Here is a 57,671-nt window from a genome sequence, read left to right as displayed (position 1 = left end):
GGAACTGGATACGGAGGCTATTTAAGTCGGATGAAGTAGCACATCATACTGACGTCCAAAGGTTGGGTAACCAACATGTGCTTAGATGGTAGATCCAGTGGATATTGAGGGAAGGAATATGCTCTTACCTGGGGAGATCTCTGGCTGTCGTGAACATCTAAGAGAAGTCAGCAGAAGTCATAGTAGCTATGAGGAACGAGTCCCGATGCATCGGGAAGGTCTCACAAAAGTAGTGAAGGACTGAACATTGGATTACGTCCAAATTCGATAGGGAGTACTGTTTTGGTATAGCCTTATCTTAAGCGGACAGGGTTAACAAGTAAATGATGATAGAAAAAGTACTCAACCGTAAGAACCTTTATAAAGCCTACCGACAGGTGGTGCAGAACAAGGGTTCGGCAGGTGTGGACGGCATGAATGTGACTGAACTACTTTCCTACTTGGAAGGCAACAGGGGCGGGATTGCCACATCCATTCTGAACCATGCGTATGTACCGAAACCTATCAAAGGGGTGGAAATCCCCAAGAGTAACGGAAAGACCAGATTATTAGGTGTTCCCACAGTAGTAGACAGGTGGCTTCAACAAGCAGTAAGCCAAGTGCTGATGACCAAATACGAACTCACGTTCGAGGAACACAGTTATGGATTCCGCCCTGAAAAGAACATCCATAAGGCGGTAACACAAGCCCTGAAACACATCAATGATGGCTATCAGGACATCGTGGATATTGATCTGAAGGGGTTCTTTGATGAGGTTGACCATTCGACGCTACTCCAACTGATCTACCAACGGGTAAAATGTCCGACAACTCTCCGCCTCCTGCGAAAGTGGCTGCGTGCACCCATCCAGATCAACGGAAAACTGCACAGGCGTAGGAAAGGCGTTCCACAGGGATCTCCTATCAGTCCGCTTCTATCCAACATCCTTCTGGATTTATTGGATAAGGAGCTTGAAAGGAGAAACCTTAAGTATGTCCGATATGCTGATGACTTCAGCATCTACACTAAGTCAAAGAAGGAAGCCAGAAAGGTGGGTAACGAGATTTATCTTTTTCTAAAAGACAAGCTCAGACTGGCTATTAACAAAGAGAAAAGCGGCATCCGCAGACCCTCTAACTTCGAAATGTTGGGACATGCATTTGTTCCGATATACCAGAAAGGGGTGAAAGGAAAATACCAATTGGTAGTGAAAAAGAAAAGTTGGGAATCACTCAAACGAAAACTCAAGCAGATCACCAAGAAAACAATACCATACGGCTTTGAGGAACGGTTGAAAAAGCTGGATGAAGTCTGGCGCGGATGGGTAAACAATTATCGTCTCGCCAGTATCACAGCCAAACTGAAATCACTCGATGAGTGGTTGAGAAACCGTCTCCGATATTGCATCTGGTCCCGAAAGCTTTCGGGAGAAGAAGCCTGAGCGGAAACGTAAAAACCTAATCAGATTGGGAGTAGATCAAGATCATGCTTACGCATGGAAGGACCGAGCGTAAAAAATATCCCTTTGGATATTTTTAGCGAAGGAGCCGGGATGCAGGGGAGGCAGAAAAGGAGGATGGGCAGTAGCCCAGAGTCCGATTTTGATTACAAAAATCACTCTGCCACGCTTAAGAAGAAAAGGCTACGAATCGATGCTTTCCTATTACCTCAAAACGCAACCTACAATCCAGTGAACCGCTCCCGATGCATCGGGAAGACCCGTACGTACGGTGGTGTGAGAGGCGTACCGTGGGCTTATGGCTCACGGCCGTCTACTCGATTGTGTGTAGTTTTTTTTTATTTCATATTCAAATTCAAGAACTTTCAAATTCCACAAAGTCAAAGTCTGTGTCGCGGTAATTTTATCATTTATGCTTTTTACGACCAATTTGTCTTTGAAGGACTTGATAAAATTACTCCATAATTGTCCTTTGGAATCCCTAAGCAAAAAGTAAAACCCACTATCTCCAATTCTTTGACCCGAAGAATCTAAAATGAGTTCTCCATTTTTGCCAACATTAGGAGTCAATATCACCGTTGCGTTTCCATTTGGTAAAGGAAAAATAGCCTTTATACAAATCTGTTTGTTTGGTAGAGAGCAGGTCTCATAAACTCCTGAGTATACAACTTGACCTGTTGATTTGAAAGACCTTAGCCAAATTGTCCTTTTAACTTCATTTGACTTTAGATCGACTAGTTTAATTATTTCATTCGTTAGTCCTGATGCATCTTCTAAGTTTTCAATAGGAACATTCAGTTGTTCAATTCTCCTACTGAAGACACTTTTTATTAAAGTTCCGAAAATTTTGAAAAATGGGTTCCATTTTGCCTTTAGAAGCAGGTCATAATTTGATGTGTTTTCATAGAAGTCAATTACGTTTGGAGATAGCCTTTTTAGTTCAGTTTCTGGCAGTCCTAGATTCAGAATTGAATCAAGTAGTCCTTTGTTTTTTCTTTGCCTATCAATTACTAATCTCTCATCTTTAGCTAACTGCTCAACGAATTTTATCCCGATTCCTTTTGTTCCGCCAAATGGTCCTAAAAGCCATTGATAATTTTTATTGTCAATTCGCTGTCCAAACAGTATGACCCATTGTTGAGTAATCCAATCCTGAATGCTTTGATTTTTTCTAGCTATTCCCATCTCCACAAACAAGGTTTAATTAATGGGAATAAAATTCGATTGACCTTTCCATTTTCCGAACTCCTCTAAAGGCTTAAATCGAAGTGTGGTAAACTCAAAATGAAAGTCTTTTCTTTCCCTCTCTTTCATTGCGTTTGAATGCCTTTTCGGTTTTTCCACTTTACTATGACCATGCACCATATCGGTCATTTCTTTTTCAGATTTCCAAATTGAAAAGGTTGAAACTGTGTTTGGGAATTTTACTGAGGCTAACGAGAGAATTGTTCCTGGGTGGTCTCTAACAAGTTTTTCAACTGGTCTGCCCCAATGTATAAACCTAGGAACTGCCAAAGGTTTCATTCTTGCTATGGTAACAGCAACAACAGGAGAATTTGAGCTTTCTAATTGGGCTTTATCATTTGGTATTTTAAACCCGCTAAACTTTCCCCATTCTCTGATAAAAGACAAACGCACATACCAACCTTTTGAAAGAACTTTACCAAAATGGTCTTCTTCCAAGTAGTTTTCAAGTGCAGATTCATTTTCCCATTGCATAAAAACAGCTACTTGACCAATTAAAACCCTAGAAGTCGAAAAGATGGGAGACCCCAAAGTCATTGCAGTCATAAATTCCGAATGAACAAGTCCTTTAGTGTCTTTGGAAATTGGACTTGAGAATATTCTCCTTACTGCTTCAAAAAATGGAAGTTCGATTAAATGATAAGAGAATATGCTCACCTTTTCTTTGATTGAATTGCTAGTTGTTTAGGTTTCTTCAAATTACACACAATATTCTACTTGTGACAATAGTAGAATGGATAGAATTCTGTTTTCATGGAAACTGGCGAAAACCGGGGCACTAAAAAAGGCCTCCGAAGAGGCCTGAAAAAATAGGTACGAACCAACCGGACTAGCGTACTATATTTTCTAAAGTAGCGAGATATACCCACTTTTGATCTCTTGAATTGAGCCCTTCATTTACGGCTTCCCGTTGAGAGGCGGTCTGATTCATGTCTTCGTATGCCTGGGCATTGAAGAACTGCATGTAATCCTTATACATATTCATGGTCAAATGGGTGGAATTGGCCTCTGAGCCTAGCGGCAAAGCTGTTCTCAGGAAGCTCCAATGTCCCATTAACCCTTGGTCAATGTACTTTTGGTGGATAGGCTTGAATACTTCAGATTCAGCTGTTTCATACTTTTCAAACTGGCCCTCATTGGCTTTCATCAGGTCAAAGGATGCCAGAACTCCGGGTTTCATTTGGAAGTTGTCTTTAGTTTCAGCTACCTCCCGCATGTACAGCCGCATCCTGGTATCTCTGATCGAAAGGGATTCTTGGAATATCTTACTCACTTGGGCGCTGTTTAGGTGTGGGTAGGCGATTTTGGTATATTCCATCATAGTGGGTTCATCCAGACCGTTCATCATTTTGACTGGATCATTGTAGTGAGTCACCATAATGTATTGAAAATCTGAATGGTCTGCGCCAGACTGTAGGGACCAAAAGTCCCAACCAGTGATTTGCTTATCGTTCAAAGCCTGCCTGTACACTTTTTCCATTAGATCTTTAAATTCGATGTAATCAAAGAGCTGATCATTTTCAACTTTGATAAATTCGAATACCATGTACTGCGTTTGTTGAGCCTTGAGACTACTTACCCAAAGCATCCCACAAATCAGGAAAAATAGTAGCTTTTTCATGTGTATTTGGGTTTAGGGTTTATTGCGCTTTTGATTAATTTAAAAATAAATTCTGTGTAATCGTATATTGGAAACAGAATATTTTCTTTTGATGTGAATATTAGTTAAAAACTTATTTTTAATAAAGTGTGGTAGAATATGAAAAAATGATAAAAGCGACTCGGATTGCTTATCGTTTTTATAACTAAAGCTCCAAATCTTAATACTTTCTGTAAGAATGAAAAATCTCAATTCTTAGAAAATTATCCATTGCATACCCTTCTTCTCATTTTTATCGCTCAGACCTCAGGCAATTTTCGGTGATTTCAACCTCTGCTTTTGGAAAATTAGATACTGGCATTCCGGGGATTACTCTATAATTTTAGACTAGAAATAAAGCATTCTATGATATGTACACCCAAAATCTAATTCTTGAAAATGACCGCTTGCAGATGCGTCCACTCTCCAAGTCTGACTTTCCCAGCTTGAAAATGCTAGCCAAAGATGCTGGTCTTTGGTATTATTTCACCTATGATCTGAGTGTGGAAAGTGAATTTGAAGCCTGGGCCAAACCTGCCCTGGATGGGGAAAGGTTACAGTTTGTAGTAGTTGACAAAAAGGCACAGCAAGTGGTGGGCAGTACAGGGTTTGGAAATTATTCTTCCAGAGATTTGAGGATAGAAATTGGATGGACTTGGTTAGGCAAGGAATTTCAGGGTACAGGCGTGAATCAAGCTATGAAATTGCTGATGCTGGATTTTTGCTTCGAGACATTATTAGTGAAAAGGGTGGAAATGAAAACCGATGTACTCAATCTACCTGCACGGAAAGCCCTACTTAAATTGGGGGCCGTAGAAGAAGGGATTCTGCGTAGTCACACCCTGCTGACCAATAATCGGCGCAGGGATACCATATACTACAGCGTGCTGGACAGGGAGTGGAAGCGGATAAAAGATGCTAATTCTTAAAAAATAAAGCCCCTTCCTTGATAGCTTTGGGCTATTTAAACGAGTGAAAATTAAGTTTTCCTAGCTAAGACAGGACTTAGTCTTCATTCAATTCATAGGATGGAAGTAATTCCCTATACCATTCATGGAGAGTTCCATTTACAAAAACAAATTGATAGAATTCATCCGTATAGGGGTAGTTCCTATAGGACAAAACCTCAATATCATCCTGGCCTTCCCTTCGTCTTTCAGGAATGGTATAATTGTTTCCAAGGATTTCGGTCATCTCCTCTTTTGACATGCCTAACTCAAGTTGGCCCATGGTTTTTGAATTGAGCCGGGACAGTACCATAGGGGAGCAGGATACAAGAAATAGCCCAATAAATAGTACTAAAATTATTTTCCTCATGATTATTTTTTAGGCTGTAAACGTAAATCTCAGGAGGTAAAGTTGTGGTTTTACACCATAATCTTTAAAAACATTCCTTCTAGAAATTGCCGAGTACAGTCAGGATGCTTTTTAGCCCTAGTGCCAATGTGATCAGCCAAATCAGCGCCGCTAGCAAGCTTTGCCATAGCCTGTTTCTATACCTTCCCAAAACACTAGGCTTCGCGGCAATCCATATAATCCATCCACTGATCAGCGGAAGTAGTACACCATTGGCTAACTGCGCTAAAGTGATCAATTGCACAGGTTTTAATCCTAGAGAGGAAAAAATAATGCCCAGCCCCACTATGCTGCCCATTGCCAGTCGCATCGCTTTGGATCTGATGTCCTGAGATTTGCCCAAAATGCCGCAGATCACTAATCCTGCAGCAAGGGGAGCTGTAATACTTGAAGTCAGACCCGCAGCGAGAAGCCCAAATCCCATCATGTATTTGGCGAAGCTGCCAAAAACAGATTCCAGGCCTCTGGATACGTCCAGTGCATTGCTAATGGAGTCACTTTCACTACTGGCCCCAACACTCAAAATAGCCATGGACACTAGCCCGCCAAGCATAATGGATATTGCAATGTCCCTTCTCATCCAAGGGATGTCTTTGGGGCCGGACCATTTGTTTTTGGCCAGGCTAGCATACAGGAATAAATTATAGGGAACCACCGTGGTTCCTATTAATGCGACTATGGTGGTAAATTGTCCCGAGTCAGGGGAAGGAATCAACCCTCCCAATAAACTATTCCAATCTGGCTGAGTCAGAAAAGCAGTAAGCACAAATGCCAGGGACATGAAAATTACTAAGGCAACCAATACCCGTTCAAGTTTTTGATAGCTTCCCAGCCAGAGCATACCAAAAGCCAGGAAACCCAAAATTAGATTGCCCAAGTGAAACTCTAAACTGCCCGTCTGGAAGATAGGAGCTTCCCAAAACACCTGTAATCCTAGATTGGTACCGGAGATATTTCCGGATTCATAAGCTGCATTTCCCAAACCAATAGCAAGCAACACCAAGCTCATAGCCACGTATCTGAAAACGGGATTTCCATCTTGCTCTCTGATCAGCTGGCTGAGGTCCTGTCCAGTGACCAGGCCTATTCTCCCGGTGATTTCCTGAAGGATCACCGTAGCTCCAATAGATAGTACTAGTGCCCATAGTAGAGCATAGCCGAAATTTACACCAGCCAAGGTGCAAACGGTGACCGTGCCTGGTCCTATAAATGCTGCGGCGATCAGGGGACCTGGTCCTATATTTTTGAATGGAGAGGGCAAGGGCAAGCTGTATCTATTGGGGATGGACTAGAGAAAAGAGCAGAAATTTTGTACTTTTTGCCTTTTGGCAGCATAAAACACATTTTCAAAAAAGCCGAATTTATGAATTGGATCAAACGATTGTTGAAAGTTTTGGGAGTAATAAGTTTGGCTTGTCTATTCTTTTTGCTTTTAGTTTATAAAAATAACATTCCTTATGAAGCTATAGAGCAGAAATATAGCACCCCGGAGTCACATTTTGTGGAGGTAGATGGAATCAATGTACATGTGAGAATCAAAGGAAGGGGAGAACCTATTATCCTTTTGCACGGTAGTTTCTCCTCCCTGCATACTTGGAATGACTGGCAAAATGAGCTGAGTCCATTTTTTTTGACGGTATCGCTTGACTTTCCTGGGCATGGACTTACCGGCCCGGATCTGGAAAAGAGATACAGTGTGAGGGATTATGCGATTTTGGTGACCCGGTTGGCAGAAAAGCTGAATCTGGATAAGTTTCACTTGGCGGGTAATTCCATGGGGGGAGCAGTGGCACTTCAGATTGCTTCCAATAGACCTGATCAGGTATTGAGCCTGAATCTAATCGATGCGGCAGGTACACCACTGGAGGCTTCCGCACTGCCCAAAGGAAGTAGTTCGCCCAAGAAACGCTGGATGAATAGAATGGCAGATAACCCCTTTTTTACCCAGATTCTATTAAAATGTACTCCGAAATTCCTTTTTTCCATGAATATGAAAGAGGTATATGCTGAACCTGACAAACTAACCAAAGAGCAGGTAGATCGCTACTATGAGCTGATGCTTCGGGCTGGTAATAGGCAGGCAACTCTAGAGCGATTGGCTACTCCGGCTGACGCAAAAATTGACTTTGGCAGGCTGGATATGCCTACGCTGATACTTTGGGGTGAGGAGGATACCTGGATTCCCGTCTCCCGGGCCTATCTACTGGAAAAGCTGATTCCCGGTTCGAAATTGAAGATTTTGAAGAATGCGGGGCATTTACCCATGGAAGAAATCCCGACGGAATCTGTCGCGGAATACCTTAATTTTTTGGGTGTGGAAGTACGAAAAGACTACTTTGAGCCTCCAAAACTGATTTCTTATGTCGATTGAATTTATTCTGCTTCTGGTAGTTTTTCTTCAGCTCGTATTGCTGATTTTATTTTTTATCAAAAGTAATCAAGGCAAAGATCAGGCTCAGCTGCAGGAAGAAATGGATAAACTGAGCCGGGAGCTTGAGCGGGCTTTGGCACAAAGCCGGAAAGAGTCCAATGAAAATATGATCCATCAGTTTCAATTGGTTTTTAACAGTTTACGGGCTAGTTCGAAGGATCAAAATGAAGCATTAAAATCATTTGGAGAGCTTTTTCGGGATAATGTAAAAGAGTTTAATGCCCTGCAAAAAGAGAAGTTTGAAGACCTCAATCGCAGGCAGGAGGATCTGATGAAGACTACAGAGCTCCGATTGGAGAGAATCAGGGAGACCGTAGATGAGAAGCTTCAGAAGACTTTGGAAACCCGACTTGGGCAATCTTTTGAAATGGTAAGTAATCAGCTCCAGGCTGTTCAAAAGGGGCTTGGGGAGATGAAGAACCTGGCCAATGGGGTAGGGGATCTCAAGCGGGTACTGACCAATGTGAAAAGCCGGGGAGTACTAGGTGAATATCAATTGCAGGCGATTTTGGAGAATATGCTCGCACCGGACCAATATATCCTGAATGCTGATGTGGGGAAAGGAGGCCGGGAACGGGTGGAGTTTGCAGTGAAAATGCCGGGACAAAGTGAGCCAGTGCTTTTGCCTATAGATTCTAAATTTCCTCAGGAATCGTATTTGAGGTTAGTGGAGGCCTATGATAATGCCTCCAAACCGGAAATAGAGCTCTATCGTACAGCGCTTTTCAAAGCAGTGAAAAAAGCTGCTGCAGATATTCAGAATAAATACATTCACCCTCCGCATACCACTGATTTTGCTATTCTTTTTCTTCCGGTGGAAAGTCTATATGCGGAGATTTTGCGGGAGCCAGGCCTTTCGCAGCAGATCCAGCAGGATTTTAAGGTGATGGTCACCGGCCCGACCACACTTTCGGCTATTCTGAATAGTTTACAGATGGGATTCCGTACGCTGGCCATCCAAAAAAGGAGTTCAGAAGTATGGCAAATTTTAGGGGCGATCAAGACCGAATTTGGGAAGTTTGGAGACCTGATAGAAAAGACGCAGAAGAAGCTCACAGAGGCAAATTCTGAACTGGATAAACTGGTGGGTACTCGTACCAGAGTGATTCAGCGAAAGCTAAAAGATGTTCACGAGCTACCGGAAGCAGAAAGTAGTAAGCTTTTGGAGGAGTGATTTATGTAGGGTTGAGCCCGAATTAATCTCTTAATAATTGAATTTTTAGCCCTTAGCTTTGTTACTTTGAGCGGTCAGGCAGAAAAGAAATTCCTTATTCTCTGATTACCATTGAGAAAGGTATTAATTTTGTCAATTCTAAAATCACCTGAATTACCTCTATGGGGATGAACATTGTAATTGCCGGCGCCGGAGATATGGGATATCACCTAGCCGAGCAATTGAGCTACGATAACAAAGACATCACGCTGATCGATACGGACAGGGAAGTTCTGGATTATGTTGCGTCCAAACTCGATGTATTGACCGTACAGGGTGATGCCACCTCTTTCGAAATTCTTAAGCGAGCCAATGTCAACCGGGCGAGTATGGTTTTGGCAGTGACTACTTCTGAGAAGACCAATATAGTCACTGCGGTACTGGCCAAGCAGCTTGGAGCCAAACGGGTAATGGCCAGGGTGAGAAATCACTCTTACTTAGAGGCTGAAAATGTGGCTTATTTTCAAAACATGGGAATAGATAACTTAATATCTCCCACCATGCTTTGTAGCAAGCATATTTTTAATATGATAGAAAACTCCAGTTTTACAGAGGTTTTTGATTTCGAAGGAGGTAAACTGAACATTGTAGGGGTGACCCTGGACCAAAGTAATCCGCTGGTAAATCAGCGGATCATGGATACCAAGACCAATCCGATTTTTGAAGACATTCGCATCATTGCGATTTTGAGGGATCAAAAGACCATTATTCCAAGAGGAAGCACCATTATCCGGAATAATGATCACGTATTCTTCATTTCCAATAAAAAGAATACGCAGAGTATACTGGAAGTTTTGGGGCAGGAGAAAGTGACGATTAAAAATGTCATGATCATAGGGGGTGATGATATGGCATTGACTACTGCCTTGCGTCTGGAGGACCACTTCAGAGTTACTTTGATCAATAAGGATAAGGAGCGATGCAAATGGCTAGCCGAGAATCTAAAGGATTCACTGGTGATCAATGGAGATTACAAGAATGTAGATTTACTGATCGAGGAGGGGCTGGAGCAGATGGACGCTTTTTTGGCACTTACAGATTCATCCGAGACCAATATTATCGCGAGTTTGACCGCAAAAAATCATGGCGTGTACAAAACTATTGCGCATGTGGATACCCGGGAATACATTCACATTTCGCACAGTATAGGAGTAGATTCACTGATCAATAAGAAACTGGTGGCGGCAAATGAAATTTCCAGGTTCCTGAAAAAGGGGACCGTGGAGGCTGTTTCTGGGATTTACGGAGTAGATGCGGAGTTTATTCAATATTCTGTTTGTAAAAATAACAGGCTGGTCAAAAATCCATTAAGAGGACTTCATTTCCCGGATTCTGCGATAGTCGCGGGGGTGATTAGAGGGGAAGAAGTATTCATCCCGGATGGAGATTTTCAGCTCGACCTGAATGATAAAGCTATTGTATTGGCATTGCCAGAGGCAAAAACCGCACTTGAAAAACTGTTTCATTAAAGCATGATTCATTTCAAAGAAATTGGGAAAATCATGGGGGCACTCTTAGTGTTGATTGCACTGCTGATGCTTCCAGGGGTTGGTTTTTCACTTTATTTTGAAGAAGATCCATGGCCGATTTTGAGTGCGGCTGTCATCACCATGATACTTGGAATGGTGCTGTTTTTTTCCTTTTCCAAGCAAGATCAGAATATCCGTAAGCGTGAGGGTTATTTGATAGTAGCTTTGAGTTGGGTTTTTATGGCTGGTTTTGGGATGCTTCCCTACATTTTGAGCCATGAAATCAACGGGTTTTCAGATGCACTCTTTGAGACCTTATCTGGTCTGACTACCACCGGGGCGTCGATTTTGACGGACATTGAAGCCATGCCGAAAGGCTTGTTGTTTTGGCGAAGCATGACGCAGTGGATAGGAGGATTGGGAATTATTGTACTTACGGTGGCTATTTTCCCATTATTAGGCATAGGGGGAATTGAGCTTTTCGTGGCAGAATCCCCAGGGCCTACTTCAGATAAAGTACATCCCAGAATCTCTGAAACAGCTAAGCGTCTCTGGTATGTCTACGTGGGGCTCACCACCTTGAATATGCTGCTGTACTGGGTGGGCGGTATGAGCTTTTATGACGCCATCAATCATGCGCTGACTACCTTGGCCACAGGTGGTTTTTCTACTAAAAATGCGAGCATGGCTCATTTTGAGTCGCCTTTTATTCAATATGTGGCTATAGTTTTTATGTTTCTGGCCGGAACCAACTTTACCGTGATTTACTTTGGCCTATTGGGAAAAGTGAAAAGAGTGCTGCAAAGTGATGAATTCAAAACTTATGGTTTGGCACTTCTGGCACTTTCGGTCATCCTTTATTTTCCTATTTCGGCTGTGGTTCCTGACCCCGAACTGGCTTTTCGAAAGTCCCTTTTTCAAGTGGTATCTCTGGTCACTACTACAGGTTATGTGACAGATAATTACACACAATATGGACAGGGCGTGACTTACATTTGCTTTATGCTACTTTTTGTGGGAGGTTGTGCAGGGTCTACAGCAGGAGGAATTAAGTTTGTTCGTCACCTGACTTTTATTAAAAATTCATGGTTGGAATTCAAGCGTTTAGTGCATCCACGTGCAATCGTTCCTTTAATGATAAATGGGGATAGGGTGACCGGGAGAATCATCACGCACATCATGAATTTTCTTTTGCTTTACCTGTTGATTTTCGTTTTCGGAGCTTTGACCCTTTCCATTATGGGCTACGATTTGCCCACCTCACTAGGAGCTGTGGCTACTTGCCTGGCAAATGTGGGGCCTGGGATAGGCAGCGTCGGCCCGGTGGATAATTTTGCGTTTTTCTCACCAGCGGCAAAAATCTTCCTTTCATTTATCATGCTTTTGGGAAGACTTGAGCTGTTTACCATATTGATTTTGTTTACGCCTTTCTTCTGGCGCGCTAATTAATCCTGTACGGTAAACTGTGCTTGGATCTTAGCCACTCGGTCTTCTATGGACTCCGAACTGATGGAGGTGCGACTGAGTCGGTCTACCATGATGGGAAAGGAAAAAGGCGTGAACTGAACCGGATGCTTCACGATGATTTGCTGTGAATTTATTTTTTGGAGCGCATGGATCATTTTATCCTCTTCCATTTGCTGATCTATGGCTTCTCCATGCGCTTGACGCAGCAGTAAATTGTCGGGGTCATATTGCTCGAACACTTGAAAAAGCAGGCTTGAATTGGCCTGCACATGCTTGAAACTTGTGGGTTTACCCGGGTAACCTTGAAACACCAATCCCGCAATACTGGCAATCTCCCGGAATTTTCTCCGAGTCATTTCAGTCTCATTGACACAGCGTAAAATATCCTCCCTCAGGTTCTTTAGGCTAAAAACATCCTCTTCCAAGATCTCTTCTATATTTAAAACGCTATCGCAAAGCAGTTCAAATCCATAGTCATTCATCGCCATGCTGAAAGTTACCGGATAGCTCACGCTGATTCTATAGGCTATCAGCGCACTCATCAGTTCATGTATGGCTCTTCCTTCAAAGGGATAGAAAAACAAATGGTACCCTTGCTGGCTTTGATGAGCTTCGATCAGAAATGTGTCCCGGTTGGGTACTATGGATAGTTTGTTTTGCAAAGCTAAAATAGGGGAGATCTGATGGATTTCGGTAGAGAGGTAGATGCCTTGGTTGTAGCTTTCTAAAATCTCTCTGATTTTATCTGCCAGTCTGGAGGAAAGAGACATTCTAGCGCCCATCCAGCTCACTACATTTTTGGTTTTCTTTTCACTGAGTTTGACAAAGGCCGTCAGTCCTTTTACCTGGAGCAGTTCCAGGTGTCTTCCAGTGAAAAAGAAGCGATCCCCATTTTTCATTTTGGAAATAAAGGATTCCTCCACTGTGCCCAGATAGGCTCCGTTTTTGAATTTCACCTTGATCATTGCTTCTGACACAATGGTTCCCATGGAAAGTCTATGTTTCATGGCTATGCGGCGATTGGTCACTTTGTAAATTCCACTCTCTGTCTGGACTACCTTTAAAAAATCCTCATAGCTTCCCAGAGAATTGCCGCCTTTGGTAATAAAGTCCATGATCCAGGACAGTTGTGCTTCAGTCATTGAACGGTATGACCAGCACTTTTTCACTACCTGATAAACCCATTTTTCATCAAATCCCTCGCCCACAGCTAGGGTTACCAGAAATTGTATCAGCACATCAAAAGCCAAAACCGGTGGGTATTGGGATTCAATTTCTTCATGCTGTATGGCGTTTCTGAGTGCTGCAGCCTCTATCAGTTCGAGGGAATTGGTAGGTACAAAAAATATTTCAGAGGGTAATCCGGGCTGGTGTGAAGCCCTTCCGGCCCGCTGCATAAAACGCGCTACTCCCTTTGGACTACCCACCTGGATCACCCGGTCCACCGGCCTGAAATCAACGCCCAGATCCAGGCTGGAAGTGCAGACTACTAATTTTAACTGTGCACTATGAAGAGCATTTTCCACCCATGCTCTCACAGACATATCCAAAGAACCATGGTGCATGGCAATCCATCCTGCCCAATCTGGACGGGCCTCTAGTATTTTCTGGTACCAAAGCTCCGTTTGCGAACGGGTATTCGTGAATAGCAAGACGGTTTTTCCGGCTTCAATGACGGGGATTACCTGTTCCAACATGCGTAATCCTAGGTGACCATGCCAGGGGTATTTCTCTATTTCATCTGGGATCAGAGAATGCAAAATGATCTGCTTCTTGATTTTGGCCTTCACAAAATGAATCTCGTTTTGCTCTCCTAGCAACACCCTTGCTGCCAGATCCAAATTTCCGATGGTGGCAGATATCGCCCAACGCCGGAACTGTCCGGGACAAATGGCCTGCATGTATTCCAAGGCTAACTGTACCTGAACGCCTCGCTTATTTCCTACTAATTCATGCCATTCATCCACCACTACGGCTTGGATGTTTTTGAAGAGCTTTTGATGTTCTTTTTGAGAAATCAAAATGTGCAGGGTCTCCGGTGTGGTGATCAGGCATTCGGGAGGATTTCTTTTGAGTTGAGCACGGGTTTTAGCATCAGTATCCCCATTTCTGACCGCCACCTGCCACGGCAGGCCTATCACCTCGCACACCTCTTGCATGGCTTTCTGAATGTCCTGAGCCAAAGCTCGTAGCGGGGTGACCCAAATCACTTGAATACCGTTTTTCTTTGGGGTTTTCCAGGTGTCAGGATTTCTTTGGATGTATTCCAAAATCACCGGAAACCATAGCGCAAAGGTCTTCCCTGATCCTGTGGGAGCATTTAGCAGTCCTGACTTGCCGTCCAGGTAATCGTTCCAGGTTTGGCGCTGAAAATCAAAAAGCGTCCAGCCTTTTTTTTCAAAGTAATCTAATCCAATTGCCAGACGCGTATCTTTCATTATGCTAGATGGAAAATTAGGGATGCTGCTTCCTAGTTGTTGCCTTTGTATTCAGGTAAAAGTAAGCTTGTTGATCAAATATTTATAAATTCACTCCAACGCATCCGCTGTAGGTTGCGTTATAGATTGGAAATCCTGCCTTATGAAAAAAGCCTTATTCTACCTATTTTGTTTCAACGTACTGATCTCCTGCGTGGAACCAGATCCCTTTACCGGCCAAAAATTAGAATATACACTGCACCAGGCCAGCGAATTTGACTATACAGGGACACTTACTGTCCGGGAAAAAACTGACGGTAGCCTACAGTTTGATATCAACTTGATAGGCCAGACCAATGAATCAGGAGTTTCATTTCCAGCACATCTTCACTATGGTGATTACACTGATCCAGAGGCACCCATGGCGGCCATGCTCAATCCTGTGAGCGGAGCTAATCTGAGTAGTATGACAGAGGTGAGTTCATTAATGGATGGGACTTCTTTTACTTTTGAGCATATGAAGAACTTTGATGGACATGTGAAGGTTCATCTGGCGAGCGAGGGGCCTGACTATGAGGTGATCTTGGTCGCCGGGAATGTGGGCTCAAACCCGGTTTCATCCCTGGACTTTGACCCAACGCAAATGACGCTCTGTTTACCTAATTAGTTCAATATTGTTAAAATGCCTTATAACTAAAAAAAGCAGCCCTTGAGCTGCCTTTTTAATTGGATGCAATAAGTACTTACTCGATAATCACCGGAAAGGTAATGTCCAAATCAGATTCTCCGCCTGCCTGGGCATAGTCCGTGAAATTCGGGTTGTCTGCACCAGGATAGTTTTTGTCCAAATCATGGCGAAGTAGGACTTGCATAGTTGCATTATTAGTGCTAGGGTCAGCTACTACGCTTACTATACCATTCAGGCCAAGGTTGATTCCACCCTCATCATCATATTGGTAAGTCAGAACAGGCGTTCCTACAAAAGCAGATCCCAGGAAGTAAAACTGATGCTCGTCAGCTTCTTCACTGATCTCCTCTGTGATGTCCTCACCGGCTATGGAATTGAATACCTCTACGGACATTTGGTAGGTTTTACCAGCAGTTAACATTACGGTTTCAATTTCCGGAGTACCGCCGATTTCTATTCCCTCCGAGTCTGATGCCGTAAATTCCATCGCATCGCCTACCGGGTTATTTGAGTCGTCCAGTTCCTGGAAAGTCAGCGTAACGTCTGTGATTACTTCTCCGTCATTTTCTGGCTCAGGATCTTCGCTGGTACAGCTTGCAAAGGTGAATGAAACAAGGGCGATGGCAAGTAGATAGAGTTTGTGTGGTGTTTTCATAAGTAATTGGTTAAAATTCATAGTTTAGTTTAAGTAATATATTTCTTCCTAGATCGTCCGTGAAATAGCGAAATCGGTTCATGTATTCTTTATAGGAGGTGTTGAATAGGTTTTGTACCTGTACACCTACATTCAATTTGGCTTCCTTGAGCTGAAATTGTTTTTGGTAACCCAAGTTGAACAATGCATAAGCGGGTGGGGCAGGAGCCAGGTCAAAGTCTGGTTCACGTTTTTGCTTTGCCACCAGTTGATTGCTCAGGGTTAGTTTATTGGTTTTGCTGTCGCTGGCTGAAGCAAAACTGTAGGCAACTCCCCAGTCCATTCGATCTGACGGGATAAATGGAAAGTAATTGTCTGCATCGGTGTTCCTTGCCCGGATAATGGATCCTTTTGCATAGGCACTCAGCTTATCGGTAAGCTCATAGCTACCGGCAAAGTCAAAACCGTAGAAAAATGCATTGGCCTGTAGGTATTCGTACACATTGAAAGTACCCCTAAGACTTACATAGGTTTCCCCGGTTGGATTGAGGTAGATGTAATCCTTGATCGGGTTCAAATAGGCAGTCAGCTCTATATGCGATTTTTTTCCGTCGAATTCTAGTTCATTGATCCACTTCAGGGATTTTTCGGTTTCCAGATTGGCATCTCCTATTTCCACAGCAGCAGCTCCATGATGCAATCCTTGGCTAAAAAGCTCATTTACATTGGGTGGGCGCCAGGCAGAACCGATGTTTGTATTAAAAGTCAAATCAGGGGTGATATGGTATAGTCCACCTAGGAATGCAGACAGGTTGTTATAGTCCAAATCGGCAGTTTCCAGCTCATTATCTATGTACCTCGCAGTGCTGATATTTCTAAAGTCATACCTCAGTCCTACTTCCAGTTCCAAAGGTCCTTTGGAGTACTTTTCCATGGCATAAATTCCCGTATTGAGCATGTCATAGTTCGGGATCAAAGGAGTGACCCCAGTGCCGGGAATGTTGCTATTAGCCTGCTGGATGAAGTTTACGCCCCAGGTTCCGCTGAATTCGTTTTCGTGGGTGTGATTCACAAAAACATCGAAGGTATTGGTAAACAGCTCCAAGTCTAAACTTGGCTTTTCATTCAATTCTCCGCGTCTTTTGTCAAATTCCTGACGATTGTTTTTCTGAAAGCCATATTGGAAATTGAGTTTCCAGTTTTCTGAAATATGATAGTGGGACTTTAGCTTGGCGAGCTGATGCTTTACTTTTTGTCTGGGATTGAGGATTTCATAGCTGAATTCCCCGTCTGTAAATGGGCGTCCGTTTTCTATGATATCTTCTAAATCGGACAGGTTGCCGGTATGTGAGTCGGTCAATATTCCCAAATTCGTATTGAAATAGGAATAATATGCCTCTACACCCAATTTTGAAGTGCTATAGCCCAAGGAGCCGGAGAAGTTGTATTCACTCAGGCCGGTGTTCCTCTGGAAATAGTCGGGGGACTGTACATTACCTGCCCGTTTGGCCGAGCCTTGAATCCTATATCCTAATCCTTTGATTTTTTCGGATCCGCCTACATGGGCCATGGCCAGATTTCCCATTCTACCGTTGGTACCACCGATCAGGTGTAAACTGGTTTTACTTTCCTTTTTGGTTGGGAGTGGTGCAGGATTGACCAAAATCACTCCACCCATAGCTTCAGGTCCATACCGCACGGTTTCTGCTCCCTTCACCACAGTGATTTCATCGGCCAGAAATGGATCGATTTCCGGGGCATGTTCTGAACCCCATTGCTGCCCTTCTAGTCGAATGCCATTGTTCATGATCATGATCCTATTGCTGTGCATCCCATGGATTACCGGCTTGGCTATACTATTGCCTGTAGAAAAGGTGGTAATCCCGGAGACCTTTTTCAGGCTTTCTCCCAGATTTTCACCTCTGGTTTGTAGGAGTTCTTCACCATAAAGTGCCGATACTGAGGTGGTAGTTTGCACAGCATCCCTATGTCCATGAATCTCCACTCCGGCAAGGTTTACAGATTCATCTTCCAATCTATACGTTTTGCTGAAAGTGTTTGAATTCAATTCAACGGTATCTTTGATGGTCTTATGCCCGAGAAACTGAATGCTGATAGTATAAGTGCCTTTGCATAGATTTTTGACTAAAAAGTTGCCATTTGCGTCGGAAATGGCTCCATGCTTAGCTTCTGCGATCCAAATGTAGGCAGCTTCTATAGGTTCGTTGTTTTCCAGGTGTATGATTTTACCTCGAATCGAAAGTTTACAATCCTGTGCCGTACCCCATAAAGGAAGCAATACGATTAATAGGAGTAGCGCTAGTGCTTTATTCATATTCACCATGCAAAAATAGATGGGCTTGAATTCATAAACCAGAATAAATGAAACAAAGTTGCATAAAATGGATAAATGGTAAAAATCTCTTGGGAATGAACAATTTTCCCTTCCGGCAACTTAATTTATAGCTAAGGGAGAGCTTAGATGATTACCTGTACAATCCTGTCAATCCCTGTCAGTACACAGGATAATAAGATTAGTTTACATACTTTTGAGTGATGGAGTTTGCCATAGTAGATATAGAAACCACAGGGGGAGGACCTCAAACCGGAGGCATAACAGAGGTAGCAGTGCTGATCCATGATGGAGAAAATATCATTGAGGAGTATCAGACGCTGATCAACCCTCTACAGGCTATCCCGACCTATATCACCGGTTTGACCGGAATTGACAATGCCATGGTGCGGGATGAGCCAACCTTTCAGCAGGTGAGTGAAAAGCTCTGGGAATTGCTTGATGGGAGGATTTTTGTGGCGCATAATGTCAATTTTGATTACAGTTTTCTCCGGGAGGCCTTTTTAAATCATGGGCTGTATTTTAAAGCCCAAAAGCTTTGTACCGTCAGGCTGAGCAGAAAAGCCTTTCCGGGTTTGAGGTCATACAGCTTAGGAAGGCTTTGCGAAAGCCAAAGAATCCCGATAGAAGCCAGACACCGTGCTATGGGAGATGCTAGAGCTACCGCCATTCTTTTTGACCGGATCATCAAGCAGGATTTTCAAGTGGTGAATCAGGCACTTAAGAAGAATAAGGGTCAGGCATTTTTACCACCCAATTTCCCCATATACAGATTTAAAGAAATCCCGGAAAGCTGCGGCGTGTATTATATGCTGGATGAAAACGGTAAGACCATTTATGTAGGCAAAGCAATCAATATCCGCGAGAGGTTCAAAAATCACTTTTCTGGAGAGCTCCTGCCACATCTCAAGCAAAAACTCAAGGCAGAAGTGGTAGACCTGAAATGGGCGTTAACCGGAACTGAATTTATGGCCTTGCTATTTGAGGCATTGGAAATCAAAAGATTATGGCCGAAATATAACTCCGCCTTAAAAATCCCGAAACGGATGTTCGGCTTGTACCATTACGAGGATAATTCCGGGTATGGAAGGTTGCAGGTATCCAAGCCCAATAAGTTTTTTAAGCCGCTAGAATCATTTTTCTCCATGGAAGAAGCGACTGCTTTTATTAAGGAAGGAATTCAGGCTTATGGACTTTGTCCCAAACTGTGTGGATTGAGAAAGGTGAATTGTGGGGAAAATGATCCTATGGGATGTGATGGTGCCTGTCATTATTCGGAAGCGCCCAAGTCGTATAATCAGCGACTGAACGCGTTTTTGATCAAAATAAAGGAGAGTCAGAAGGAGATTTTGATTCGATTGAATGGCAGAAAAGAGGGAGAGCTTGCATGCTGCGTTTTTGAGAGAGGAATGCTGAGTAAGTTTGGTTACGTGTCCGCATCCTTGTCTGATGAAGAAGCACTGAGCGAATTGGCGGTAGTCAACTTGCTACCTGAGACCTATTACATTTTAAGGCAATTTATCCATAGGCTAAGTCCTGAACAAATCATGGTTTTAGATGGACAAAGGGCTTAAAGTGTACTTGCATTGAAGGTATCGCCTTGACTTAAATCTCCGGAATCAAACCCTTTTTTGAACCACTTCATGCGTTGTGCAGAAGTTCCATGGGTAAATGAATCTGGCATTACTCTTCCCGTTGCCTGCTTTTGCAGCCTGTCATCCCCTATGGCGTTAGCGGCATTTAATGCTTCTTCCAGGTCACCTCTTTCCATCCAGCCTTTGGATTGCTGGCTATGATGGGCCCAAACTCCCGCTAAAAAGTCCGCTTGAAGCTCTAGGCGTACCGAATATTGATTGTATTCCTTTTCACTTACTTCTCGTCGTAGTTGCTCCATTTGGGAAGTAATCCCCATGATCTTTTGTATATGATGCCCCACTTCGTGTGCGATTACATAAGCTTGCGCAAAATCCCCCGGAGCGTTCAGTTTTACTTCCATTTCTTTAAAGAAACTCAGGTCTATGTATAGCTTTTCGTCACCAGGGCAGTAAAATGGCCCGGTGGCACTAGAGGCCAGACCGCAGGCTGAGGAAACCTGCCCGCTGAAAAGTACCAGTGTAGGTTCTCGGTAATTTTCCAAGAGTGCATTCCAAACATCTTCAGTATCTGCCAAAATCGTCTCGCTAAAGGCTGCTAACCTGTCTTCCTCCGCAGAGGGAGTATAGTTGCTCTCAGTGGTGAAACCCTGGCTTCCTCCTCCTCCTCCCAAAAGTCCATTTAAAAAGGAAAGGGGATTGGTGCCGGTCAGTACCGAGAAAGCGATCAGTACACCTACTATGACCAATCCGGTTTTGGAAAAAAGGATTTTAAGCAATGGGCCTATGAGCATAGGATTAAATCCTCCACCTCCCATTCTACCGCTGCTTTTACCCCGTCTATCTTCTACATTTGAACTTCGTCTATTTCCTTGCCATTTCATCTGTTTATAATTTGATTTTTAAAGGTCATATAGCCTGTCTCGATCTTGATTCGGGAGAATCTCGCAATGATTGTAATCATACCAGTATGTGGTTTTTTAGTCATGCTCGATTTCAGGTGTTTATAGTTTATTTTAAAAAGGTCAGATAGCCCGCCCCGTCTGCCTGCAGCGCATCCGGAGAATCTCGCGTGGATAGATAATCCAAGTATGTAATATTTAAGTCAAGCCTGTTTTCAGATTAGTTTGGCTGGATTTATGTATTTAGTTTTTGCTGTTTACTATTCATATGGAATCTCATCTAGGCAGTGTTTTTAGACCTTTATGCTTACCGCCTATCTAGTTTTCATATTTTAAAAAGGATAATTCTCTTTAAAATTAACCAAATTGAACATTCATAAATTGATTACCCTGAATTTTCAGCAAATAAATTTAAAAACCCTTTTTCTATGAATTTTACAATGCTCAAAAGGCTTACGTTAACAATTGTCCTTGCAGGTTCCGTCACGTTGGCTTTTGGTCAGGTAGGAGTAGGAGCTAAGCCTATCAAAGGTGCCAAAGTATATCTGGATGGCTCCAAAAAGTCCCTGAAGAAGAACTGGACCTATTGGGAAGGTCCAAGGTTCTCAGCAGAAATGCCCATTAAGTGGCCGGAAGTCACTGATCCGGTAGACGGAGGCAAAGCCATCAGCAGTAATGATCCTGCGGCTGCGGGTGGATTGTACGGTGCGGCTGACATAGTGACCAAAGATAAGTTTGAAGACTTCAGAGCTCATGTGGAGTTTTTCATCAAAAATGAAGGAGGAAACTCTGGGGTTTATTTACAGAACCGTTACGAGATTCAGGTTTTGGATGGAGATTATGGAGATCATGGCATGGGTGCGATCATCAATGAACAAATACCGACTTCTGAAGAATATAATGGCCTAGGGAAGTGGAATGCCTATGATATAGTATTTAAGGCGGCTAGGTTTAAAAATGGGGTTCTGGTGGAGAAAGCCAGAACTACCATATATTTTAATGGGGTGAAAATCCATGAAGACCAACCCATTCAGCAGGTTTGGGGTGGACCCAATTCCGGACTTGATGGGGGGAATGATGGAGGTAAAGGCATAACTGATCGACCTGGAGGGCTAAAATTACAAGCTGAAGGTCATGATGTTTATTATAGAAATATTTGGATCAAGAAGCTGGACCTGGATGGGAAATCCACCGATTTCTAGAGGTAGTTGATTGATGCACTTTAAAGTCCCGGGCAAGATGTTCGGGACTTTTTTTATAAGGTGAATACTAAACAAAATCGGGAAGCGATGAGCTCGCTTCCCGGGGTGCCGTATTTTAGGTACGGGCCATTTGGTTGATTGGTGGTTTGTAAAATTCTATATGGGTATATATTCAAAAGGGTACTCACTACTTGAAAGCTCTTCTTAGTATCAGTACATGAAGGTCTTTCAGGTTTCTTTGAGAATCCACTTACTTATTAAGTGTACTCAGAAATGGGTTTATTGAATATGTTGGAAACAGTATTTTTTAATTGCAGTGGGTGAAAAACATCCCATTTCCTGTATTATTATTGTGAAGGTATAAAAGTTAGGGTTATAAAATCAATGATTTTTTTAAAAAAAATGTAAAATATTGAAAATAAGGCTCAATACTATTTTGCTGTCTATTGTTTGATTTCACGGAGGGTTCCGGTGCCCAGTCCTATCATTTTCCAATCTGAGATTTCCAGGTTGAGAATAGCCATCATTCCAGGCTGCATACCCAGGTAACTTTGATTGGTGATATGAGCTAAGAGCAAACTAATGGTAGGATTATGTCCGATCAACAGACAGGTATTTGCTGAGTTGGGGGTTTCTTCCAGTAAAGAAATCAATTGCTGAACATCTCCCTCATAAATGCTTCTGCTAAAGTTGGCATCTTTGATTTCTAGATGTTTTCCGATCAATTCAGCCGTTTCTCGGGTACGATTTGCTTCCGAGCAATGCATGAAGTCCACGGAAAGAAAGGTGTTGTCCAGAGATTTGGACAGTCTACCCAGTTGTTCCCGACCATTTAAGGTAAGCTTTCGCTGAAAATCTGAGCCCTGTGAAAATCCTGCTTCCCCGTGCCTAAGTAAAATCAAATGCTTCATGGTAAGTGCTTTAAGTACTTATGGTAATGTGCAGGAAATATCAAAAATCCCACCAATTAAGCGTCCGCATTTTTTTAATATTTGGACAAGACTACAATGCCGTCTATTTTTAGCCTTTCAAATCGGGTGTAGAAACCCAGAAATCCTGCTTTTTATGTCTAAAAACCTTGTCATTGTCGAGTCACCTGCCAAAGCTAAAACCATCGAAGGGTATTTAGGTAAGGATTATAAGGTCGCATCCAGTTATGGTCACGTTCGTGATCTGCCTAAAGGCGACAAAGCCATCGATATTAAAAATAGGTTTAGTCCTACCTATGAGGTGACAGCAGACAAAAAGGAAGTGATCAAAAACCTCAAGAGCCTAGTCAAAGACGCAGAGACTGTGTATCTAGCAAGTGACGACGACCGCGAAGGAGAAGCCATATCATGGCATTTAAAAGAGGTTTTGAAGCTGAAAGATGATAATACCAAAAGGATTGTATTCAGGGAAATCACAAAAAATGCAATTTCAAAGGCCATAGAAAACCCTAGAGGAATAGATATTGACTTGGTGAACGCTCAGCAGGCTCGAAGAATTCTGGACAGATTGGTAGGTTTTGAACTTTCACCTATTCTTTGGAAAAAAATCAAAACAGGTCTTTCTGCGGGTAGAGTACAATCTGTGGCTGTACGATTAATCGTAGAGCGAGAGCGTGAAATAGAGCAGCACAAAGCCAAGTCAAGTTTCAGGATAACGGCGATTTTTGAAGTTGAGGGAAAAACATTCCAGGCTGAGCTTCCAAAAAAATTTGATACCAAGGAAGAAGCTGAGGACTTTCTGAAAAAATGCCTGGAGGCAGACTTTTCAGTGGCAAAACTGGAGAAAAAGCCTGGTAAGAAAACTCCAGCAGCTCCTTTTACCACTTCTACCATGCAGCAGGAAGCCAGTAGAAAGCTGTATTTCTCAGTAGCTCAGACCATGTCTGTGGCGCAGAAGCTATACGAAGCAGGTAAGATCACTTACATGCGTACAGATAGTGTGAACTTGTCTGAGGATGCCATGGCTTCTGCAAAAAGTGCAATTTTGAACTCTTATGGTAGTGATTACCATAAGTCTAGAAAATACAATACCAAGTCTGAAGGTGCGCAGGAAGCTCACGAAGCCATTAGACCTACTGATTTTGCCAATACACAAGTGAGTGGGGATAGAAATGAGCAGCGGCTTTATGAGCTGATCTGGAAGCGGGCAATTGCTTCTCAGATGGCTGATGCCCAGTTGGAAAAGACCATTATTACCATAGATGTCTCGAATCAACCCCAAAATCTGGTAGCTACCGGAGAGATCATCAAGTTTGATGGTTTCTTAAAGGTCTATCTGGAGGACACGGACGATGAGCCTGAAGAGGAGGAAAATGACGGTAAGGCACTTTTACCACCTTTGACTGTGGGTCAGGTATTGAACTTGCAGCAGATGAAAGGCAAGGAGACCTTTACCCGGGCAGCTCCTAGATATACAGAAGCATCTTTGGTGAAAAAATTGGAAGAACTGGGGATAGGACGACCTTCTACCTATGCGCCTACCATTTCCACTATTCAGAAGCGTGAATATGTAATCAAAGAATCACGGGATGGAAGACCGCGCGACTATGTGGAGATGCTCATTCAAAAAGGAGAATTCAAAGAGGAGAAAAAACAAGAGACCACAGGAGCTGAAAAACAGAAGCTTTTCCCAACGAATATCGCTATGGTGGTCAATGACTTTCTCGTAGAGCATTTTCCGAATGTGATTGATTTTAGTTTTACAGCTAGAGTAGAGAAGGAGTTTGATGATATAGCGGCTGGTGGACAGGTTTGGCAGGATATGCTAGATGCTTTCTATGGAAATTTCCATAAAAATGTAGAAGAGACCGAGCAGGTTTCCCGTCAGGATGTGAATTCGAGCAGAGAGCTAGGCAATCACCCAGTCAGTGGTAAGCCTATGATTGCCCGTTTGGGAAGATTTGGTCCTTTGGTTCAGATCGGAGATGCTGACGACGAAGAGAAGCAATTTGCCAGCTTGAAAAAAGGGCAGTTCATAGAAAACATCACGATGGAAGAGGCGCTTGAGTTGTTCAAATTGCCTAGAGATGTAGGCATGTTTGAAGACAAGAAGATGGTCGCTGCGATAGGGAGATTTGGCCCGTATATCAGGCATGATGGAAGCTTTGTTTCCCTGCCCAAAGAACTGGATCCCTTGAGCGTAACGGAAGAAGAAGCCATTCAGCTGATTAAAGATAAGCGCGAAGCAGACGCCAAAAAGCATATTAAGTCCTTTGATGAAAACCCCGAGATTCAAATATTGAATGGTCGCTGGGGTCCTTATATCAAAATGGGCAAGAAGAACTATAAGATTCCTAAGGACAAAGAGGCTGAAACCCTTACTTACGATGAGACTATTCATATAATTGAAAATCAGCCTGAACCGAAGAAACGAGGTGGGAGATTTAGCAAGAAAAAGTAAGAAGTAATCATCACTCAAGTTTGATTTGAGAACCAATGGACAAGCCTAATTCAATACTGTCAAAGATTGTTTTAGGCTTGTTTTTTTTATGCCTGCATACCGCAGTTCAGGCACAGCATATTTTTAAAGGCAGTATAGTTGATTTTGAAAATCAAGAACCTGTACCTTATGCCACGGTGTTTTTGACCAACACTACTTTTGGGGTTTCTGCAGATGAAAATGGCAGTTTTTCTATTTCCATTCCTGATGGGAATTACGAAGTGATAGTTCGAATGCTGGGGTATAGCCACTTAACCTATAAGATTCAAACGGATAATCTGCCTGCTCAGGGATTTAAATTTATGCTCGACCGGGAAGAAGAAGAATTAGAGACGGTAGAAGTGGAGACAGAGCGAGATCCGGCTTGGTACAGAAATCTGGAGCTTTTTAAAAGTTATTTTCTGGGCACTTCCAAAAATGGGAAGAATTGTATCATAGAAAATGATAAAGTCCTGCGGATTGATGATCAATCTGAGCCGGGCTTGCTTCAGGTAAATGCTACAGAACCTTTGAAAATCCACAATCCTTTGCTGGGTTATTATATTGATTACTCTTTAGTCGATTTCAAGTTTAAACGGAGTCAGGGCTATGTGTTTTACGGAGGTTATTCACTTTTCATACCGGACTCTACTTTGTCCAAAAGAAAGCTGAGGAAAGCCAAAAAGCAAAGGGAAATCGCTTACCATGGGAGTATGCAGCACCTTATTCGCTCCATGTACGAGGGAAACACCTCCGAACAAGGCTTTACTATTCGAAAACTTTACAGAATGCCTAATCCTAACGATTCGAGTAAGTTCATAGATCAAGTCGAGTCCAAACCTATTGCTGTAGATAAGCTAGTCCAGCGAAATGCGGCAGGGAAGGTGTTTTTGGCCTTTGAGGACTACCTATATATCACTTTTAGCAAAGAAAAAGAAAGCGCCGAATACCGGGGTACGGCCACTTCCGGCCCGGCAGGACCTCAGGTTTCTCTCATGCATCTGGAGACGGATTCCATGGAAATCTATGCAAATGGAAGCTATGCCGATCCTTATGGGATTTTGGTAGAGGGATACATTGCCTGGGAGCGAGTGGGGGATTTGCTGCCCATGGATTACAAGCCTGAAGCCGGGTCAAACTGAACGGGGCAGGTTTTATCCCTTGGATTTATAGCTTAATGTCAAGTTTGATTTTGTCCAGGTAAAGTGCCTTTTCCACACTGGCATAAAGCAAATCTGGATCTATAGGTTTGGTGATGTAATCATCCATTCCGATGGCAAACACCCTGTTTTTGGTTTTCTCAGTGGTATCAGCAGTGACGGCGATGATGGGGATATCATGGGAGTTGATGCCGGAATTTCCGCCACGAATCTGTTCCGTCGCTTCATACCCATCCATTTCGGGCATTTGTAGATCCATTAACACTGCATCGTATGTGTTGGTTTTTATGGCTTCCAGAGCCTCCAAACCATCATTGGCAAAGTCAAAGCTGACTCCTTTCCACTTTCTCAGGATTGATTTGATCACAAGTTGATTCACTGTATTGTCTTCCACTACCAGCAAATGTCTTCCATGCATCAGTTGTTCGGCTTGTTTTGGTGTCATTAGCTTTTGGCTCTGAGTAGCGTGGATTGACTTTTCCAATTCAAGTCTGATCTTTACGACCGTACCTTGGTTCTTTTCGCTGCTGAGCTCTATTTCTCCATGATGCAGCTCTACCAGTGCTTTCACTATGCACAGACCTATACCAAAACCTCCATACTTTCGCTTATCATCGATCTGCTCCTGCGTAAAGGAGTCAAAGACCCGTTCCATTTTATCTTGGGATATCCCCACTCCGGTATCCGCTATGCACAGGCTGATGCTGACCTTATTTCCTGGAAGTTCTTTCGTATGAACGGCAAGTTTGATATGACCCTTTTGCGTGAATTTGACGGCATTGTCCAGTACATTGGAGAGGATTTGCTTGAGGCGGATAGGATCTCCTACGAGCTTTGTTTTATAGCTATTTCTTTCCTCATAGATGAATTCCAGGTTTTTTTCCCGGGTTTTTAGATTGGTAACCTCTTTGAGTTCCTGGATGATTTTGTGAAAATCAAACTCCGTTTGGGCGAGTTTCAGCTCACCTTTTTCTATTTTGGAATAGTCTAGGATATCGTTGATGGATCCCAAAAGAGACATTGAAGAATACTGGATGACTTGCAGGTTGTTTTTGATAGAAGGATCGTCTGTGTGACTCAGGATGGACTTAGAGAGCCCCAAAATGGCATTCAGTGGTGTTCTGAGTTCGTGGCTCATGTTAGAGAGGAAGTAGGATTTGATGTCGTTAGACTCCTGAGATCTCAAGAGTGCTAGTTCCTGGATTTTTTCTTTTTCGGATTTCAGCAAGCGAATCCGGTTTGCCATAGATAGGGATAGAAATATGATTTCTACTCCTGTTCCAATTTTAGAAGCATTTTGGGTAAAAAAGGAGTTAGGGATCAAGGAGAAATTATTCAGAATAAAAATCACAAAGCCAAAAGTAAGGCATGCGATACCTATGGAAAAGAAAAAGTCCACAGGCACACTGGAGAGAAAGCTCTTGAAGATGGTGATGATAATCAAAACTAACATCAAGAAACCAAGGGCATTCACAGCAGGATAGTAATAGGCCTGGGCAGCAGTGAATGTCACTATCAAAATCAAGAGCAGCCCGTGCGCAGCAAATAGCCATTGAAAGGATTTTTTAATGAAGGAGGAAAGCTGGGCTGCTTTCAGGTAGGTGTAACCATATACGCCTAGTGCCAGAGAACTAAGAGCTGCAAAAATCAAAAGTGAGCGATTGGCAAACCAACCCGGTTCCTGAGTGATGTACTGGAAAAAGTAACCATCCAGATTCAGGTGTAAAAGTGCCACAGATGCTACATAAGCTACATAAAACAGGAAACTCGGCTCTTTCATCCCGAAATAGAAAAATAGGTATGTGACCACTGCTATGAAAAGCAGTCCATAGAAAAAGCCGAAAATCAATTGATTGAAATAGGAAGAGGCTACCAAGGAAGAAGTATCATTCAGCAGAAGTGGTAGGTTGATCACCTCTCCATCACTTTGGTATTTGATGTAGAAATCAGAGGTTGAGCTGGCAGGGAGCGTGATCGGAAAGATCATCTTCCTGTGGTTGAATGGCTTGTCTTCGAATTTGACCAGGTCTCCGCTTAGCTGCTCAGAGATGATTTTTCCATTTGCTAGCTGAAACAGGTGCACTACGTCTGTAATAGGTCTGCCCGTCTCTAAATAGAATGTGCGGGGAAATTCCGTATCATTTTCTAATGAAAACCTGACCCAATAGGTCTTATCTGTAAAGCCAAGATCTGTAATAGGGACATTTAGCGGTAGGAAATTAAGCTGATTTTCCAACTCAAGGATTTTCTCTATGGAGAAATCTGATGAATCTACCTGGGCGAAATTCGCTTCTGTATGGATAGAGATAGGAAACTTTAACTCATCGCTCAGGGAAATCTGAGCTGGGCTATCAAGAGGTATAAAAAGCAATGCTAGCGCAAAGCAGAGGTAAAATTGCTTCATGGGGGAGTGAATATTGCTATCTGGACTTACGAGTTAATGTGTAAGCTAGATTTACCTAGAATCCAAAACAGGCGAAATTGTTTAGTTTATCTTAAAAAATCCGGTGATTTATAGGAAGGGTCAGGATAGGAATAAAATCCTTCCCCGGATTTCACACCTAGTTTTCCCTGGTCCACGTAGTGCTTAAGTAACTCTGCAAATGCCCTGGAAGCTGGATTTCTTCTTGCAGAGGTGATTTTCCATGCCGTATCCAGTCCTACCTTATCCAAAACTCCAAATGGTCCCACTGGCATATTGAAATTGACCATCCAAGACTTGTCGATAGCCTCTACCTCAGCTATTTCCCCTGTGAGCAATCTACCCGCAGCATCTATCCAGGAAATCAGGAGCGTGTTAAAAATATAACCTGAATGCTCTTTTTGGACGATAAGTGGAACCTGATGGAGAGTTCTGCCAAATTCCTCAAGTATTTCCAGTACCTCAGGCGCAGTCCCTGGGTGCGGCATGATGTCCACTACCCGAGATTCGAAGACGTCATGAAAGTGAAAAGCGCAAAAAAGTGATGGGCGACCGGAAATTTCCGCAAAGTCTGAGGGCAGTAGGTAGGACGTATTGGTAGTGAATAGGGTGTGGGGCTCAGCCAGGTTTCCTATGGCCTCCCATACCCTCTTTTTCACCTCTAGGTCTTCGGTCACATTCTCACTTACTAGGTCAGCCTCACTTAAGGCATGGTCTAAATCAACGGTAAAAGTAAGGTTGTTTAAGTACTTGATAGATAGATTTTTAAAATCATTATGATTTTCCAGAACTTGACTCATTATTGACTTGGCTTGCTTCAGCTTATCCTGACTGATATCATATATATTCACCGAGAAGCCCGAAAGAGCGGCTCTCAGCGCTATACGCGAACCCAGGTTTCCTGCACCAATAACGGCAATGGTAGTAATTTCCATGTTGGAGTAGATTTAGATTCAAGGTACTAGTGTCTCTAGAAAAATCCTGTCATTAGGAGTTAATTTCTTATAAATAGTTCTTCATAAAAAAAGGGATTCCCCATCTTTGCATATCTAAATCAAAAAATACAACAAGTAATGAATTGGGATACTCTAGATAAGGAGCTCACGGAAATTGTAGAAAAGAGAAATCAACTGGCCGGTATGGATTATAACCATGAAAGTTATGATGACCTGGAAGAAGAGTTACATGACTTGGAGGATGATTTCAACGAAAACTATGAGGATAGATTAGAAGCAGAGATAGAGAAGATTCAGGAAAAGTTGAAGTCAGATACAGATATTCTTTTGCCTACAGCCTACATCGCAAATGCTTACAAGCCTTTGCTTCCTGATGCAAATGGAATAGTAAGTTATGAGGTTTCTGGGCAGCAAGGTGTGCCAATCGAGTCTGAGCAGTTTGATAAGCAGGATGTGAGAATTGTGTTGATTCCAAACCCGGCCAGATTTGTGATGCTGATCAATGGACAGCAGCTCAAGGATCTTTGGCGAAGCAGGTAAAATAGTGTCAAGTACGGAGAACCAAGATTCAAGAGTCAAGAATCGAGGAGCAAGATTCCAGAATTAAGGTTCAAAAAACCACATACAAGAAAAGGTATCTTTAAATAACCATTCAAAAACCTGGTGATGCGCCGGGTTTTTGCTTTAAAAAGCATACCATTCAATTTCATCAAATATGAATTCAAAAAGAGTTGTGATTACAGGTATGGGAGCCTTGTCTGCATTAGGTAATGATGTGGCTTCAAACTGGCAAAATGCCATTGCCGGTCAAAGTGGTGCCGCTGCCATCAGCCATTTTGATGCAGCAAAGTTTAAAACCCGGTTTGCCTGTGAGGTAAAGGCTTTTGACCCGAGTTTAAGATTGGAAAGGAGTGAGGTAAAGCGAACCGATTTATATACGCAATATGCGCTTTATGCAGCTTCCGAAGCGATGGAAGATGCCGGACTGAAGGTGGACGAACTGAGCTCTCCCTATGATGCAGGGGTGATTTGGGGTAGCAGTCAGGGTGGAATGAACACTTTTGAAAAGGAGATTAAGGAGTATGTCCAAAATGACTGTACACCTAGGTTTAATCCCTTTTTTATTCCAAAATTTCTTGGAAATATGGCGTCTGGTTTGATTTCCATGAAGTTTGGCTTGATGGGGATTAATTATGCGCCGGTTTCGGCCTGTGCCACCGGTAATAGTGCCCTGATGGATGCATTTAATTACATCAAATGGGGCAAGGCTAAAGTGATTATCTCCGGAGGATCGGAAGCAGCAATCACCGAAGGTGCCATTGGTGGGTTTGGGGCTTTGAAGGCTTTGTCCACTAGCAATGATAATCCTGAGACTGCTTCCAGGCCTTTTGACTCAGAGAGAAACGGTTTTGTGATGGGTGAGGGGGCTGCAGCTTTGATTTTGGAAGAATATGAGCATGCGGTGAATCGGGGCGCTAAGATCTACGCAGAAGTAGTGGGGGCGGCCATGACAGCCGATGCTTACCATATGACTGCCACTCATCCAGAAGGAAAAGGCGCGCTTCAATGCATGAAGTTTGCTTTGGAAGAGGCGGGGCTTTCCGCCCAAGAAGTGGACTATGTCAATGCGCATGCTACGTCTACGCCACTGGGGGATATCAGCGAAATCACGGCTATTTCAAATCTATTGGAAGGAAAGTATGAAAACCTCCATATTTCAGCCACCAAATCTATGACTGGACATCTACTGGGAGCAGCTGGTGCCATAGAAGCTATTTTCAGTGTGAAGGCTATTCAGGATGGAATTATCCCGCCTACGATCAACACAGCACAATTGGATGAAGCGATACCAAAAGAAATGCAGATCGTGCGCAAAAATGCCTTTGAGAAAAAAATCAAAGTAGCGATGAGTAATACTTTTGGATTTGGAGGGCATAATGCCACCGTGGTGTTCAAGGAGTTTGTATAACCTTTGAGGTTTTCAAAACCTCGAAGGTTTTAGTCGCTTTTAAATTAAAAATGGCTCCGTCAATTGTTGACAGAGCCATTTTTTCTGATAGTCCAATGGTTTCCCGCAGATTGCTTGCAGGGGAAGTGTTTCATTCATCCCCGCTTGTGAAGTCCTTCACGATATTCGGGATCCTGAATGTTTTTTATTAGTAGGGAAATCACCTGAACCCTAACTTTTCCCTTACTTTATTTAGAAGTTCGGCGCCTACCGCTTGGGCTTTGGCTTCACCGGCAGCTAGTTTCTTTTCTACTTCCTCAGGATTGTTCATGTAGTAGTCAAAAGCCTTTCGTTCTTCAGCATATTTTTCCAGTATTAATTCTAGAAATTCCTTTTTGGCATGACCATACCCATAGTTTCCGCCTTCGTAATTGGCTCTCATTTGCTTGATTTGAGGCTCTGAAGCGATCAGGCTGTACAATTTGAAGACATTACAGGTATCCGGATCCTTAGGTTCCTCCATCGCGGTGCTGTCTGTCACGATGCGGTTGATGTTTTTCTTCAGTGCTTTCTCAGGCAGGAAAATATCGATGAAGTTGTTGTATGATTTACTCATCTTTTGACCATCCGTGCCGGGAATGGTTTTCACCACTTCGTCGATCCTTGCTTCCGGAATGGTAAGGATTTCCTCCTCCACAATTCTGTTAAATGTAGATGCAATGTCACGGGTCATTTCCAGGTGCTGCATTTGATCTTTGCCCACAGGCACCAAATCCGCAGAATACAGCAAAATATCAGCAGCCATCAGCACCGGATAGGTAAAGAGTCCGGCATTTACATCAGAAAGCTTTTCCGACTTGTCCTTGAAGCTATGCGCATTTGCCAGCATGGGAAACGGTGTGAAGCAGTTCAGGTACCAGGTAAGCTCAGCTACCTCAGGTCTTCTGGATTGTCGGTAAAAAGTGGTTTGCTCTATATCCAGCCCAAAAGCCAACCAGGCCGCTGCTACCGCCAGGGTGTTTTGCTTTCTTACTTCCCCATCTTTGGAAGTGGTGAGGGAATGCAAGTCTGCGATGAAAATATAAGATTCTTCTTTGTTTTGTTTGATTAATTCAATAGCTGGAACAATCGCTCCCAGGATATTTCCCAAGTGCGGTCTTCCACTACTTTGTATGCCTGTAAGTACTCTTGCCATTAGTTTGATTTTGCTGCAAATTAAGTAAATCAGCCTATAAAACGTTTGAAAATATGCGTTATTTGTGGCTATGATTAGAATTGAAAAGACGCTTGCTTTCCTCTTTGTTCTGCTCTTTATCACCCAAGTCACACTGGCTCAGGATACTGTGCCGCAACGAGTGATCTGGGCAGTAAATAAGGTGGACTTAGGCACAATACTGGAAGAGCAGGGGCCGCAGGTGGCTGAATTTGAATTTACCCATACGCAGGATTCGCTTTACTACATAGAAACTGTGTGGAGTGACTGTGGGTGTACGGATGTGGAATACACACGAGACACTTTGGTAGTGGGAGAAAGCGGCAAGCTTCAGGTCACTTACGACCCTACGGTAGGCGTAGGCTATTTTAGTCGGATGATTATAGTGAAGGGAAATTTGCAAGGAACCCAGGACACGCTTTTTATAGAAGGAAATGCTATTCCCAGGTCTAGTAATCCCGAAAGAGATTATACCACTCGGAAAGGAAAGCTGGGGTTTAGGCTTGAAAAAGTCAATATGGGGGAGGTCTTTACCAATGAACCTAAACTCAAGGCAGTGGAAGTCTATAATTTCGGAGAGGACATTATTTATAAGGATAGTTTGATGTTTGGTGGTCCGGAATACATTCAGGTATCGCAGCTGACGGATTCTATCATGCCAAACGATAGAGGTCTGCTTCAGGTGATGTATGATGGCAATATGAAGGGGGATTTGGGATATTTTGAAGATAGGATATCGCTCAACTGGCAGGATAGCAGCAGTTTCATTCACCTGGATGTGCTAGCTGATGTTTTTGAATACTATGCCCCATTTGCTAAAGATAACCTGAATGTAGTTCCTCAACTGGTTTTGGACCCTAAGGAGATTGACCTGAGTAAAATCCAGGCTTCCGAAATTCAGGTTGAAAATGTGGTGCTGAGAAACGCTGGTAGACAGATTTTAGAGATCAAAAAAATCCAAGGAAACTGCGATTGCCTTCGCTTGGAAATACCAAAGACTACCTTGGATCCCGGCGAAATGATTGAGTTGAAAGTAGTATTTGACCCCAAGGGCCGAAAAGGTATAGATCAGCGGAATATTTACATTTTCAGTAATGACCCGGTGAACCCGGTTCAATTGTTACTGCTGAAAAGCCGAGTAGAATAATAGGAGAACTCGGTAACTTTTGCTGTAGATTATTGGGATATTCAGCATATTAAGCTGTTTTCTAGTAAATTGAGTGCTTTCAACCCACTTTTATGAAAAGACTTTTCCTGTTTAAGATATGCTTTTTGCTTTGCATGGTTTTCACTTCCACAAAACCGGCAGAAGTCAATCCCTTTCGGGTATTTCCATACTTGCAAGTATATGGAAATGGGAAAATTCAGATTACTTGGTTCAGTACTTCTCAGAGCAGCAGCTCCATCCAGCTCTTTAATGAGGAGGGCGGCTCTATTCTAAATCAGGAGATAGTCGGTGAGGAAGTGGCTGAGATCTATTATACCAGCCAGGAAAAGAATGAAAGCATTGCGGGATTATCGCAGGGCAGTTGGCTGATAAGTGATGCGGCCTTTCGCTACAGATTCCAAGGGGAAATCCCAGCGGGAAAAATCCTCAGTTATACGGTCACACTTGCAGGAGTGGATTATTCAGGGAGATTCACAGCGCCTCCGGCAAAAAGTTCCTGGGAAAAGATCCGGTTTATGGCTTTGGCAGATTCTGAAACGGATCCCAAAGGAAGAGTGACTCATAGAACCTGGTACCCGGGAAAGCCGCTTTTCCGACCTTTTGCTATCCCTGAGTTATGGAAGGAGAAATTTGGGACCACCACTGAACAAGGCATAGAACTGCCCAATTATTTACTTACTGAGGAGCGAGGCTATGCCGAAAACCTAAAAATCATCAATTCCCGTGATCCTGATTTTATTCTTATGCCGGGAGATTTGGTACAGGGGGCAGGGTATCAGCCTGCTTGGGATGAATTTTTCAGGCATAATGCCGGAGCACTTGGAAGTGGCTTGTCAAACTATCCGATTATCCCGGCTTTGGGAAACTGGGAGTCCTATGGAGGAATCAACGGGGGCTATGGAACTAACGAGAATGGGACCTTCCTTCCGGTTTTGGGCAGAAGTCGCTTTCACGAGTACTTTCAGACCCCAACTGAAGATCCTTTTCAAAAGCACAGGCAAAGTTATTACCGCGTGGATTATGGTCCCGTGACCATACTCACAGTGGACTCCAGTAATGGAACTCCCGATCAGAATGCGGGGGACTTTGCTGGACAGCCAAAACTGAAAGGGAAGGAGCTGACAGCAATAGGGACTGATACCCAGGAAAATTATACCCAAGCACACTATAGCGCGGCAGGAGGAAAAGACCTGAGCGGTTTTGGGCCAGGAAGTGATCAATATAAATGGCTGGAGGAAAACCTTAAAGATGCACGTGAGGAAGGGCAATTGATTTTTGTTCAGTATCACCATGCTGCCTATTCCTCTGGAGAGCATGGGGTTCCATTAAATCATGAGCTGTCAGTGGGACAAGTAGGGACTCCGATGCGCATTCTTAATCCGCTGCTGGAAGAGCATGGGGTGATCGCTGTGCTATCCGGTCACGATGAGTTATTTGAGCGAAGTTTTGTGGATGAAGATGGGGATGGTAAAGGCATCTTGTATTACGACGTGGGTGTGGCCGGGGATGGTATGCGGGGAGAGAAGCGAGACTGGCTGGGCAATCCTTTGAATACGCTGAATTACAATCCCTACCGGCAGTGGACTGCAGATCAAAGTGAGCCTGAAATCTGGAATACTTCTGGGGCAAACCCTGTACTGACCGATGGAGGCAAGCATTATGGGCATTTGGAAGTAAACCTAACCAAAATCGTAGAAGGCGAGCAAGTGTATGCATTGATTGATTTTTTGCCTGTTTATGCGTTCCCCGTGATGGATGAAAATTACAACTTGACAAAAGTTGAGCGAAGGGTTTATAACGATGTGGTGAGCCTGAAAATTCCGTTGAGGACTATTCAGGAAAGACCGCAAGTAAAAGAAAGGGTAGAGCTGGCGCTTTCAAATGAAGGCAAAGTGAACCTAACTCCTGCACAGGTTTTCATGAATTGGCCGATTAGTTCCATTTATACCGTGACTTTGAGTAAGTCTGAGTTTACTTGTGAAAACCTGGATAAGCAAGAAGTAAGTGTGAATATCAAAGATGATAAAGGGAACGCCTGGGAGGAGAAAATTGAGGTGGTCATTCAGGATAAAATTGCGCCGGTGCTTGTTACCAAGAACCTGACAGTTGATTTTGATTTGACACTAGGGCAAAAGCAATTGAAACCGGAGGATTTTATTCAATCAATCCGTGACAATTGCGGAGTGAAGGAAGTTTCCTTAAACAAAACAAAAGTGACCTGTGAGGATGTAGGGAAAGAGGTCGAGGTGGAATTGAGGGCAGTTGACTATAAGGGGAATGTAACAGAAGAAACCGCTGTACTCCTGGTGAAGGGTTTTACCTCTCAACCTGTGCAAATTACCGGGTCTGAATCTATCTGTGTTGGCACCAAACAAACCCTGACCCTAAAGTCTGAGTCAGGCTTTGAGTTGGTCAAATGGAGAAGGAATGGCACTGACATAAGCGGAGTCAGCGGAAAAACTCTAGAAATAGAAAGCGGGGGAACCTATCAGGCTCTAGTGAGAACAGAAGGTGGTTGTCTAGTTGAAACAGCTGATTTTGTAGTCGAATCCGCAAGCAGTAAAGCTGTAACAATCACTGGATCTCAGACTATCTGTATTGGCACCAAACAAACCTTGACCCTAAAGTCTGAGTCAGGCTTTGAGCTGGTCAAATGGAGAAGGAATGGAACTGACATAAGCGGAGCCAGCGGAAAAACCCTAGAAATAGAAAGCGGGGGGACTTATCAGGCTCTAGTGAAAACAGCAAGCGGATGCCTAGTTGAAACAGGTGATTTTATAGTAGAATCCGCAAGCATTAAAGCTGTAACAATCACTGGATCGCAGACTATCTGCATTGGCACCAAACAAACCTTGACCCTAAAGTCTGAATCAGGCTTTGAGCTGGTCAAATGGAGAAGGAATGGCACTGACATAAGCGGAGCCAGCGGAAAAACTCTAGAAATAGAAAGCGGGGGAACCTATCAGGCTTTAGTGAGAACAGAAGGCGGTTGCCTAGTTGAAACAGCTGATTTTATAGTAGAATCAGCAACTGGTAAAGCTGTAACAATCACTGGATCGCAGACTATCTGCATTGGCACCAAACAAACCTTGACCCTAAAGTCTGAATCAGGCTTTGAGCTGGTCAAATGGAGAAGGAATGGCACTGACATAAGCGGAGCCAGCGGAAAAACCCTAGAAATAGAAAGCGGGGGAACCTATCAGGCTTTAGTGAGAACAGCAAGCGGTTGCCTAGTTGAAACAGCTGATTTTGTAGTCGAATCCGCAAGCAGTAAAGCTGTAACAATCACTGGATCTCAGACTATCTGTGTTGGCACCAAACAAACCTTGACCCTAAAGTCTGAATCAGGCTTTGAGCTGGTCAAATGGAGAAGGAATGGAACTGACATAAGCGGAGCCAGCGGAAAAACCCTAGAAATAGAAAGCGGGGGAACCTATCAGGCTTTAGTGAGAACAGCAAGCGGATGCCTAGTTGAAACAGCTGATTTTATAGTAGTAGCTAGTGAAACGGCGGCGGTTACACTTTCTGGCCCAACATCTATTTGCGCTGGAGATAATAAACTGCTGACTTTGACATCCGAGGCTGAATTTGAAGTGCTTAGGTGGAGGAGAAATGGTGTAGAAGTTTCTGGGGCAGATGGCAAAACACTCGAAATAGAAGAGGGCGGAAGCTATCATGCAATAGTTCGAGTAGCAGGAGGATGCTTGGTAGAAACGAGCAAATTTGAAGTGAAAACCGAAGCAAAACCAAGTGGGGAGATCGTGATAGATGGAGCTATCCTGAAAGCTCCTGAAGGAAATTATACTTACCAATGGTTTAGAAATGGGGAGAAGTTAGAGGGAGCTATCCAAAGAACACTCACTGTAAATCAGACGGGGGAATACACGGTGGAGTTAAGCAGTGAGGCCGGTTGTCCCGCCAAACTCGATGCGGTGACTATGACTATTTCCGGCATTTTAAACCCAGGTATTTTGCTTACTGAAGAATTGAACATCTATCCTAATCCAGCATCATCGGAAGTGGAGATCCAAGCTTTTGGCGATCTGGAATTTGCTGAAAACTCCATGAAGATTTATAACTCCTCCGGCAAAGAAGTAAGCTCCAGTGTAGAGGTGATGCTTCAAAGTTCCGGTTCAGTCAGGTTGGGCATTTCCCGATTAGCTGCGGGAACCTATGTGGTAATGGCGGAGGGGCTGGATAGTCGGGTATTTGTAGGGAAGTTGGTGAAGGAGTAGTATAGACTAGCAAACCATAAGTTAGTTTGCTTGATTATACCTCATTAAGACGAAAATTGTCTACTGTAAAAAGGAAGGCAGAAATCTGAATGATCACCCTGTACAGTTTGACTTTCTGGGCTTTAGTTTTCAGCCCATGAGAAACAGATTAAGAAACGGGGGTAGTTGTCTGTAATTCGACTGTAAGATGAGCCGAAAGTCCAAAGTGCGTATCAATGGGGAACTCCGAAAGCTAAATTTCCACAATAAAACCCAACGAGGTATTCAGGATTTGGCTACAATGCTGAATCCAAAGATCCGAGGATGGGTAAACCAAACCTGTTCTATCACTGGGAACTGGGGTACAAATTAGTCTAGCATAACAGACTATAACCGACTGCATAATAAGAGCCGTATGAATCGAGAGGTTCACGTACGGTTCTGTGAGAGGTTTAGGGGTGGGATTTCCCTTTACCTACTCGACTGTGCTGCGTTTTTTATTTTCTTTTTCTCCAAATTATATATTCTACCTTACATTTTTGAAGTTGCTCTTCAGTCAATTCAAGTTCATCAAGATTTTCCAACATTTCTTCGGTCATTGTAAAGTCACCTGTCAATTCGTAATAAATGTTTGAACTGTCAGTGTACAAGTATGTGTGTTGGTGGTAATTTGTTGAATTTTTAAAATCGTTGTTTCGCTTTTTCTTGACTTCTTGATATGTGTCTCCCACTCGGACTCCGTATTGGTCAATTGCACTTGAACTTACTATTCTGATTTCGTCAAGTTTGAATTTATTGTCAGGGTCAAAATTCAAATAAGCAATAGGATTATCATCGTCCTTCAAAATGTCGATATAAGTAAAATCAGGCCCGTCTTGTTGACCAATATTCGCTTCTACCCAATAAGGCTCGTAATAGTTTCTCAAAAGCATCAACATATTCTTTTCAGGGAAAGGAATTGAAAATGTGTCAAGCCAATTCTCAGAGATTACGATTTCGCGATAATTTTTTGTCTGTCTTATGATTTTAGTTTCAATTTGAGATTGTTCTGTAGGTTTTTTGTCAACCACCTTTTTGTCTTGACTGTTGGTCGAGCAACTTATTAGACCAATCAGAAATATGTAGAATAGGATTTGTTTCATGTCTTTTTTGAATGCAGCATAACGATTGTATATCCCCAATTGGGGATATTTCCCCAAATCGGGTTGATATCCACAGGTACTTGGAGATATTTCTCATTTATTTTATCCCACTAAATTTAGTTAAATATCCTGAAAACATTTTGGCTCACCCAAAAGCCGGTATCCCCGTGATTTCATTTCCCAAAATCAATAAGTGAATATCATGGGTACCTTCATAGGTGATCACAGATTCCAGGTTCATCATATGGCGCATCAGCGGATATTCTCCAGTGATGCCCATTCCGCCATGAATCTGTCGGGCTTCCCGCGCAATATTCAGGGCCATTTCCACATTGTTTCGCTTGGCCATGGAAATGTGCACAGTTTTGGCCTTTCCTTCATTCATCATTTTACCCACTTTCCAAGCTAGTAGCTGGGCTTTGGTGATTTCGGTGAGCATCTCTGAAAGTTTCTTCTGAACCAACTGAAAACTTGCAATGGGTTTATCAAACTGAATACGTTCAGAAGCATACCTTCTGGAGGACTCATAACAGTCCATGGCTGCGCCTATACTGCCCCAGGCAATCCCAAATCGCGCCGAATCCAGGCACATCAGCGGAGCCCCCAAGCCGGACTTGCCTGGCAATAGGTTTTCTTTGGGAACTTTCACATCCTGAAATACCAGTTCTCCTGTGCATGAAGCCCGTAGTGACCATTTGCCGTGTGTCTCCGGAGTGGAAAAGCCTTCCATGCCGCGCTCCACGATCAGTCCGTGGATTCTACCTGCTTCATTTTTTGCCCAGACTACGGCAATATCCGCTTCAGGGGCGTTTGAAATCCACATTTTGGCTCCATTTAACAGGTAGTGATCGCCCATATCCTTGAAGTGGGTGGTCATGCCGCTAGGGTTAGATCCATGATCTGGCTCAGTCAGGCCAAAGCATCCGAGCATTTCTCCTGAACCCAACTTGGGCAAATACTTTTTGCGCTGCTCCTCAGAACCAAATTTATAGATGGGGTACATCACCAATGATCCCTGGACGGAGGCTGTAGAGCGCATGCCCGAATCGCCCCGCTCGATCTCCTGCATGATCAGTCCATAGGAAATATAATCCAATCCCCCGCCACCATATTCGGTAGGAATCTGCGGGCCAAAAGCCCCGACTTCTCCGAATTTCTTGACGATTTCTGAAGGAAAGTAAGCTCGCTGAGCCCAATCTTCGATGAAGGGTGAGATCTCCTTTTTCACAAAATCACGGATAGCACCCCGGATGAGTTTGTGCTCTTCACTCAGTAGATCATCGATCTCCAGAAAGTCCACACCCTCAAAAAGATCTGGCTTTCTGGACTGCTTACTTGAAATTGACTCCATGCTATTTTTGGTTTATACGATTCAATCTGTGATTTTTGTCGGGCTGTTCAATAGCCCCGCCCTATCTAAAGTAAATAGATAGCCTGTGATAAAACTACAAGTTGCACTAATATTTCCCAATGGACTCCTCTCAATTTGATCCCAAAATCCTAGACAAAATAGACCAACTGCAGAAGAAGTTTAAAGCTTCCGGACAAGACATGCTTTCCTACCTGGAGGGGCTGCATTATGCAGATTACCTGACGTATTGGGATTATATCAATTTGGATGTTTTGCTCTCACTTCAGCAGCCCAAGACTTCATTTCCGGATGAAAAAATCTTTATCATTTACCATCAGATCACTGAGCTCTATTTTAAGTTGATTATATCTGAAATGGAACAAATAGCTGATAAACAAGATATTAAAGAGGGTTATTTGATGGTGAAGCTGGAAAGGATCAATATGTATTTTGATCATCTGATCAGCTCCTTTGCTATGATGTGGAAGGGAATGGAGCAGGAGCAGTTTTTGAAATTCAGGATGTCTTTGCTGCCCTCCAGTGGCTTCCAAAGTGCGCAATATAGAGAGATAGAACTGATGGCTACGGATGCTTTCAACCTGGTAGCACTGGACAAAAGAGCTGACCCTGATTTTCATATTCCCACTGATGAAATTTTTGAAAATCTCTATTGGCAACAAGGAGCCATAGAATTGGCCACTGGAGAAAAGACACTGACGCTGAAAAACTTTGAAGCCAAATACAGCAAGAAGCTGATGGATCTGATCGATACTTATCGGAGAAAAAATCTTTGGCATCGCTATATGGATATTGGCAATCCTTCCCGTGAACTTACCGAGGAAATGAAAAAGTTTGATCTCAAAGCCAATGTATTTTGGCCTTTGGCTCACTATAAATCTGCGGTTCGTTTTCTACAGCGCGACCCGGTGGATATAGCGGCCACTGGAGGGACCAATTGGCAGAAGTATCTGCCTCCTCGTTTTCAGAAGGTGATATTTTTCCCGGAATTATGGACAGAACAGGAAAAAGAAGATTGGGGAAAAGGCTGGGTAGTGAAGGAGATTTTTGGGGAAGAGTAGCTAGGGATTAGAATCAAGAACCGAGAACCGAGAGTCAAGAACCGAGAGCCAAGAGTCAAGAGCCAAGAATCAAGAATCAAGAGCCAAGAATCAAGAGTCAAGAGCCAAATCTTAGGTAACAGAGGCATAATTCAGGGCCCGACAAGGGACCACTGGATTTCATTGCGGCTATTGGGGTAGCTAGGCGGAACAAGGCGTGTTTGTGCTTGGCCTTAAGACGCTGTGTAAACTTGTGAAGGTAGGATTTGTCAGAGGTTAACATATTGAGAAATTTGATGAGCAAGTACTGAAGGAAGCAAAGCATTTTGCATTTTTAGATCTTCAGATCAATACATCACTGCCACTTAACCTTTAATCCATATCATGTTTCGGAGAAGAGATTTTATCAAAACACTGGGGCTAAGCTCTGTTGGCTACCTGGGTTTCCAAGAATCAGTTTTAGCAAAAAATGATGCCCAGTACGGCTCTAAATCCTTTCAATCCATACGCATCCGGGGTCGTGTATTAGAGGATGGCAAAGAAATATACCGGGTGGCTGTTTCAGATGGGAGATCCGTAGTACTTACCAACTCGTCCGGAGAATTTGAACTCTATTCAGCTTCGGATCGGGATTTTGTGTTTATCTCCATTCCTTCAGGCTATCAGATCGAAAAGCAGGAGAATGGCTCAGCATTATTTTTCCAAAAAATAGACAAGACCAATCCGGATCAACACTTGGGCTTTAACCTGGTGAAATCAGAAATCAAAGATGAAAATCACCACTTTTTATTGCTTTCTGATACGCAGATCCAGAATGAATACGAAGCGAATCAATTGCTCACAGTAGCTGCACCAGACGTACAAAAGACTATACGAGGCCTAAACGACCCGAATTTGTTTGGAATAGGGTGTGGGGATTTGGTTTTCGATCATTTAGCCCTTTTCAAGGAGTATAATGAGAGCGTGAAAATGTACGATACTCCGTTTTTTCAAGTGATAGGCAACCATGATATGGACTTGGGAGTCCGTTCGGATGCCTTGAGCAATAAGACTTTTAAAGGTCACTTTGGACCGAACTATTACTCTTGGAACAGGGGAGAAGTGCATTATGTAGTGCTGGATGATGTGTTTTTTATTGGCAGCAAATACATAGGATACATTGCTGAGGAGCAGCTAGCCTGGCTAGAGCAAGATCTAGCACAGGTGGAAAAAGGGAAGACCGTGGTGGTTTCTCTGCATATCCCAACCTATACCGGTGCAGTGACTAGGTACCCTGAGCGGGATACCATTGGAGGTACGGTGAGTAATCGGGAGCATTTGTATAAAATACTAGAAGGCTATAAGGTGCACATTCTTTCCGGACACACGCACTTCAATGACAACATGATCAATGGGCATGTATATGAGCATTGCCATGGTACAGTATGCGGAGCTTGGTGGTCAGGGCCGATCTGTTTTGATGGCACTCCAAGCGGGTATGCAGTCTATGAGGCCAGGGGATCAGAGTTAAAATGGCAATATAAGGGTACAGGGCTGGATATACAGGAGCAGTTTAGAGTTTATGATCAGGGATACCACTCGGATTTTCCCGAATACATGAGTATCAATTGCTGGAATTACGATCCGGAATGGGAAATATCCTGGTTTGAAAATGGAATCAAAAAGGGCAGTCCTGAGAAAATCACGGCATTGGATCCCTGGAGTGTAGAGTTACATACCGGTCCTGAACTACCCAAAAGAAGAACCTGGGTGGAGCCCCAGCTGAATGACCACATGTTCTTTTTTAAACCTGAGTCAAAAGAGAATTTGCACATTGAAGTGAAGGATAGATTTGGTAAGGTATATACGAAGAAAGTGTAAGCCGGCATAGAAATTCAGCTAATGTGGGAGTCAGATTTCTGATTCCCGATTTTTACTGGCATCTTGGGGTAAGTAAGATTTTTAAGCTGAATTTCTCCATGAGTAGTCCATCCGATTTGTCACAAGGGAATTTGATCCGCAGCCTTTTTTCTTTGGCTTGGCCTATTATCATGGCAAACATTCTTCAGACAGCTTATCAGCTGATTGATACTTTTTGGCTGGGAAGATTAGGAGCAAATGCTGTGGCGGCGGTGAGTATCAGTTTTCCGATTTTGTTTTTAGTACTGTCACTAGGCGCAGGGCTTACACTTGCCGGTACGGTGATTGTCAGTCAATACAAAGGAGCCAAAGACCAGCGAATGATAGATTATAGTGCCTCTCAGACGGTGTTTGTGATCTTTTTGGTTTCTACCCTACTGGCTTTTTTGGGGTATGGGGTAGCATCCCCTCTGATGAACCTGGTGGGAGCAGGTCCGGAGACCTTAGATGATTCGGTGAAGTACTTTCAGGTTTCTTCTTTTGGCTTTGTCTTTTTGTTTATGTTTTTCACTTTCCAATCCCTGATGCGGGGGATTGGAAATGTGAAAATGCCCATGTATATCGTGCTGGGGACGGTTTTATTGAATTTGGTTTTGGATCCCTTGTTTATTTTCGGCTGGGGGGCGATTCCAGGATTTGGAGTATCAGGAGCTGCAGTGGCCAGTGTGATTACCCAAGGATTGTCCGCTTTGGTAGGGTTGTTAATTTTATTCAGGGGTAAAAAAGGGATTAAAATCCGGGTGCAGGACATGAAGCCGGATATCGCCTGGATAAAGCGCATGATTGAGCTGGGGATTCCTGCCAGTCTGGAGCAGTCTTCACGCTCTGCTGTGCTCACGGTGCTAGTGATGTTGGTAACCAGTTTTGGAAGCGGAGTGGTGGCCGCCTATGGTATTGGGGCGAGGATTTTGAGTTTGGTAATCGTTCCGGCTCAAGGATTGGCTATGGCTACTACTACCATGGTCGGGCAAAATATAGGAGCTTCCAGAATCAAGCGAGCCGAAAGTGTGGGAAATCTGAGTGTGAAAATTGCTTTCTTTGGACTCACTGGAATCGGGATGTTGATGTTTGTTTTTGCGGAGACTTTGACGGCGTTTTTTGTGCCCAATGATCCTCAGGTAATCAAGGAAGGTGCGACCTTTATCCGGATCATGGCGCCGAGTTTCGGGCTTTTGGGTGTAAATCAGGTATTAAACGGCCTGTTTAATGGAGCGAGGTTTACACAAGCTTCTTTACTGATCTCCATTTTCAGCTTATGGATTGTGCGTTTTCCCACTGCTTTTGTTCTTTCTCAGAAAACTGCGCTTACCTACGAGGGCATTTGGTGGGCCTTTCCTATCTCCAATTTCATTGCAGCCTTGGTAGCTTTTATCTATTATAAAACCGGACATTGGAAAGTAAGAACGATCCGGCATAGAGGAGATTGGCTGGGTACGGGTATAGGCTAGATTTACAATGTCTTGAATAGTAAATAATCTGATTATCCGAAAAGAGGCCAGTTACTTCAGATCCTTCGCTAATCTAGTCGGAAGACCGAAGTGGCCTCAATTCTAAAGTTTAACATATGCTATATTGCTTTAGCCTCCTACGGGCAGAAAATCGGATATACCTATTAAAAAATTGCTCACATTCATCTACGAATTATGAAAGTTTACAATTGCAAAAGCTTTGAAGAAATGTCTCTGTTGGGAGCCGAACTGGTACATGCGGAGGTGGAGATTAAACCGGATCTGCTTTTTTGCGCGGCCAGTGGAAGTTCTCCTACCGGATTGTATCAGTTGATGGAGAAAAGGCATTTGGATTCACCGGATTTTTTCGAGTGGATGAATGTGATCAAGCTGGATGAATGGGTGGGACTGAATGAGGAGTCTACCTTTACTTCTGAATATGATATCCAGCAGAAGTTGATCAAAAAGCTGGATATCAAGGAGGACCGCTATATTTCCTTTGCAGTAGAATGCGAAGATCCTGAACTGGAATGCGATAGAGTTCAGGATAAAATAGCTGAGTTTGCAGGGATTGATATTTGTATTCTGGGCATTGGAATCAATGGACATATAGCCCTAAACGAACCGGCAGCCTTTCTACAGCCTGACTGTCATGTAGCCAAACTACATTCTGTTACCCTTGAAAGTGGGATGATTGAGCAAGTAGGAGTTCCGCTTTCTCAAGGGATGACTTTGGGCGTTGGCAATATTTTGGCTTCCAAAATGGTCATTCTTTTTGTCACCGGAAAAGGTAAAAAGCCAGCTTTGGACAAGCTTTTAGAAGGGAAAATCAGGACAGACTTGCCTGCATCTCTACTTTGGTTGCATCCGAATGCGCATGTGATTGTGGACAGGAAATCGATGAGTTGAGGGGATAAAGAGTTTAAAGTGCCAATACCACTGGAAACCATACTTGAACCTCAATTATTTGTATTGAGACTTACTTACCGATAGCCAAATGAAATAAGGTCTGTAGTTCTGAGAAACGAGTAGTGGTCGGTCTTGTTCTCCAGTGAGGTGGACAGGAGTGGACCACATATGCGTTGCTATTTCTACGCATTTTTTGTTCCAAAGTAGAATTGCGGATAATTATGCTCTTTTATAACCCGTAGCAATTTCCCACACTCAGAAAATTTCCTTTATTTCGCCCATTCTAATTTTTCACTATCCATGAATTGGCAATTAATCAAAGATGCCTTACAGGGCAAAGAGCAGGATTTTACGAGTCTTTCGTTGAAAACGGCCATTTTTATTCTGGCCATTCCCATGATATTGGAAATGATGATGGAGTCAGCTTTTGCGGTGGTTGATATCTTTTTCGTGGCCAAGCTGGGAGAACATGCCATTGCTACTGTGGGGTTGACTGAATCTGTAGTGGTTTTGGTCTATGCCATGGGTTTTGGGATTAGTATGGCTGCTACTGCTTTAATTTCCAGAAGATTTGGTGAAAAGGAATATCTAGAAGCGGGTGCTGCGGCTTTTCAGCTTCTGCTGGTGGGAGGTGCCATATCTATCGTTTTGGGAGTATTGGGGTGGATTTTTGCGCCGGATGTGCTTTTGCTAATGGGAGCAGAGCCTGAGGTCATACAGACAGGCGTGAATTATACCAGAATCATCTTTGCCGGAAATACTGCCATCATGCTACTTTTCCTCTTGAATGGGGCTTTTCGAGGTGCTGGTCAGGCACATCATGCGATGCGTTCACTTTGGATTGCCAATGGCCTGAATATGATTTTGGATCCTGTCCTGATTTTTGGGGTGGGAAGTATCCCGGGGTTTGGACTGGAAGGAGCTGCCATAGCCACTACCCTTGGGCGAGGAATTGGCGTGCTGTATCAGTTGTACCATCTTTTTAACGGAAAACACAAGCTTAAAATCCTAAAAGAAAATCTGGTGATTTCATGGGAAATCATCAAGAAAATCATGGAGATAGCTGTAGGGGGCATGGGGCAGTTCCTCATAGACTCGGTGTCTTGGATAGCCTTGACCCGTATGAATGCAGAGTTTGGTTCAGCTTCCTTGGCTGGATTTACCATAGCTTTTAGAGTGTTGATTTTCACACTTTTACCAGCCTGGGGTTTATCTGGGGCTGCATCCACTTTGGTAGGCCAAAACCTAGGGGCAAAGCAACCTGATCGAGCTGAAAAAGCGGTTTGGTTGACCACACGATATACGGTGATTTTCATGGCCTCTGTGACCGGGGTTTATTTGCTGTTCAACCAGCAACTGGCAGGTTTTTTCACGGATATTCCTGAAGTACAAGCGGTGGCTGCTCAGGGGCTCTGGGTGGTAGTTTTGGGCTATGTTTTCTTTGCCGTAGGCATGGTCCTCACGCAGGCCTTTAATGGAGCCGGAGATACTAAAACCCCAGCATGGATCAACATAGGTGTGCTGTGGTTTATAGAGATTCCGCTGGCATATGTGCTGGCTTTCCCTTTTGGATTGGCCCATTTAGGGATTTTTATTTCTATTGCTTTTAGTCATAGTTTTCATTCATTGGTGTCACTGTTTTTCTTCAGAAAGGGGAAATGGAAGCTGGTGGATGTTTAGAATAGGACCAAAAAAAGGGAATCATCGCTGACTCCCTTTTTATTTGAATTGCTTTTGAGGTAATTATTGGTTTGGCCAGTCTGACCAAATGCTACAGTGACCTCCGTTATCGGTTCCTTTGATGTCAGTTTCTACACCCCCCACATAAGCGGCGTTCATGACAGCTTTAGGTGCAAATTGTATGCTTCCATTTTTCTTGATAAATCCTTTTCCAAAATGCCCCTGACTCAAGCCATGACCCATTTCGTGAAGTGCGATGGATTCCACGTCCACTAATTCGCCATCACCCCAGAAGAAATTGTCATTGTAGTAGATTTCTCGTAGCCCTACATCCAATTTTCCATCCCCATTTGTGTCCACGTATTCCCCATTTTCATCTACCAAAAGCAAAGTAAAGGTTACTCCTAAGATAGATTCGCTGCCTCCCGGGGCCACAGCATCAAAGAATTCCGCCGGCATCCATCCTGCGTGATTGATGTCTGCGATGTATACTGCTATACTAGGGAATCCAAGCTGGGCGGCCACTATCCCAATAGGGACTGGCAATCCTTCTTCCTTATAAAGGCCAAAGTCCGAACAACTCACGGCATCCCAGGTCATAGCTGCCCGGTCAATAGCTGCTTCTTTGGTGACTTGGTCCAGGTCCGTTCCTGGCCTGGTTTGATCTACATAATAAGAGATATCCGATATCCCGTTTAGTTTGGCTAGCGGGGAAAAATCAAAATCCAACTGCTTGTTCCCCCTGTCGTTGAAAATGACGGTGTGTCCCATTTGCTCGCTTTCTGGCGCCGTGATGTATTCTGCACTGACCAGTTCTAGGCTATAGGAAGAAGTAGCTGTACGGGCATTTGGGGAAATGTGCTTCACCTCTACAGGTTCCCATTCCAGAGATTTGTAAACCACCTCCTGGTGCTCCATCTCTTGGTCTAGGACTTCCTTTTCCTGGTCCATGTTTTGACAGCTGACTACTGCTAGGCCTAGTAGCGCCAGCGCCGGAAATTTTAAGTTTTTCATAAAAATTTGATTTAGTGGTTGATAGTTTAATGCTATAGGTAAACAGCATCTTGCCAGTAACTTAACTTCCTTTATTAAACAGAGTGGGAGACCGAAGACAGAAGAGACTCTGCTATCAAAATCCGCCCAATCCTATATTGCTTTGCTTACTTTACTGACAGAAAATCCTGAATACCTATATTTCTTTTAATATAAATAAACTGCCTAGTTTTTACTTCATTTAAAAGAAAAAAAGTCCTAGAAAAACTTAAAAAAAAGGGATAGATCTACTATTGATTAAGAATTTTCTTTGAAAATTCATACAATTATCCGCATGAACGCCAGCTGGCCAAACCTGTTTATGAAAAATAGAGAATGAGGGTTCACCTCGGTGGAGACATCCCTCAATAGTCCAGCGCTAGCTTCATTGAACTTCAAGCCTTATTTCACAGGCTATTTGTATGATAGCTGATCAGAAATCATGGGGAGTGAATTAAAACTCCTTCTCACCAAATTCACTCTTAACAAATCTGGATTTATTCTTCAGCTTATTGAAAGTGTAACTTAAGTTTAGCTGGATGACATCCACTTCGTACACATAGTTGGTAGTCGTGTAGAATTCTGACTCCCGCCAAGTAGTGATCCGCTGCTCGTTGGATTTGAGAAGGCCCATATCCATATTTAGCCATTGGAGGGTTGCGCTAAGGCGATCATCGAGGAATGTTTTACGGATGTTTAAATTAGGGGATAAGAATCTAGAGTCTTCGCCTTGGGCGGTGATTGCCTTTGATCTATAATTGACAGCTAGTTGCGCCTCCCAGTTATTGCCAAAGGAAAAACTGGTGTTTCCGTTGATGGTATAAAGCCAGCTGTTCGTTTCGATAGGGAAGCCGTCAAACTCCCCGTTGATACTATAGTGATACACATTTGCTCCTGCAAAAATCTGCCACCAGTCCTTCGGGTTTAGCTCGAGCCCTACTTCTAGTCCATAAGATCTGCCGGTACCCACATTGGAGTAAATCCTGTTTAAGATGGTGTCGTTGTACACGGTGTTTACTCGGTTGACCAAGTTCTGCACATTTCTGAAATAGCTGGTGACACTGAGTGAGTTATCATCAAATGTTTTTACCATACCCAATTCTACCAAATCTACAAATTCCGGTAGGAGGGTAGGGTCTCCCTGTTCTAAGGTTTCTGAATGTTCGCGTTCCGGAAATGGATTCATCTTGAAGGTGGTGGTTCGCTCCACACGTTTGGAATAGGAGGTTTTCAACTGAAACTCATCCGAAAATGAATACTGAATGCTCGCAGAAGGGTATACTTTCACAAAGTCATAGCGATAAGTGGTGTCCACGGTGCCAGCTTTGTCCTGAAGGTCTAAGTTTCTGTCCATTACCTCCAGCCTGGCTCCAGCTGCGTAGCTCCATTGACCTTTGGCTCCAGTCAACTGTCCGTATCCAGAATGCAGTTTTCTCTTCAAGTCTACTCTACTTGAGAACTCTGAGACCAGTTCAAACGCTCCGGTTTCATTGTTTTTTCGCTCATAGACAAAATCCCCGGTGTGATTGAGCAGCCTGTATTGATACCCAAATTCCAAGGTTCCGAAATCCTTTGGCGCAGCCTGATAATCCAGCTGTAGCCGGGTGCCGTGCAAAGGATTGTCATTGGTATTGTATTCGTCCTGATAAATGATACTGGTATCCGGGTAGCCTAGATTCCGATTGGTGGTGGGGCCGCCCAGCATGGTGTACTCGTAGAGAAAGGAGGTAGCTAATTGGGCAGAATTAGCAAAGGTATGTTTATAATCCACACTGCCGAGTACAAAGTCTCCGCGTCGGATTCTTAGGTTTTCGTTATAATACTGCATGGTGTACAAGCGCTCCCCATCTACTTCGGCATGATTGTCATAGTAAAGAATATCTGCAGTCCTGTCTGCTGTTTTCTTTCCAGCATAAAAGCCCAGACTAAAGTCATTGGCTTCATTAGGAACAAAGCCCAGGGTAAATCTTCCGGAATAGGTTTTGGCATCGGTGCTTCTCTCTCCATCTGATGGGAAATAGGTAGTAGTATCACCGCTCATGGTATACACATTTCCTTCTCTACGCCCATTGATGTCATCGCGCAGGAAGCTAGCCCCTAGGGAAAGGTCCCATTTCCCTTTTTTATGATTGACGGTGAAATCAGCCCCATACCGTTGAGGATTGTCCTGATTATCATAAGGCTCTATGCTGGGCATTCCCAGCCTGGCGTTTACCTGGACAAAAGTTCCATCGGTAACTCCTTTCTTAGTAATGATATTGATAATTCCGGCTTTGCCCTCAGGGTCATATTTAGCTGAGGGTGAAGTGACCAATTCTATTCTTTCTATGGAGTTTGCCGGGAGCTGGGCCAGAAGGGCCTCGGGATTGGACTGAGTTGGCTTTCCATTGACCATCACCACAAATCCAGTGCTGCCTCGAACTGATATTTCCCCTTGGGGACTGATGCTAAGGGAGGGTAAATTGCGCAGCAGATCAGAAGCTGTCCCTCCTTGACTGGAGAGGAAATTGTCCGTATTAAACACCTGTCTGTCCACCTGATTCATTACTGAGAATTTCCTGCCAGATACTTCCACCTCGGTCAAAAGCTGCTGATCCGGATCCATGAAAATATCCCCTAACTCTAGTCTTTGTCCTTTTTGGAGGTTCAGATTGGAAATTACCTTTGTTTTATATCCTAAAAACTGCGTGAGCAGGTAATATTGGCCAGCTTTTAATCCAGCAATAGAAAATGCTCCATCGGCATCGCTGACTACTCCATTTACCAGGCTGCTGTCTGCTTGTAGGTAAACAGCAACGCTGGCATATTCTAAAGGTAAGTTTTCAGATTGATCCACGAGTTTTCCCTGGATAGTGGATTGGCTAAAAGCACAAAAGGAGGTGAACCAGCAAAAACAGAGAATTAGAATCTTTTTCATAGGGGTATACTGTATAGCACCACAAAGAACTTGTAAATTCTAGCTGCTTTACGGTAAAAAAATGCAGAATATGGTAAAATCAGACTTTTATCTTGGCTCTATACTCCAGTGGGGTCAGATTGGTTTGCTGTTTAAAAAATTTCACAAAGTTGGAAGAATCAGTGAAGTTCAAATCAAAAGCAATCTCAATAACCTGTCTATCGGTGTGGGTGAGTAGGTTTTTGGCTTCAATTAGAATCCTTTGCTTGATGACTTCCCTAGCATTTGTATTCAGTGTTTTTTTACAAATAAGGTTCAGTTTCCGCACGGACACATTCATGAGGTCTGCGTACTCCTGCACATTTTTTAGCTGCGCAAAGTTTTCATTGATCAGCCTTTTGAACTGAGCTAACTGATCAATGAGCGTGGAGTCTATTTTGGGAGTAGCAGAGGTAAGATGTAAGCTGTTTAAAATCAATAGATTTAAGTAAGCTGTCAGTTGCTCTAGCTTAGCCCCCTCTTTAAATGCCAAATGGAAATTTTCCAATAAAGGAAACAATAGCTCGGAATGTTTTCCCAGGTCAAAAGTCTTATTGATCTGGAAAAGACTGTTCAGAGCCTGAGGGTAAGCGGCAAGTATTTCTTCTTTAAAAAGAATCACATAGCCATCTGGAATTTTGCTGAAATCCCAGCAGTGGATTTCGCTGAGTCCCAGGTAATAGCCTGTATTGGGGATTACTTCAAATTTCTCGTCACCTATGGTGTGGGTTCCGGCACCCTTGGAGAGGTAAATCAATTCATGGTAGCCTGCATGCCGGTGGGGAACGGTAGGTTTTATGACCGGTTTCATCCGGGAAACTTTCACTAAAAGTTCATTTCCGAGTTTGGATTTAAGGCCTATGGACATGCAGGGATAGTATTAATTCAGTAAAGTTTAAAATTAGGGTTCTGCTGGCAATTATTCCCTGTCATATGTGACGAATGGTTATTTTGGTTGGTACAGAAAGGGATTTTACATGTTCACTTTTCGAAGGAAGTATTCTCTACTTTTATGGTGTATCTGCTTTTCTGACTGTAGGGGGCAAAGCAATATAGCCTATGTAAAACTGAAGAATTGAGGCCACTTCGGCCTGTCTTGCCACTGCAGGAGTCTTCCGGCCGCTTGAGCAGAGAGCTATTGGTTACTGGCATCATTCCTATATCCTATTGGTTTTTAGCTGTTTTGACCCAGCTGGATTTGTTCCTTATTATTGATTATGACAATTAGCGTCAATTAATGAAATGATTGAGCAGTTTTACCTATTTTTATCTTCCACAAATTAAAAATCCAATGGCGCAGGCAGGCAAAGTAGAACAGCAAAAAATACTTCGAGTTTTCAAATTGATCAATTTATTACAGGGCAATATTGGCAAGCCGGTGCATAGACTGGCCGAACTTTTAGAAACGGACGAAAGGACTATTTATCGCTACTTCAGATTGTTGGAAGCCTTGGGTTTTGAAGTGGTAAAGGAATTCAGTAAGTACAAGATTCAGCAAAGGCCAGAAATGGTTCATGCGCAGAGCTTTGGGACATTTTCTCAGGAGGAGAGCCAATGGCTCAGGACCCTGATCGAAAGTCAAGGGAAGGGGAACCTGCTGCACGATTCCATTATCAAAAAGCTAGATGTACGTTCGGAAGTGAAGCAGGGCACGGAGCAACTATTTAAAGCGAACTTGGGACGCCTGGTGGATGAAATCGGCAGGGGAATTCAGGGGAAAGTGCAAGTTTGGCTGAAAGATTATTACTCATTGAGCAGCGATACCACGAGTGATCGATTGGTGGAACCCGTAGCTTTTTCATCCAACTATGAGACCATTCACGCTTTTGAGCCTGCGAGCAAAAGCATGAAGGTTTTCAAAATAGAACGTATTGGAGAGGTGGTGCTCAGCCAGCAAAAGTGGAAGTCGGAATCTAAGCACGAATTGCCAGGAAGGCAGTTGTTTGGATTTACCGGAAAAAATAAGTTTAGAGTGAAACTGAAATTGAGCAAAAAAGCCTATCAGCTGATGATGGAAGAGCATCCGAATGCCAGACCCTTTATGGGGGTTAAAAATAGAAACCAGTATTTTTTCGACGGAGAAATCCCAAATCTGCCAGGCTTAGCCAGGTTTATCCTAGGCCTGCCTGGAGAGGTCAAAGTGGAGGAAGGAGAAGAAATGAAGATTTACCTGCAAGAGCAGCTAGCTAGATTGGATTCTTGAGGGTTTTGTAGTTCATGGTTTTTATAGATATATTTTTTAACTTATTGAATATCAATTTTTAACAGACAATTTTTATGAAGTATTTAATCAGAAATCAGATTTTTGGGCTGATTGTTTTAGCCCTAATTGTAGTCTCTTGCCAAACTGAAGAGCAGCCACAGGTCTCCCAATCGGAGTATTCTCAAGAAGAAGTTCAGCTAGTTTCATCCCATGAAATCGATCAGCTTATCCTCAAATCCTTGAAGGAGTCAGGTGATTTTATCTGGGCCGATCAGTCCGATGAATTGATCCTGAGTGCTTTACTGCAAAGTGACTCAGTACTTACCATAGGCTATCAGTCTGCTGATAAGGAACTTACCAATGCACGGATAGGTCTGGAATCAGTGGGTCAGCCTCAAATGCAGCAAGCCGCTAGCAAAATCATCGGGTTGGTTAGGCGTATTCAAAAGCCGCAGCAAAATGCCAATTCCAGAATGGTGGATGAATCACTAGTCCATGCAGATTTACCGTTTTTAGAGGTAAAGGTGTCCACTTTGGAAGTACTGCAGCAACTTCGCGCACTGGGAGAGGTGAGGTACTTTGAGCCTAGGGGGTATGAGTTTGACTATAGTCTGGCCATGGATAATCCTTATGCCAGAATTACCAGTGACTCAGGCTGCGAAAACGAACCTCAGTCCATCCCCAGTAGTGATTATTCCATCATTGCTCCCGGAGCGAAGTCATCCTGGAATTATGATCAAATGGGCATTTCCCAAGCTTGGAATCAAAGTTCAGGTGCCGGCATTACGGTAGGTGTCATAGATACTGGCTTGTCGCCAGACCAGGCTATGCTGAATGGATCATTCAATTCGGGTGCCTCCAGTGGCAGGTCAGTGCAGCGATTTGGTACCTATCAAACGGGGTTATGGTGGTGGAAAAAATACGACGGCCCTCACGATCAGTGTGGCCACGGGACAGCTATGGCCGGAGTGGTGGCTGCACCACGAAATACAGTGGGGAATGCCGTGGGAGTAGCCTATAACTCTAATTTGATTTCTGTACGTGGAACCAGCGACGTTATTTTCAATTCTGGAAATGAAAAAGATGGGGTGGCCGAAGCTTTGGTGCTTTTAGGCAAAAGATCGGACGTAAAAATCATCAGCATGTCCATTGGAGATCTTTTTTCCAGTGCCAAAGTAGCCGATGCCGTTCGTTATGCACATAATCGGGGCAAATTGATATTTGCGGCAGCAGGCACATCTACCAGCTTTACCAACTGGGTAGGTGTGATTTTTCCTGCCACCATGCCTGAGACGGTAGCTGTCACGGGAGTCAAAGAAGGGAATGGGTACCAGCGATGCGATACTTGTCATTCCGGGGCGCAGGTAGAGTTCACAGTGATCATGGAGCGCGCTTCCACTAACAGCAAACCCCTGACCACGGCTTTGTATAGCAATACTCCATCTACCGTGGGCGGTTCCTCAGTAGCCACTGCGACTGCATCGGGAATAGCGGCATTAGTTTGGGCAAAGTATCCAAACTGGACCAGAGATCAGGTATTGAACAAAATGCGGAATACCGCCGATCTTTACCCTTCTAAAAACGCTCAATATGGCTATGGAAATCTCAATGCCGCTGTGGCTGTGAATTAATTGGCTACCATAAAAAAAGGGCTTAGAAATCAATCTAAGCCCTTTTTTTGGTTAACCCTTGCCTCCCTCTCCTCAATCCTAACTCCTCATTTGAGACTTTTAGTCATTTTTTCGATCTTTTTGCTAAGGTCCAAAATCGCTTTTGCATAGCGTTTGTCCCATTCTTCCAGTCTCGCTGTTGAATTGGTTTCTACTTCGTATTTGATACCCGGCAGAATCCATGACGCATAACCGCTAAATGGATCTGTACTCACGTAAAGAGATTTGTACCAGCTGCCAAAGTACATGCCCTTTGGATCTATCCAGCTCTTCTCCAGTCCAATCAGCGCTTCGTTCAGTTTGGATATTTCTTTTTCAGAAAGTTCTCCTGTAGCCAGGGCCGCATTCATAGCTGTCTGATAGGCTTCGGAGCTACTTTGCAACGCAGCAATAGCTTCGTCCACTAGCTCAAAACTCCCAAAGGAAGGGTCGATTTCTTTGACTGACTTTACGGCATTTTCAAAATGTATTTTCAGATCCTGGGCATATCTGGGTACATCATAAGGGATGATGCTCGCATTGGCCATGCGAAGTGTCAATACGCCGATGACCGAGGCTACAGTACCACCCATTTTGAAACTTGGGTCTACGAACTTGCTGTAGTAGTGGAAGTTGTCATAATTGGAATGGTAGGCAGACGGTCCTCCGGAACCTCCACTTAAACTAGGTACCCCGGCATACATGTAGAAGGCGATATGATCTGATCCTCCTCCCAGGTTTCCGATTCTCGGCTCCTCCTTGTTTCCAGCCCAAACTTCATACACTGTTTTGGATGAGTCAGGATAAGTCACTTCTTTAGCTGCTTCTATGATTAAATTTTTCAAAGTGGGTGCTGCGGACATGCCGAAATTCCTGCCGGAAACAGCACCATCAAAGTTCATGTACACTACTGCTTTGGCTCCCAATTCATCTCTGAACTGTTCTACCCATTCGGTAGAGCCAATTACTCCTTGTTCTTCTGCATCCCAGTGACCGATCAAAACGGATCTTTTCGGTCCTTTTCCATTTTTGACCAAATCTCCCAGGGCTTCTGCAAGCGTGAGCATCATGGCAGTACCCGAGTTAGGATCTGTGGCCCCAAAGCTCCAGGCGTCATAATGGCTTCCCAAAATGATCCACTCGTCCGGAAATTCCGTTCCTTCGAATTTGCCCACAATATTATTGGCACGAATGTAATCCACGGGTTGCTCTACTTTTACGCGTACTTTTAGATCCGGTCCACTCGTAATTCGGTATTCAATGGGTAATCCGCCTTTCCACTCTTCAGGTACAAAGGAGCCTTTCATTCTACTCAGGATTTCTTTGGCAGCGCCATAGCCTATAGGAGATACCGGAATGGTATGGAATGCTACATCTTTTGGATCCAGACGTTTTACTTTTTTGTCTCCATCCAGAGGCAGCGCCGGCTCAAATGGAGTAAGTGGATCTCCTGTGTAGCTCAATGTAAGTAATGAACCACGCTGTATGGTGGTTTCATTATAAAAAGGCCCATCCGGATATACATCGCCTTTGCCAAATCCAGCATCTTCAGGATCTGTATATATGATCAAAGCTGCAGCGCCGTACTGCTCAGCAAATTGCGCTTTGTATCCCCGGAAATTACCCCCGTACCTCGCGATGACTACTTTTCCTCTCAGATCAACTCCCATCTCAGCGAGTTTTTCAAAGTCAGCCTTAACGCCATAATTCGCATAAACTACTTCAGCTGTGACATCTCCAGAACCTGAATATGCATTGAACCCTTTGTGCAGTCGGGGATCTGTAGAAAAAGGATCTCCCGCTATAGGACCTTCCTGCTGGGAAAGGGT

The 57,671-nt window shown here is 43.5% G+C and carries 42 protein-coding genes (1 of these 42 only partly in view); 23 read left to right on the top strand and 19 right to left on the bottom strand.

Going from position 1 to position 57,671, the window contains the following annotated elements:
* Positions 1-323: 323 nt before the first annotated feature.
* Positions 324-1,421, top strand: coding sequence for a group II intron reverse transcriptase/maturase (gene ltrA / locus PBT90_RS10250; RefSeq protein WP_264810391.1), 1,098 nt, complete (start codon positions 324-326; stop codon positions 1,419-1,421).
* 321 nt (positions 1,422-1,742) lie between these two features.
* On the opposite strand, the gene PBT90_RS10245 is transcribed toward ltrA, so the two are convergent.
* From PBT90_RS10245 to PBT90_RS10235, 3 genes are all read right to left on the bottom strand, one after another.
* Entirely contained in the window at positions 1,743-2,624 is an 882-nt protein-coding gene (locus PBT90_RS10245) for a hypothetical protein (protein ID WP_264810390.1), read from the bottom strand.
* A gap of 15 nt (positions 2,625-2,639) precedes the next feature.
* Complete coding sequence (locus tag PBT90_RS10240; RefSeq protein ID WP_264810388.1) at positions 2,640-3,341, bottom strand: hypothetical protein; 702 nt, start codon at positions 3,339-3,341, stop codon at positions 2,640-2,642.
* 172 nt (positions 3,342-3,513) lie between these two features.
* The gene (locus PBT90_RS10235) at positions 3,514-4,305 is read right to left on the bottom strand and encodes a hypothetical protein (RefSeq protein WP_264810387.1); all 792 of its coding nucleotides are present in this window, start codon (positions 4,303-4,305) and stop codon (positions 3,514-3,516) included.
* A 389-nt stretch (positions 4,306-4,694) separates the two neighbouring features.
* Between PBT90_RS10235 and PBT90_RS10230 the strand changes: the two genes are divergently transcribed.
* A complete protein-coding gene (locus tag PBT90_RS10230; RefSeq protein ID WP_264810386.1) occupies positions 4,695-5,252 on the top strand; it encodes a GNAT family N-acetyltransferase in 558 nt (185 codons plus the stop codon).
* A 76-nt stretch (positions 5,253-5,328) separates the two neighbouring features.
* Here the strand turns inward: PBT90_RS10230 and PBT90_RS10225 are convergent, their stop codons facing one another.
* Positions 5,329-5,640: a hypothetical protein gene (locus PBT90_RS10225; RefSeq protein WP_264810385.1), complete on the bottom strand. Its 312-nt coding sequence runs from the start codon at positions 5,638-5,640 to the stop codon at positions 5,329-5,331.
* Between the two features lie 79 nt (positions 5,641-5,719).
* Positions 5,720-6,940 (bottom strand): Nramp family divalent metal transporter, encoded by a 1,221-nt coding sequence (locus PBT90_RS10220; RefSeq protein ID WP_264810383.1) that lies wholly within the window; start codon positions 6,938-6,940, stop codon positions 5,720-5,722.
* A 102-nt stretch (positions 6,941-7,042) separates the two neighbouring features.
* Here PBT90_RS10220 and PBT90_RS10215 point away from each other — a divergent pair, with 102 nt between their 5' ends.
* The 4 genes from PBT90_RS10215 (at position 7,043) to PBT90_RS10200 (ending at position 12,241) form a co-directional block, all read left to right on the top strand.
* Positions 7,043-8,050 (top strand): alpha/beta fold hydrolase, encoded by a 1,008-nt coding sequence (locus tag PBT90_RS10215; protein WP_270133074.1) that lies wholly within the window; start codon positions 7,043-7,045, stop codon positions 8,048-8,050.
* A complete protein-coding gene (locus PBT90_RS10210) occupies positions 8,040-9,284 on the top strand; it encodes a DNA recombination protein RmuC (protein ID WP_264810380.1) in 1,245 nt (414 codons plus the stop codon). The genes PBT90_RS10215 and PBT90_RS10210 overlap by 11 nt, the downstream gene beginning before the upstream one ends.
* A 161-nt stretch (positions 9,285-9,445) precedes the next feature.
* Positions 9,446-10,792, top strand: a complete 1,347-nt coding sequence (gene trkA, locus PBT90_RS10205) for a Trk system potassium transporter TrkA (RefSeq protein ID WP_264810378.1) — start codon at positions 9,446-9,448, stop codon at positions 10,790-10,792.
* Between the two features lie 3 nt (positions 10,793-10,795).
* On the top strand, positions 10,796-12,241 hold the full coding sequence (locus PBT90_RS10200; RefSeq protein WP_264810376.1) for a TrkH family potassium uptake protein: 1,446 nt from the start codon (positions 10,796-10,798) through the stop codon (positions 12,239-12,241).
* Here PBT90_RS10200 and PBT90_RS10195 read toward each other — a convergent pair.
* Positions 12,238-14,697 (bottom strand): ligase-associated DNA damage response DEXH box helicase, encoded by a 2,460-nt coding sequence (locus PBT90_RS10195; RefSeq protein ID WP_264810375.1) that lies wholly within the window; start codon positions 14,695-14,697, stop codon positions 12,238-12,240. The two genes, PBT90_RS10200 and PBT90_RS10195, sit on opposite strands and share 4 nt — an antisense overlap.
* Positions 14,698-14,839: 142 nt before the next feature.
* Here PBT90_RS10195 and PBT90_RS10190 point away from each other — a divergent pair, with 142 nt between their 5' ends.
* A complete protein-coding gene (locus PBT90_RS10190; RefSeq protein WP_264810373.1) occupies positions 14,840-15,343 on the top strand; it encodes a hypothetical protein in 504 nt (167 codons plus the stop codon).
* Between the two features lie 76 nt (positions 15,344-15,419).
* Here the strand turns inward: PBT90_RS10190 and PBT90_RS10185 are convergent, their stop codons facing one another.
* Together PBT90_RS10185 and PBT90_RS10180 are read right to left on the bottom strand one after the other, a co-directional pair.
* Positions 15,420-16,019 (bottom strand): hypothetical protein, encoded by a 600-nt coding sequence (locus tag PBT90_RS10185; RefSeq protein ID WP_264810372.1) that lies wholly within the window; start codon positions 16,017-16,019, stop codon positions 15,420-15,422.
* A 10-nt stretch (positions 16,020-16,029) separates the two neighbouring features.
* Positions 16,030-18,333, bottom strand: coding sequence for a TonB-dependent receptor (locus PBT90_RS10180; RefSeq protein ID WP_264810370.1), 2,304 nt, complete (start codon positions 18,331-18,333; stop codon positions 16,030-16,032).
* Between the two features lie 221 nt (positions 18,334-18,554).
* Between PBT90_RS10180 and PBT90_RS10175 the strand changes: the two genes are divergently transcribed.
* The gene (locus PBT90_RS10175) at positions 18,555-19,925 is read left to right on the top strand and encodes an exonuclease domain-containing protein (RefSeq protein WP_264810368.1); all 1,371 of its coding nucleotides are present in this window, start codon (positions 18,555-18,557) and stop codon (positions 19,923-19,925) included.
* On the opposite strand, the gene ypfJ is transcribed toward PBT90_RS10175, so the two are convergent.
* On the bottom strand, positions 19,922-20,827 hold the full coding sequence (gene ypfJ / locus PBT90_RS10170) for a KPN_02809 family neutral zinc metallopeptidase (protein ID WP_264810367.1): 906 nt from the start codon (positions 20,825-20,827) through the stop codon (positions 19,922-19,924). The two genes, PBT90_RS10175 and ypfJ, sit on opposite strands and share 4 nt — an antisense overlap.
* Positions 20,828-21,285: 458 nt before the next feature.
* Here ypfJ and PBT90_RS10165 point away from each other — a divergent pair, with 458 nt between their 5' ends.
* A complete protein-coding gene (locus tag PBT90_RS10165; protein ID WP_264811434.1) occupies positions 21,286-22,047 on the top strand; it encodes a 3-keto-disaccharide hydrolase in 762 nt (253 codons plus the stop codon).
* A gap of 443 nt (positions 22,048-22,490) precedes the next feature.
* On the opposite strand, the gene PBT90_RS10160 is transcribed toward PBT90_RS10165, so the two are convergent.
* Positions 22,491-22,958, bottom strand: a complete 468-nt coding sequence (locus PBT90_RS10160; RefSeq protein WP_264810365.1) for a SixA phosphatase family protein — start codon at positions 22,956-22,958, stop codon at positions 22,491-22,493.
* Between the two features lie 154 nt (positions 22,959-23,112).
* Between PBT90_RS10160 and topA the strand changes: the two genes are divergently transcribed.
* Both topA and PBT90_RS10150 read left to right on the top strand, forming a co-directional pair.
* Complete coding sequence (gene topA, locus PBT90_RS10155; protein ID WP_264810364.1) at positions 23,113-25,437, top strand: type I DNA topoisomerase; 2,325 nt, start codon at positions 23,113-23,115, stop codon at positions 25,435-25,437.
* Positions 25,438-25,472: 35 nt separating this feature from the next.
* Positions 25,473-26,597: a carboxypeptidase-like regulatory domain-containing protein gene (locus tag PBT90_RS10150; protein ID WP_264810361.1), complete on the top strand. Its 1,125-nt coding sequence runs from the start codon at positions 25,473-25,475 to the stop codon at positions 26,595-26,597.
* A 25-nt stretch (positions 26,598-26,622) separates the two neighbouring features.
* Here PBT90_RS10150 and PBT90_RS10145 read toward each other — a convergent pair whose 3' ends face one another.
* Entirely contained in the window at positions 26,623-29,019 is a 2,397-nt protein-coding gene (locus PBT90_RS10145; protein WP_264810360.1) for a hybrid sensor histidine kinase/response regulator, read from the bottom strand.
* Between the two features lie 86 nt (positions 29,020-29,105).
* Positions 29,106-29,972, bottom strand: a complete 867-nt coding sequence (locus PBT90_RS10140; protein ID WP_264810358.1) for a 3-hydroxyacyl-CoA dehydrogenase NAD-binding domain-containing protein — start codon at positions 29,970-29,972, stop codon at positions 29,106-29,108.
* Positions 29,973-30,110: 138 nt separating this feature from the next.
* Here PBT90_RS10140 and PBT90_RS10135 point away from each other — a divergent pair, with 138 nt between their 5' ends.
* A complete protein-coding gene (locus tag PBT90_RS10135; RefSeq protein ID WP_264810357.1) occupies positions 30,111-30,533 on the top strand; it encodes a hypothetical protein in 423 nt (140 codons plus the stop codon).
* A gap of 175 nt (positions 30,534-30,708) precedes the next feature.
* Positions 30,709-31,962, top strand: a complete 1,254-nt coding sequence (fabF, locus tag PBT90_RS10130) for a beta-ketoacyl-ACP synthase II (RefSeq protein WP_270133065.1) — start codon at positions 30,709-30,711, stop codon at positions 31,960-31,962.
* Between the two features lie 199 nt (positions 31,963-32,161).
* Here the strand turns inward: fabF and trpS are convergent, their stop codons facing one another.
* The gene (gene trpS, locus PBT90_RS10125; protein ID WP_264810352.1) at positions 32,162-33,136 is read right to left on the bottom strand and encodes a tryptophan--tRNA ligase; all 975 of its coding nucleotides are present in this window, start codon (positions 33,134-33,136) and stop codon (positions 32,162-32,164) included.
* 70 nt (positions 33,137-33,206) lie between these two features.
* Between trpS and PBT90_RS10120 the strand changes: the two genes are divergently transcribed.
* The 3 genes from PBT90_RS10120 (at position 33,207) to PBT90_RS20445 (ending at position 38,909) form a co-directional block, all read left to right on the top strand.
* Entirely contained in the window at positions 33,207-34,301 is a 1,095-nt protein-coding gene (locus tag PBT90_RS10120) for a DUF1573 domain-containing protein (protein WP_264810350.1), read from the top strand.
* Between the two features lie 92 nt (positions 34,302-34,393).
* Positions 34,394-38,557, top strand: coding sequence for a T9SS type A sorting domain-containing protein (locus PBT90_RS10115; protein ID WP_264810349.1), 4,164 nt, complete (start codon positions 34,394-34,396; stop codon positions 38,555-38,557).
* Positions 38,558-38,744: 187 nt separating this feature from the next.
* Positions 38,745-38,909 (top strand): group II intron maturase-specific domain-containing protein, encoded by a 165-nt coding sequence (locus PBT90_RS20445; RefSeq protein WP_396127663.1) that lies wholly within the window; start codon positions 38,745-38,747, stop codon positions 38,907-38,909.
* A 124-nt stretch (positions 38,910-39,033) separates the two neighbouring features.
* On the opposite strand, the gene PBT90_RS10110 is transcribed toward PBT90_RS20445, so the two are convergent.
* Together PBT90_RS10110 and PBT90_RS10105 are read right to left on the bottom strand one after the other, a co-directional pair.
* Positions 39,034-39,678: a hypothetical protein gene (locus tag PBT90_RS10110; protein WP_270133062.1), complete on the bottom strand. Its 645-nt coding sequence runs from the start codon at positions 39,676-39,678 to the stop codon at positions 39,034-39,036.
* Positions 39,679-39,823: 145 nt separating this feature from the next.
* Positions 39,824-41,029 (bottom strand): acyl-CoA dehydrogenase family protein, encoded by a 1,206-nt coding sequence (locus PBT90_RS10105; RefSeq protein WP_264810346.1) that lies wholly within the window; start codon positions 41,027-41,029, stop codon positions 39,824-39,826.
* A 119-nt stretch (positions 41,030-41,148) separates the two neighbouring features.
* Between PBT90_RS10105 and PBT90_RS10100 the strand changes: the two genes are divergently transcribed.
* The 5 genes from PBT90_RS10100 (at position 41,149) to PBT90_RS10080 (ending at position 48,023) form a co-directional block, all read left to right on the top strand.
* On the top strand, positions 41,149-42,108 hold the full coding sequence (locus PBT90_RS10100) for a tryptophan 2,3-dioxygenase family protein (RefSeq protein ID WP_264810344.1): 960 nt from the start codon (positions 41,149-41,151) through the stop codon (positions 42,106-42,108).
* Between the two features lie 363 nt (positions 42,109-42,471).
* Complete coding sequence (locus tag PBT90_RS10095) at positions 42,472-43,947, top strand: calcineurin-like phosphoesterase family protein (protein WP_264810343.1); 1,476 nt, start codon at positions 42,472-42,474, stop codon at positions 43,945-43,947.
* Positions 43,948-44,045: 98 nt separating this feature from the next.
* Positions 44,046-45,434 (top strand): MATE family efflux transporter, encoded by a 1,389-nt coding sequence (locus PBT90_RS10090; protein WP_264810342.1) that lies wholly within the window; start codon positions 44,046-44,048, stop codon positions 45,432-45,434.
* A 195-nt stretch (positions 45,435-45,629) separates the two neighbouring features.
* Positions 45,630-46,343 carry a 6-phosphogluconolactonase gene (locus tag PBT90_RS10085; protein WP_264810340.1) on the top strand — a complete coding sequence of 238 codons (714 nt, stop codon included), beginning with the start codon at positions 45,630-45,632 and terminating at the stop codon, positions 46,341-46,343.
* 300 nt (positions 46,344-46,643) lie between these two features.
* Positions 46,644-48,023, top strand: coding sequence for an MATE family efflux transporter (locus PBT90_RS10080; RefSeq protein WP_264810339.1), 1,380 nt, complete (start codon positions 46,644-46,646; stop codon positions 48,021-48,023).
* Positions 48,024-48,086: 63 nt separating this feature from the next.
* Here PBT90_RS10080 and PBT90_RS10075 read toward each other — a convergent pair whose 3' ends face one another.
* The 3 genes from PBT90_RS10075 to PBT90_RS10065 all read right to left on the bottom strand — a co-directional run bounded on the left by PBT90_RS10075 (position 48,087) and on the right by PBT90_RS10065 (position 52,858).
* The gene (locus PBT90_RS10075; RefSeq protein ID WP_264810337.1) at positions 48,087-49,037 is read right to left on the bottom strand and encodes a hypothetical protein; all 951 of its coding nucleotides are present in this window, start codon (positions 49,035-49,037) and stop codon (positions 48,087-48,089) included.
* A gap of 472 nt (positions 49,038-49,509) precedes the next feature.
* Positions 49,510-51,972 (bottom strand): TonB-dependent receptor domain-containing protein, encoded by a 2,463-nt coding sequence (locus PBT90_RS10070; protein ID WP_264810336.1) that lies wholly within the window; start codon positions 51,970-51,972, stop codon positions 49,510-49,512.
* A gap of 79 nt (positions 51,973-52,051) precedes the next feature.
* Positions 52,052-52,858: a helix-turn-helix domain-containing protein gene (locus tag PBT90_RS10065; RefSeq protein ID WP_264810335.1), complete on the bottom strand. Its 807-nt coding sequence runs from the start codon at positions 52,856-52,858 to the stop codon at positions 52,052-52,054.
* Positions 52,859-53,281: 423 nt separating this feature from the next.
* Between PBT90_RS10065 and PBT90_RS10060 the strand changes: the two genes are divergently transcribed.
* The gene (locus tag PBT90_RS10060; protein WP_264810333.1) at positions 53,282-54,193 is read left to right on the top strand and encodes a helix-turn-helix transcriptional regulator; all 912 of its coding nucleotides are present in this window, start codon (positions 53,282-53,284) and stop codon (positions 54,191-54,193) included.
* Positions 54,194-54,267: 74 nt separating this feature from the next.
* Entirely contained in the window at positions 54,268-55,824 is a 1,557-nt protein-coding gene (locus PBT90_RS10055) for a S8 family peptidase (protein ID WP_270133049.1), read from the top strand.
* An 86-nt stretch (positions 55,825-55,910) separates the two neighbouring features.
* On the opposite strand, the gene PBT90_RS10050 is transcribed toward PBT90_RS10055, so the two are convergent.
* A protein-coding gene (locus tag PBT90_RS10050) for a M28 family peptidase (RefSeq protein WP_264810329.1) crosses the window boundary here: on the bottom strand, positions 55,911-57,671 show its 3' portion. It continues 345 nt past the right edge of the window; only the last 1,761 of its 2,106 coding nucleotides appear in the window; its start codon lies beyond the right edge, outside the window — the gene reads right to left on this strand; its stop codon occupies positions 55,911-55,913.

This window comes from Algoriphagus sp. TR-M9 (genome assembly GCF_027594545.1).
In the GTDB taxonomy this organism is placed as follows: Bacteria; Bacteroidota; Bacteroidia; order Cytophagales; family Cyclobacteriaceae; genus Algoriphagus; species Algoriphagus halophytocola.
Note: the sequence above shows the minus strand (reverse complement) of the source record. Positions and strands in the feature narration are given on the sequence as shown.

Coding starts and splice junctions, on each gene's coding strand:
- PBT90_RS10070 (WP_264810336.1), bottom strand. CDS start 51,972: ATGAAAAAGATTCTAATTCTCTGTTTTTGCTGGTTCACCTCCTTTTGT.
- PBT90_RS10105 (WP_264810346.1), bottom strand. CDS start 41,029: ATGGAGTCAATTTCAAGTAAGCAGTCCAGAAAGCCAGATCTTTTTGAG.
- PBT90_RS10165 (WP_264811434.1), top strand. CDS start 21,286: ATGCTCAAAAGGCTTACGTTAACAATTGTCCTTGCAGGTTCCGTCACG.
- PBT90_RS10225 (WP_264810385.1), bottom strand. CDS start 5,640: ATGAGGAAAATAATTTTAGTACTATTTATTGGGCTATTTCTTGTATCC.
- fabF (WP_270133065.1), top strand. CDS start 30,709: ATGAATTCAAAAAGAGTTGTGATTACAGGTATGGGAGCCTTGTCTGCA.
- PBT90_RS10195 (WP_264810375.1), bottom strand. CDS start 14,697: ATGAAAGATACGCGTCTGGCAATTGGATTAGATTACTTTGAAAAAAAA.
- PBT90_RS10090 (WP_264810342.1), top strand. CDS start 44,046: ATGAGTAGTCCATCCGATTTGTCACAAGGGAATTTGATCCGCAGCCTT.
- PBT90_RS10230 (WP_264810386.1), top strand. CDS start 4,695: ATGTACACCCAAAATCTAATTCTTGAAAATGACCGCTTGCAGATGCGT.
- PBT90_RS10135 (WP_264810357.1), top strand. CDS start 30,111: ATGAATTGGGATACTCTAGATAAGGAGCTCACGGAAATTGTAGAAAAG.
- PBT90_RS10245 (WP_264810390.1), bottom strand. CDS start 2,624: ATGGGAATAGCTAGAAAAAATCAAAGCATTCAGGATTGGATTACTCAA.
- PBT90_RS10110 (WP_270133062.1), bottom strand. CDS start 39,678: ATGAAACAAATCCTATTCTACATATTTCTGATTGGTCTAATAAGTTGC.
- PBT90_RS10115 (WP_264810349.1), top strand. CDS start 34,394: ATGAAAAGACTTTTCCTGTTTAAGATATGCTTTTTGCTTTGCATGGTT.
- trkA (WP_264810378.1), top strand. CDS start 9,446: ATGGGGATGAACATTGTAATTGCCGGCGCCGGAGATATGGGATATCAC.
- ypfJ (WP_264810367.1), bottom strand. CDS start 20,827: ATGAAATGGCAAGGAAATAGACGAAGTTCAAATGTAGAAGATAGACGG.
- PBT90_RS10145 (WP_264810360.1), bottom strand. CDS start 29,019: ATGAAGCAATTTTACCTCTGCTTTGCGCTAGCATTGCTTTTTATACCT.
- PBT90_RS10185 (WP_264810372.1), bottom strand. CDS start 16,019: ATGAAAACACCACACAAACTCTATCTACTTGCCATCGCCCTTGTTTCA.
- PBT90_RS10235 (WP_264810387.1), bottom strand. CDS start 4,305: ATGAAAAAGCTACTATTTTTCCTGATTTGTGGGATGCTTTGGGTAAGT.
- PBT90_RS10215 (WP_270133074.1), top strand. CDS start 7,043: ATGAATTGGATCAAACGATTGTTGAAAGTTTTGGGAGTAATAAGTTTG.
- PBT90_RS20445 (WP_396127663.1), top strand. CDS start 38,745: ATGAGCCGAAAGTCCAAAGTGCGTATCAATGGGGAACTCCGAAAGCTA.
- PBT90_RS10060 (WP_264810333.1), top strand. CDS start 53,282: ATGGCGCAGGCAGGCAAAGTAGAACAGCAAAAAATACTTCGAGTTTTC.
- PBT90_RS10065 (WP_264810335.1), bottom strand. CDS start 52,858: ATGTCCATAGGCCTTAAATCCAAACTCGGAAATGAACTTTTAGTGAAA.
- PBT90_RS10075 (WP_264810337.1), bottom strand. CDS start 49,037: ATGAAAAACTTAAAATTTCCGGCGCTGGCGCTACTAGGCCTAGCAGTA.
- PBT90_RS10100 (WP_264810344.1), top strand. CDS start 41,149: ATGGACTCCTCTCAATTTGATCCCAAAATCCTAGACAAAATAGACCAA.
- trpS (WP_264810352.1), bottom strand. CDS start 33,136: ATGGCAAGAGTACTTACAGGCATACAAAGTAGTGGAAGACCGCACTTG.
- PBT90_RS10200 (WP_264810376.1), top strand. CDS start 10,796: ATGATTCATTTCAAAGAAATTGGGAAAATCATGGGGGCACTCTTAGTG.
- PBT90_RS10080 (WP_264810339.1), top strand. CDS start 46,644: ATGAATTGGCAATTAATCAAAGATGCCTTACAGGGCAAAGAGCAGGAT.
- PBT90_RS10175 (WP_264810368.1), top strand. CDS start 18,555: ATGGAGTTTGCCATAGTAGATATAGAAACCACAGGGGGAGGACCTCAA.
- topA (WP_264810364.1), top strand. CDS start 23,113: ATGTCTAAAAACCTTGTCATTGTCGAGTCACCTGCCAAAGCTAAAACC.
- PBT90_RS10160 (WP_264810365.1), bottom strand. CDS start 22,958: ATGAAGCATTTGATTTTACTTAGGCACGGGGAAGCAGGATTTTCACAG.
- PBT90_RS10140 (WP_264810358.1), bottom strand. CDS start 29,972: ATGGAAATTACTACCATTGCCGTTATTGGTGCAGGAAACCTGGGTTCG.
- PBT90_RS10095 (WP_264810343.1), top strand. CDS start 42,472: ATGTTTCGGAGAAGAGATTTTATCAAAACACTGGGGCTAAGCTCTGTT.
- PBT90_RS10150 (WP_264810361.1), top strand. CDS start 25,473: ATGGACAAGCCTAATTCAATACTGTCAAAGATTGTTTTAGGCTTGTTT.
- PBT90_RS10055 (WP_270133049.1), top strand. CDS start 54,268: ATGAAGTATTTAATCAGAAATCAGATTTTTGGGCTGATTGTTTTAGCC.
- PBT90_RS10180 (WP_264810370.1), bottom strand. CDS start 18,333: ATGAATAAAGCACTAGCGCTACTCCTATTAATCGTATTGCTTCCTTTA.
- PBT90_RS10190 (WP_264810373.1), top strand. CDS start 14,840: ATGAAAAAAGCCTTATTCTACCTATTTTGTTTCAACGTACTGATCTCC.
- ltrA (WP_264810391.1), top strand. CDS start 324: ATGATGATAGAAAAAGTACTCAACCGTAAGAACCTTTATAAAGCCTAC.
- PBT90_RS10120 (WP_264810350.1), top strand. CDS start 33,207: ATGATTAGAATTGAAAAGACGCTTGCTTTCCTCTTTGTTCTGCTCTTT.
- PBT90_RS10085 (WP_264810340.1), top strand. CDS start 45,630: ATGAAAGTTTACAATTGCAAAAGCTTTGAAGAAATGTCTCTGTTGGGA.
- PBT90_RS10210 (WP_264810380.1), top strand. CDS start 8,040: ATGTCGATTGAATTTATTCTGCTTCTGGTAGTTTTTCTTCAGCTCGTA.